At 53.3% G+C, this 47,048-nt stretch carries 47 protein-coding genes and 1 tRNA gene; 30 read left to right on the forward strand and 18 right to left on the reverse strand.

Going from position 1 to position 47,048, the window contains the following annotated elements:
- Nucleotides 1-63 precede the first annotated feature (63 nt).
- The 5 genes from ACRBCU_RS17950 to pobA are packed head-to-tail and all read right to left on the reverse strand — an operon-like array spanning nucleotide 64 to nucleotide 3,818.
- A complete protein-coding gene (locus ACRBCU_RS17950; protein ID WP_431366769.1) occupies nucleotides 64-894 on the reverse strand; it encodes a 3-keto-5-aminohexanoate cleavage protein in 831 nt (276 codons plus the stop codon).
- A gap of 7 nt (nucleotides 895-901) precedes the next feature.
- Nucleotides 902-1,513, reverse strand: coding sequence for a protocatechuate 3,4-dioxygenase subunit alpha (gene pcaG / locus ACRBCU_RS17955; protein WP_431366770.1), 612 nt, complete (start codon nucleotides 1,511-1,513; stop codon nucleotides 902-904).
- Nucleotide 1,514: 1 nt separating this feature from the next.
- The gene (pcaH, locus tag ACRBCU_RS17960; protein ID WP_431366771.1) at nucleotides 1,515-2,261 is read right to left on the reverse strand and encodes a protocatechuate 3,4-dioxygenase subunit beta; all 747 of its coding nucleotides are present in this window, start codon (nucleotides 2,259-2,261) and stop codon (nucleotides 1,515-1,517) included.
- The gene (pcaC, locus tag ACRBCU_RS17965) at nucleotides 2,258-2,638 is read right to left on the reverse strand and encodes a 4-carboxymuconolactone decarboxylase (RefSeq protein ID WP_431366772.1); all 381 of its coding nucleotides are present in this window, start codon (nucleotides 2,636-2,638) and stop codon (nucleotides 2,258-2,260) included. Before pcaC ends, pcaH begins: the two co-directional genes overlap by 4 nt.
- 10 nt (nucleotides 2,639-2,648) lie before the next feature.
- Nucleotides 2,649-3,818, reverse strand: coding sequence for a 4-hydroxybenzoate 3-monooxygenase (gene pobA / locus ACRBCU_RS17970; protein WP_431366773.1), 1,170 nt, complete (start codon nucleotides 3,816-3,818; stop codon nucleotides 2,649-2,651).
- A gap of 93 nt (nucleotides 3,819-3,911) precedes the next feature.
- On the opposite strand from pobA, the gene pcaQ reads away from it, so the two are divergent.
- The 10 genes from pcaQ (at nucleotide 3,912) to ACRBCU_RS18020 (ending at nucleotide 11,395) form a co-directional block, all read left to right on the forward strand.
- Nucleotides 3,912-4,817, forward strand: a complete 906-nt coding sequence (gene pcaQ, locus ACRBCU_RS17975) for a pca operon transcription factor PcaQ (protein WP_431366774.1) — start codon at nucleotides 3,912-3,914, stop codon at nucleotides 4,815-4,817.
- A 131-nt stretch (nucleotides 4,818-4,948) separates the two neighbouring features.
- Nucleotides 4,949-5,560, forward strand: a complete 612-nt coding sequence (locus ACRBCU_RS17980; protein ID WP_431366775.1) for a ribonuclease D — start codon at nucleotides 4,949-4,951, stop codon at nucleotides 5,558-5,560.
- A complete protein-coding gene (locus ACRBCU_RS17985; protein ID WP_431366776.1) occupies nucleotides 5,560-6,522 on the forward strand; it encodes a KpsF/GutQ family sugar-phosphate isomerase in 963 nt (320 codons plus the stop codon). The genes ACRBCU_RS17980 and ACRBCU_RS17985 overlap by 1 nt, the downstream gene beginning before the upstream one ends.
- Nucleotides 6,523-6,526: 4 nt before the next feature.
- Nucleotides 6,527-7,138: an LPS export ABC transporter periplasmic protein LptC gene (gene lptC, locus ACRBCU_RS17990; protein WP_431366777.1), complete on the forward strand. Its 612-nt coding sequence runs from the start codon at nucleotides 6,527-6,529 to the stop codon at nucleotides 7,136-7,138.
- A gap of 66 nt (nucleotides 7,139-7,204) precedes the next feature.
- On the forward strand, nucleotides 7,205-7,678 hold the full coding sequence (locus ACRBCU_RS17995) for an LptA/OstA family protein (RefSeq protein ID WP_431366778.1): 474 nt from the start codon (nucleotides 7,205-7,207) through the stop codon (nucleotides 7,676-7,678).
- Nucleotides 7,675-8,433: an LPS export ABC transporter ATP-binding protein gene (lptB, locus tag ACRBCU_RS18000; protein WP_431366779.1), complete on the forward strand. Its 759-nt coding sequence runs from the start codon at nucleotides 7,675-7,677 to the stop codon at nucleotides 8,431-8,433. Before ACRBCU_RS17995 ends, lptB begins: the two co-directional genes overlap by 4 nt.
- Nucleotides 8,434-8,672: 239 nt before the next feature.
- A complete protein-coding gene (gene hpf / locus ACRBCU_RS18005; protein WP_431366780.1) occupies nucleotides 8,673-9,239 on the forward strand; it encodes a ribosome hibernation-promoting factor, HPF/YfiA family in 567 nt (188 codons plus the stop codon).
- 44 nt (nucleotides 9,240-9,283) lie between these two features.
- Entirely contained in the window at nucleotides 9,284-9,748 is a 465-nt protein-coding gene (locus ACRBCU_RS18010; protein WP_431366781.1) for a PTS sugar transporter subunit IIA, read from the forward strand.
- 10 nt (nucleotides 9,749-9,758) lie between these two features.
- Nucleotides 9,759-10,289: an isopentenyl-diphosphate Delta-isomerase gene (idi, locus tag ACRBCU_RS18015; protein WP_431366782.1), complete on the forward strand. Its 531-nt coding sequence runs from the start codon at nucleotides 9,759-9,761 to the stop codon at nucleotides 10,287-10,289.
- A 182-nt stretch (nucleotides 10,290-10,471) separates the two neighbouring features.
- Nucleotides 10,472-11,395: a DMT family transporter gene (locus tag ACRBCU_RS18020; protein ID WP_431366783.1), complete on the forward strand. Its 924-nt coding sequence runs from the start codon at nucleotides 10,472-10,474 to the stop codon at nucleotides 11,393-11,395.
- Here the strand turns inward: ACRBCU_RS18020 and ACRBCU_RS18025 are convergent.
- The 5 genes from ACRBCU_RS18025 to ACRBCU_RS18045 are packed head-to-tail and all read right to left on the reverse strand — an operon-like array spanning nucleotide 11,392 to nucleotide 16,882.
- The gene (locus ACRBCU_RS18025; RefSeq protein WP_431366784.1) at nucleotides 11,392-12,717 is read right to left on the reverse strand and encodes an NAD(P)/FAD-dependent oxidoreductase; all 1,326 of its coding nucleotides are present in this window, start codon (nucleotides 12,715-12,717) and stop codon (nucleotides 11,392-11,394) included. The genes ACRBCU_RS18020 and ACRBCU_RS18025 overlap by 4 nt on opposite strands.
- Nucleotides 12,714-13,529 (reverse strand): ABC transporter permease, encoded by an 816-nt coding sequence (locus ACRBCU_RS18030; protein ID WP_431366785.1) that lies wholly within the window; start codon nucleotides 13,527-13,529, stop codon nucleotides 12,714-12,716. The genes ACRBCU_RS18025 and ACRBCU_RS18030 overlap by 4 nt, the downstream gene beginning before the upstream one ends.
- A complete protein-coding gene (locus ACRBCU_RS18035) occupies nucleotides 13,526-14,416 on the reverse strand; it encodes an ABC transporter permease subunit (protein ID WP_431366786.1) in 891 nt (296 codons plus the stop codon). Before ACRBCU_RS18035 ends, ACRBCU_RS18030 begins: the two co-directional genes overlap by 4 nt.
- 3 nt (nucleotides 14,417-14,419) lie before the next feature.
- On the reverse strand, nucleotides 14,420-15,742 hold the full coding sequence (locus ACRBCU_RS18040; protein ID WP_431366787.1) for an ABC transporter ATP-binding protein: 1,323 nt from the start codon (nucleotides 15,740-15,742) through the stop codon (nucleotides 14,420-14,422).
- Nucleotides 15,743-15,799: 57 nt separating this feature from the next.
- Nucleotides 15,800-16,882, reverse strand: coding sequence for a polyamine ABC transporter substrate-binding protein (locus tag ACRBCU_RS18045; protein WP_431366788.1), 1,083 nt, complete (start codon nucleotides 16,880-16,882; stop codon nucleotides 15,800-15,802).
- A 135-nt stretch (nucleotides 16,883-17,017) separates the two neighbouring features.
- Here ACRBCU_RS18045 and ACRBCU_RS18050 point away from each other — a divergent pair, with 135 nt between their 5' ends.
- The 9 genes from ACRBCU_RS18050 (at nucleotide 17,018) to ACRBCU_RS18090 (ending at nucleotide 27,580) form a co-directional block, all read left to right on the forward strand.
- The gene (locus ACRBCU_RS18050; RefSeq protein WP_431366789.1) at nucleotides 17,018-17,686 is read left to right on the forward strand and encodes a GntR family transcriptional regulator; all 669 of its coding nucleotides are present in this window, start codon (nucleotides 17,018-17,020) and stop codon (nucleotides 17,684-17,686) included.
- Nucleotides 17,687-17,759: 73 nt separating this feature from the next.
- A complete protein-coding gene (locus ACRBCU_RS18055) occupies nucleotides 17,760-19,151 on the forward strand; it encodes an aspartate aminotransferase family protein (protein ID WP_431366790.1) in 1,392 nt (463 codons plus the stop codon).
- A gap of 169 nt (nucleotides 19,152-19,320) precedes the next feature.
- A complete protein-coding gene (locus ACRBCU_RS18060) occupies nucleotides 19,321-21,411 on the forward strand; it encodes a 3-hydroxyacyl-CoA dehydrogenase NAD-binding domain-containing protein (RefSeq protein ID WP_431366791.1) in 2,091 nt (696 codons plus the stop codon).
- Nucleotides 21,408-22,577, forward strand: a complete 1,170-nt coding sequence (locus tag ACRBCU_RS18065; protein WP_431366792.1) for an acetyl-CoA C-acyltransferase — start codon at nucleotides 21,408-21,410, stop codon at nucleotides 22,575-22,577. Before ACRBCU_RS18060 ends, ACRBCU_RS18065 begins: the two co-directional genes overlap by 4 nt.
- A gap of 10 nt (nucleotides 22,578-22,587) precedes the next feature.
- Nucleotides 22,588-23,787 carry an acyl-CoA dehydrogenase family protein gene (locus tag ACRBCU_RS18070; protein WP_431366793.1) on the forward strand — a complete coding sequence of 400 codons (1,200 nt, stop codon included), beginning with the start codon at nucleotides 22,588-22,590 and terminating at the stop codon, nucleotides 23,785-23,787.
- The gene (locus tag ACRBCU_RS18075) at nucleotides 23,784-24,899 is read left to right on the forward strand and encodes an acyl-CoA dehydrogenase family protein (protein ID WP_431366794.1); all 1,116 of its coding nucleotides are present in this window, start codon (nucleotides 23,784-23,786) and stop codon (nucleotides 24,897-24,899) included. The genes ACRBCU_RS18070 and ACRBCU_RS18075 overlap by 4 nt, the downstream gene beginning before the upstream one ends.
- Nucleotides 24,900-25,310, forward strand: a complete 411-nt coding sequence (locus ACRBCU_RS18080; protein WP_431366795.1) for a PaaI family thioesterase — start codon at nucleotides 24,900-24,902, stop codon at nucleotides 25,308-25,310.
- Nucleotides 25,307-26,074 carry an oxepin-CoA hydrolase, alternative type gene (locus ACRBCU_RS18085; RefSeq protein ID WP_431366796.1) on the forward strand — a complete coding sequence of 256 codons (768 nt, stop codon included), beginning with the start codon at nucleotides 25,307-25,309 and terminating at the stop codon, nucleotides 26,072-26,074. The genes ACRBCU_RS18080 and ACRBCU_RS18085 overlap by 4 nt, the downstream gene beginning before the upstream one ends.
- 15 nt (nucleotides 26,075-26,089) lie before the next feature.
- Nucleotides 26,090-27,580 carry a class I adenylate-forming enzyme family protein gene (locus ACRBCU_RS18090; RefSeq protein ID WP_431366797.1) on the forward strand — a complete coding sequence of 497 codons (1,491 nt, stop codon included), beginning with the start codon at nucleotides 26,090-26,092 and terminating at the stop codon, nucleotides 27,578-27,580.
- A 35-nt stretch (nucleotides 27,581-27,615) separates the two neighbouring features.
- Here ACRBCU_RS18090 and ACRBCU_RS18095 read toward each other — a convergent pair whose 3' ends face one another.
- Nucleotides 27,616-28,797, reverse strand: a complete 1,182-nt coding sequence (locus tag ACRBCU_RS18095; RefSeq protein ID WP_431366798.1) for a winged helix-turn-helix domain-containing protein — start codon at nucleotides 28,795-28,797, stop codon at nucleotides 27,616-27,618.
- 3 nt (nucleotides 28,798-28,800) lie between these two features.
- A complete protein-coding gene (locus ACRBCU_RS18100; protein WP_431366799.1) occupies nucleotides 28,801-29,826 on the reverse strand; it encodes a LacI family DNA-binding transcriptional regulator in 1,026 nt (341 codons plus the stop codon).
- A 117-nt stretch (nucleotides 29,827-29,943) separates the two neighbouring features.
- On the opposite strand from ACRBCU_RS18100, the gene ACRBCU_RS18105 reads away from it, so the two are divergent.
- A tRNA-Arg gene (locus tag ACRBCU_RS18105) sits at nucleotides 29,944-30,020 on the forward strand.
- 46 nt (nucleotides 30,021-30,066) lie between these two features.
- The gene (locus ACRBCU_RS18110) at nucleotides 30,067-30,612 is read left to right on the forward strand and encodes a hypothetical protein (RefSeq protein ID WP_431366800.1); all 546 of its coding nucleotides are present in this window, start codon (nucleotides 30,067-30,069) and stop codon (nucleotides 30,610-30,612) included.
- Here ACRBCU_RS18110 and ACRBCU_RS18115 read toward each other — a convergent pair whose 3' ends face one another.
- On the reverse strand, nucleotides 30,613-32,049 hold the full coding sequence (locus ACRBCU_RS18115) for a P-loop ATPase, Sll1717 family (protein ID WP_431366801.1): 1,437 nt from the start codon (nucleotides 32,047-32,049) through the stop codon (nucleotides 30,613-30,615).
- A 117-nt stretch (nucleotides 32,050-32,166) separates the two neighbouring features.
- On the opposite strand from ACRBCU_RS18115, the gene ACRBCU_RS18120 reads away from it, so the two are divergent.
- The 7 genes from ACRBCU_RS18120 (at nucleotide 32,167) to ACRBCU_RS18150 (ending at nucleotide 37,394) form a co-directional block, all read left to right on the forward strand.
- Nucleotides 32,167-33,042 carry a hypothetical protein gene (locus tag ACRBCU_RS18120; protein WP_431366802.1) on the forward strand — a complete coding sequence of 292 codons (876 nt, stop codon included), beginning with the start codon at nucleotides 32,167-32,169 and terminating at the stop codon, nucleotides 33,040-33,042.
- 7 nt (nucleotides 33,043-33,049) lie between these two features.
- Nucleotides 33,050-33,187, forward strand: coding sequence for a hypothetical protein (locus tag ACRBCU_RS18125; protein WP_431366803.1), 138 nt, complete (start codon nucleotides 33,050-33,052; stop codon nucleotides 33,185-33,187).
- 40 nt (nucleotides 33,188-33,227) lie between these two features.
- Nucleotides 33,228-33,428, forward strand: a complete 201-nt coding sequence (locus tag ACRBCU_RS18130; protein ID WP_431366804.1) for a hypothetical protein — start codon at nucleotides 33,228-33,230, stop codon at nucleotides 33,426-33,428.
- A 213-nt stretch (nucleotides 33,429-33,641) separates the two neighbouring features.
- Nucleotides 33,642-34,913: a DNA (cytosine-5-)-methyltransferase gene (dcm, locus tag ACRBCU_RS18135; protein WP_431366805.1), complete on the forward strand. Its 1,272-nt coding sequence runs from the start codon at nucleotides 33,642-33,644 to the stop codon at nucleotides 34,911-34,913.
- The gene (locus ACRBCU_RS18140; protein ID WP_431366806.1) at nucleotides 34,913-35,374 is read left to right on the forward strand and encodes a very short patch repair endonuclease; all 462 of its coding nucleotides are present in this window, start codon (nucleotides 34,913-34,915) and stop codon (nucleotides 35,372-35,374) included. Before dcm ends, ACRBCU_RS18140 begins: the two co-directional genes overlap by 1 nt.
- 10 nt (nucleotides 35,375-35,384) lie before the next feature.
- Nucleotides 35,385-35,786 carry a hypothetical protein gene (locus tag ACRBCU_RS18145; RefSeq protein ID WP_431366807.1) on the forward strand — a complete coding sequence of 134 codons (402 nt, stop codon included), beginning with the start codon at nucleotides 35,385-35,387 and terminating at the stop codon, nucleotides 35,784-35,786.
- A gap of 216 nt (nucleotides 35,787-36,002) precedes the next feature.
- A complete protein-coding gene (locus tag ACRBCU_RS18150; RefSeq protein WP_431366808.1) occupies nucleotides 36,003-37,394 on the forward strand; it encodes a HEPN domain-containing protein in 1,392 nt (463 codons plus the stop codon).
- A 116-nt stretch (nucleotides 37,395-37,510) separates the two neighbouring features.
- On the opposite strand, the gene ACRBCU_RS18155 is transcribed toward ACRBCU_RS18150, so the two are convergent.
- From ACRBCU_RS18155 to ACRBCU_RS18175, 5 genes are all read right to left on the reverse strand, one after another.
- Nucleotides 37,511-39,634, reverse strand: coding sequence for an AIPR family protein (locus tag ACRBCU_RS18155; RefSeq protein WP_431366809.1), 2,124 nt, complete (start codon nucleotides 39,632-39,634; stop codon nucleotides 37,511-37,513).
- 1 nt (nucleotide 39,635) lies between these two features.
- Complete coding sequence (locus ACRBCU_RS18160) at nucleotides 39,636-40,580, reverse strand: PD-(D/E)XK motif protein (protein ID WP_431366810.1); 945 nt, start codon at nucleotides 40,578-40,580, stop codon at nucleotides 39,636-39,638.
- Nucleotides 40,570-43,323: a Z1 domain-containing protein gene (locus tag ACRBCU_RS18165; RefSeq protein ID WP_431366811.1), complete on the reverse strand. Its 2,754-nt coding sequence runs from the start codon at nucleotides 43,321-43,323 to the stop codon at nucleotides 40,570-40,572. Before ACRBCU_RS18165 ends, ACRBCU_RS18160 begins: the two co-directional genes overlap by 11 nt.
- Before the next feature lies 1 nt (nucleotide 43,324).
- Nucleotides 43,325-44,812: an ATP-binding protein gene (locus ACRBCU_RS18170; RefSeq protein ID WP_431366812.1), complete on the reverse strand. Its 1,488-nt coding sequence runs from the start codon at nucleotides 44,810-44,812 to the stop codon at nucleotides 43,325-43,327.
- A 432-nt stretch (nucleotides 44,813-45,244) separates the two neighbouring features.
- On the reverse strand, nucleotides 45,245-45,667 hold the full coding sequence (locus ACRBCU_RS18175; RefSeq protein ID WP_431366813.1) for a helix-turn-helix domain-containing protein: 423 nt from the start codon (nucleotides 45,665-45,667) through the stop codon (nucleotides 45,245-45,247).
- Nucleotides 45,668-45,820: 153 nt separating this feature from the next.
- Here ACRBCU_RS18175 and ACRBCU_RS18180 point away from each other — a divergent pair, with 153 nt between their 5' ends.
- Together ACRBCU_RS18180 and ACRBCU_RS18185 are read left to right on the forward strand one after the other, a co-directional pair.
- Nucleotides 45,821-46,168, forward strand: coding sequence for a hypothetical protein (locus ACRBCU_RS18180; protein WP_431366814.1), 348 nt, complete (start codon nucleotides 45,821-45,823; stop codon nucleotides 46,166-46,168).
- Nucleotides 46,169-46,242: 74 nt separating this feature from the next.
- Nucleotides 46,243-47,048, forward strand: an 806-nt coding sequence (locus ACRBCU_RS18185; protein WP_431366815.1) for a tyrosine-type recombinase/integrase, incomplete at its 3' end; no start/stop codon positions are given.

Raw genomic sequence — 47,048 nt, forward strand, 5'->3', positions numbered from 1 at the left:
CAAAACTCGCTCCTGAATAACTGGCGCGATTGAACGCGTAGCCTGTCCGCTCAAGCCCATGCTTTAGGGTCGAAGACCAAGTATTTGGCGGGCTTGCGCCGCAGATGCAACGGAGCGCTCATACTTCTCGCACAAGTCTACCGCACGTTTAACTAGAGCAGCATTTGAGGGAGCAAGGGTGTTTTTATCGAGGCGAATGTTATCCTCAAGGCCCGTTCGAGCGTGGCCACCTGAGGAGATTGCCCATTCGTTCAAAACAATCTGATTTGGACCAACTCCAGCGGCGCACCAAGGAGCGTCCTCGCCAAAAAGGCGCGCAACGGTGGCGCGATAGAAGTCAAAGACCTCGCGATCGGCGGGCATTGCATTTTTGACACCCATTACGAACTGGACATAGGGCATTCCTGCAAGCTGCCCCCGCTTTTGCATCAAAGCCGCGTGGAAGATATGGCTGAGATCAAAGGCTTCGATTTCCGGCTTCACATCGTATTTGATCATCTCCGAAGACAGCCAATCAACCAAGTCAGGGCTGTTTTCATAGACCCGCGTCGGGAAATTATTTGAGCCAACAGAAAGCGAAGCCATGTCAGGCTTCAAAGACAGCATACCGCCCCGATCACGACCAGCGCCAGAGCGCCCACCCGTCGAGAGTTGAACAATCATCCCCTCGCAGTGCGCTTCGATTCCCTCTTTCAAGCGCGCGAAACGCTCTGGATCGGAGGTTGGCTTGCCCTCATCATCGCGCACGTGGCAATGCGCGATGCTTGCCCCCGCTTCAAAGGCCGCATGCGTGCTTTCGATCTGCTCGGCGACAGTGACTGGCACCGCAGGGTTGTCCGCTTGGGTTGGAACAGAGCCTGTGATGGCGACGCAGATGATACAGGGGTTGGACATGATGGCCTCACATATCGAAGAAGATGGTTTCGCTTGCGCCTTGCAAGTGAATGTCGAACCGATATGCACCGTCCGCTTCTTTCTTGGCAAGTAGCGTTGGAATGCGGTTCTGATGCTCGATCCGCGTTAGAATGGGATCGGCGGCATTGGCCTCTGCTTCATCCTCAAAATAGATGCGCGTGTGAAGGCCGATGTTGATGCCGCGCGCAACAACCCAAGCGGTTATGTGCGGCGCTTGCATACGCCCGTCAGGGAAGGGAACCGCGCCGGGTTTAACGGTGTCAAAGGTGAATTCGCCCGTGTCCATATCTCCGGGGGAGCGGCCCCAACCTGTGAAATTGGGATCAGGCGTGCCGCGTGTTTCGTTTGCAGAGGGGAACAGCCCCGCCGCATCGGGTTGCCAGATTTCAATCATCGCATCGCGCAGCGGTGTGCCTGTGCCGTCATAGACGATACCCTTGATCGTGATCTCCTCGCCCTGAACAGGGCCGGTTTTCATCGACGTGCCAAGATCGCCGCCATAGATGTCGATGCCCGTGAAGTTGGGTGTGCAACCGATGTGGACATAGGGGCCTGCGGTCTGGCTAGGGCTTTCGCGAAGATTATCAAGGCGTTGCATATCACAGACCCTCCTTACGGTTTTCAAAATAGGTCTGACGTTTTCCGCGAATGACCATGTCGAACTTATAGGCGCGGCTGTCCATCGGAACCGTACGGTTCATATCCAGCAAGGCCGTGAGCGCATCCACCGCGTCCTGAGACTTTAGAACACCGACGATTGGGCAGAGCTTGATGTGCGGATCGCCCTCAAAATACATTTGGGTAATGAGGCGCTGTGCAAAGCCATGACCGAAGATCGAGAAATGAATATGCGCGGGGCGCCAGTCATTCATGCCATTGGGCCAAGGGTATGGGCCGGGTTGGATGGTGCGGAACTCGTAGGAGCCGTCCTCAGCCGTGATCGTACGTCCGCAGCCACCAAAGTTAGGATCGAGAGCTGCTTGATAGCTTTCCTTCTTGTGGCGATAGCGCCCGCCTGCATTGGCCTGCCAGAACTCGACCAAAGCGCCCGGAACGCCGCGCCCATTTTCGTCCAAAACGCGGCCATGTACGATGATGCGCGGGCCAATCGCGGTTTCGCCAGTTTGCGAATAGTTCAGCAGAAGATCGTTATCCAACTCTCCCAACATGTTGTGGCCGAAGACAGGGGATGTCTCTTCGCTCAAGGTTGATGGGAAGGACAGTAGCGCCGCCTGTGGGCTACGTTTGACGCTGGTCTTATAGGGCGGTGTCAGCGCGTCGGGTTGCCAATTGCGGTCACGCGGGATGAAACCGCCCGTTTTTGGCGGGGTATTGATAAGACTCATAGGGTCACTCCCATTTCTGCGTAGGTTTGTTTGGCAAGCTTGATTGCATGATTGGCCTTTGGCACGCCCGCGTAAACAGCAACATGCATGAAAGCTTGAAGAACGTCTTGTGGCGAAGCACCCGTGTTGGCCGTTGCGCGCACATGCATCGGGATTTCTTCGAAATTGCCCGTCGCGGCGAGCAGCGCAAGCGTCAGCATCGAGCGTTCGCGCTTGGCGATGGTGTCATCGGCCCAAAGCGTCCCCCAAGCCCCCTCGGTGATCATGCTTTGGAACGGTTCATCAAAGGCGCTTTTGCTTGCCTCTGCGCGGTCCACATGGGCATCCCCAAGGACCGAGCGGCGCACTTTCATACCGTCTTCATATCGTGTGCTCATGTGAGGCTCCTTAGTAGGGTAGACCGACGTAGTTTTCAGCCATCGCGCGCTGCGCGGCTTCATTGGTGCGCAGGAATTCAATCTCGGCGATTTGCATTTTTAGATCAAATTCCGATTGATCGGGGAAGCGATGCATGAGCGAAGAGAACCACCAGCTAAAGCGCTCGGCTTTCCACACGCGCGCAAGCGCTTTTTCGGAATATGCGTTGATACCTTCGCGGCTGCCGCTCTCGTAGAATTCACGTAAGCCATTGTAGAGATAGTGAATATCAGATGCCGCGGTGTTCAATCCTTTCGCGCCTGTTGGTGGCACGATGTGGGCTGCATCACCGCACAGGAAAAGGTTGCCCCAGCGCATCGGCTCCGTCACGAACGAGCGCAGCGGGGCAATGGATTTCTCGATTGACGGACCAGTGACCAGTTTGTCGGCAGCCTCTTTGGGGATGCGGCGTTTCAGTTCATCCCAAAAGGCGTCATCGCTCCAGTCTTCTGGATTATCGTCTAGCGAGCACTGGATGTAATAACGGCTCAGGTTTTCATTGCGCATTGAGCAGAGTGCAAAACCGCGCTCAGAGCCTGAATAGATCAGCTCGTGATTAACGGGGGGCGTTTCCGACAGAATGCCGAGCCAGCCAAAGGGGTAAACCTTTTCATATTCACGGCGCACCTCGGTTGGGATGGTTTGACGACTTACCCCGTGAAAACCATCGCAGCCTGCAACGAAATCGCAATCTAACCGGCGGTCTTCCCCATCGACGGTGTAAGTCAGATAGGGGGCATCGCTTTTGGCGTCATTGATGACCACGTCTTCAACATTGAACTCAATCTTACCGTTTGCCTTTTCGCGCGCCTCATAGAGATCGCGGGTGACTTCGGTCTGACCATAAACGATGACCGGATGACCCGCGTGTTTATCAAAATCGATGCGAAACATCGTCTCGCCAAAGGAAACTTGCGTGCCATCATGCACATAGCTTTCTGCGTCCATACGCTCGCTTGCGCTCGCTTCGCGCATCAGCTCAACAAAGCCGCGTTCCAAAACGCCCGCGCGGATGCGACCAAGAACATAGTTTTTGGTCTTACGTTCAAGCACGATGCTTTCAATGCCCTTGGTATGAAGCAATTGCGACAAAAGCAGACCAGAAGGCCCCCCTCCGATTATCGCGACTTGAGTTTTCATGGCGTCCTCCGTGACCTTTGGATCAGATTTACTTTGCTATTAATGGCAAGTAAAATGACATAACGTGAATTTTAATTATCGAAAATGGAAAGCATGGATCGGCGCATCAAGTTTCGTCACTTAGAAGCCTTTGTCGCGATTGCCCGCGCAAAGCGCCTAAAGCGTGCAGCTGAGCAGTTAAACCTGACACAGCCAGCGATTTCCAAAACCCTAAAAGATCTTGAGGGCATTCTTGGCGTTTCGCTAATGGACAGAGGGCGCGCAGGTATTCGGCTCACGCATGAAGGTGATGTGTTTTTGAGATTTGCAGAACAAAGCCTGTCCGCACTGAGTAATGGGCTCAGCAGCATCTCAGCAGCGAAAACAGATGGTCAAAGCCTGCTAACCGTTGGTGCATTGCCTAGCGTTATGGGGCGGCTATTACCGCGCGCTGCCAATCTGTTTCGCACACAGATGCCTCAAACTGTGTTGCAAGTGTTTGCAGGTCCACATGATGCGATGACTGATCAGTTGAGAGCCGGATCGCTTGATTTATGCGTCGGGCGAATGGGAAGCCCCGCAAGTATGAGCGCCCTTTCGTTCACACAGCTTTATTCTGAAAGCGTTGTAATCGTGGTCGCGCCGGATCATCCATTGAAAGATGCGACGCGGCTTGAGCAACTTATTGGCTTTCCCGTTATTTACCCACCCCAAAGCGCCGCAATACGGCCGCTGGTTGCGCGCAAAATGATAGCGACGGGTCTTCCCCTCTTTGCGGATCGCATCGAAAGTACGTCAGAGTCATTTGGCCGCGCAGTTACACTCGGGCCGATGCAAGCGCTGTGGTTTATTTCCAAAGGTGTCGTGGAGCATGATCTGGACACTGGCAACCTGCGCGCTCTCGACATCGATATGAGTGAAACCGCAGGCCCAGTGGGCATTATGGCGAGGTCAGAGGAACCGCCGAGCACGGCAACGCAGCTCTTTCGCCGTTGCCTGCTTGAGAGCGCGCAAGGGTAATAGTGCAACGGCGAAATTGGCTTCAACGATCAAACCACTACACATTCAGAACTGAACCCAGTAATACACCTTTAGAAACAATGGCTAAGCAATGCAGCGCGACCATCTTTCTAGCTTTTGGCGGATGAAGAATGACCAACACATTGTACCAAAACGATATTCCAGCGGACTTGGATCTAGGTCCCGTTGTCGCCATTGATTGCGAGACGATGGGGCTAAATCCTCATCGCGACAGGCTTTGCGTCATTCAAATGTCTAGCGGTGACGGAAATGCACACCTTGTCCAACTCGATAAAGGCCAAAGCGACGCGCCAAATCTGTGCAAAATGCTGGCCGACCCTAAAGTGCTAAAGCTGTTTCACTATGGCCGTTTTGACATTGCCGCTATGCTGAATGCTTTTGGCATTTTGACGGCCCCTGTTTATTGCACAAAGATTGCCAGCAAGCTTGTGCGCACCTACACGGATCGTCACGGGCTTAAGAACCTATTGCAAGAATTGTTGAAGGTCGACATTTCGAAACACCAACAATCAAGCGATTGGGGAGCGGAGAAACTTACTACGGCCCAATTAGACTACGCCGCGAGTGACGTGCTATATCTACACCGCTTGCGCTCCGAACTTAACAAGCGGCTCATCCGCGAAGATCGTATGGCAATCGCACAATCGTGTTTTGATTTTTTACCAACACGCGCACAGCTAGACCTTGAAGGTTGGCCAGAACAGGACATCTTTTCACACTGATGGTACAAAAAAACACATTCCTGGACACCGCGCGGCGCGTGATCCGTATTGAGGCCGATGCGCTTTCGCTGTTGGCGGACGGAATTGGCGATCCATTTGCAGAAGCGGTTCAACTGATTTTGGATGCTCCCGGCCGCATTATCATTTGCGGTATGGGTAAGTCTGGACATATCGCACGTAAGATCGCCGCAACCTTAGCAAGCACAGGAACGCCCGCGCATTTTGTCCATCCGGCAGAGGCCAGCCATGGAGATCTTGGCATGATGGCAAAGGGGGATGTCGCGCTGGTGCTGTCTAATTCAGGAGAGACGCCAGAACTTGCTGATGTGATCGCGCATACCAGACGCTTTGGCATTCCTATGATTGGCGTTGCGAGCAAAGAGCAATCAACGCTTTTAACGCAGTCTGACGTAGCTATTGTTTTACCCGCTGCCGAAGAAGCCTGCGGGACGGGCGTTGTCCCGACAACATCTACAACAATGACCCTCGCTTTGGGTGATGCAATGGCCGTCGCTCTTATGGAGCATCGCGCTTTCACCCCTGCAAACTTCCGTGACTTCCACCCAGGTGGAAAACTGGGCGCGCGTTTATCCAAAGTTAGCGATCTGATGCACTCTGGCGATGCCTTGCCGTTAGTGGCACCTGAAACCTCGATGGGGGATGCCCTGCTTGAGATTTCTCAAAAGGGCTTTGGTGTTGTCGGCGTAGTCGATGCAGGTGGCGCTCTACTCGGCATCATCACAGATGGCGATTTACGCCGCCACATGGAAGGGCTTCTCGATCTTCGCGCAAGCGATGTTCAAACGAGCGGGCCTACGACTATGCGCGCGGGTGCATTGGCTGAAGAAGCGCTTGGCGTTATGAACTCGAATAAGATTACATGCCTCTTTGTGACCGATGAGAGCGGAAAAATTGAAGGCCTTTTGCACATTCATGACTGCCTTCGCGCTGGTCTAGGCTAAGCCAATGGCTTTTCGGGATCATGCATACACACGCATCATACGCGGATTGAAGGTCACGTTACCAATCGTTGCGTTGATCCTTTTGTCCACGATGTTCATGTTGTCGCGCAAAGTCGATCCCTCCGCAGCCGCAGCCTTGTCCAATCAAGCTTTCAAAGAGCGCATCGAAAGCTCGCAATTGAGCGACCCTCAATACGATGGCAACACTAACAGTGGCAAAAGCCTAACCGTAACCGCGCAGTCTGCACGCCCCGACCCCAAGATCGAAGGCAAAACTTACGGCCAAGTCGTTAATGCCGTTATCAATCTCGACAGCGGCGAGGTGATGACGGTCGACGCCGACACTGGTGTGATCAATGAAGCGGAAGATTTCGCGGTATTGAGCGGAAATGTGCACATCGTCACCAGCGATGGATATGATATGCGCACCAGCCAGCTCACATCGCTTTTGTCCAAGATTGAAGGTGAATCTGCTGGACCTGTCGCTGGGTTTGGCCCTCCCGGAACACTAAATGCGGGTAAAATGTATATGCAAACCGACGATGAAACGGGTCGCGTACTAATACTTTTTACTCAAGGCGTGCATTTGGTGTACAAGAAACCAAAAGATGAATAGGCGAACACTGTGCAGTTGATCAAAACCCTCCTTCTCCTTTGCTTTTTTGCTATCGCACAAACTACCGTGTCGTATGCACAAGACAGCGAAGGCGGTACATCCATCGTCTTTGGTGATCGCAAGCAAGACACAGACGCACCAATTGATGTGACTTCTGCAAAACTTGCGGTCGATGAAAATGCAAACACTGCGCTTTTCACCGGCGATGTCGTCGTCGTGCAAGACACCATGACCATGTACGCGCCTTGGGTGAAAGTGTTCTATCTAGAAGATCAAAGTGGCATTTCGCACATGCACGCCCGAGACGGAGTGACCCTGATACAAGGCGAAGAAGCTGCAGAAGGCGAACAAGCCGATTATGACTTGGTCGCAGACGTGATCGTGATGACGGGTGACGTACTGGTCACGCAGAAACTAAGCGCTATTGCGTCAGACAAGATGACAATACAGCTAGAAGACGGGACCGCATTGATGACGGGGCGCGTTAAATCATTGTTGCGTACGAATTCTAACAACAAGAAGAAGGACGACGGTGAATGAGCCGCCCTAGCTTGCGAGTCACTGAAGGCGAGTCCGGCCTTAACATCGTCAATTTGCGAAAGAGCTATAAGAAAAAAGTCGTCATTCGAGACGTTTCGATGAAGCTTGCGCGTGGTGAAGTAATCGCGCTCCTTGGGCCAAATGGATCGGGGAAAACCACTAGCTTTTATGCAATCGCTGGCCTCGTGTATCCTGAGGGTGGCACTGTTTCGATCGACGGGCGCGAAGTCACAAATTTACCCATGTACCGCCGCGCCAAACTGGGCATCGGATATCTGCCACAAGAGATGTCCATCTTTCGCGGTATGAGCGTAGAAGACAATATCGCATCGATCCTCGATATCTCACTCAAGAACCGTCAAAAGCGTCGCGAAAGACTGGAAGAACTGCTTTCCGAGTTCTCGATTGAACACCTGCGCGGGGCACCTGCACTGGCTCTTTCAGGTGGGGAACGGCGGCGCGTCGAAATTGCCCGTTGCCTTGCTGCTGATCCCAAATATCTACTGCTGGATGAACCCTTTGCCGGCGTTGATCCAATTTCCGTAGGTGATATTCGCCACCTTGTGGCGGATCTGAAGAAACGCGGAATCGGCGTTCTTATTACGGACCATAATGTACGAGAAACTTTGGAAATTGTTGATCGCGCCTACATCCTTCACGATGGGCAGGTTCTGATGTCAGGGACACCCGACGACGTTGTGCAAAACGAAAACGTTCGCCGTGTCTATCTCGGTGACAATTTCAAAATTTCTTGAAAATCCTCGTCACTTTCTTGCGCAAAATCTCTGGAATTCATTGACAGCACTGGCGAAATTGGCGTCAGATACCAGTATGACGTTTTGCAAGATCGCGCATTTCAAACTAATGCATACCTCTGATGAGGTAAAATTTCTGCAATCTGCAATTGTGTCATTCTCTGTCCGCCAAACCTGATCCCAGGACCGCACACCCCCTTCGGGGCAGTGCGTTGGCACCAAAATATGAAGGAGACAGGATGCGTTACCAAATCAGTGGCAAACAAATCGATATCGGCGAAGCACTACAGACTCATGTAAAGGACGAACTTGGCGTCATTTTAGACAAATATGCCCAGCGACCGACGGATGCGAATGTAATCTTTTCCAAGAGCGCACATGAGTTCGTTTGCGAAGCGACGGTGCACCTATCGACGGGGCTAACGGCCTCTGCGCGCGCGCATGCTACTGAAATTTATGCTGCTTTTGACGGCAGTTGTGAAAAAATGGACAAACAATTACGCCGATATAAACGACGCCTTAAGGATCATCACAAGGACAGGGCAGATCCTGTTGAACTCATTGGTGCTTCCTCTTATATCCTCGCCAGCGAACACGCAGAATCGGAATCAGAGCCAGAAACACTGCAACCCGTCATCGTCGCAGAAATGGAAACGAAAATTCCATCTTTGTCTGTCGGTGAAGCGGTCATGCAGATGGAACTCGCTGGTGCTCCGGTCTTGATGTTCAAGAACGAAGGAAACAAGGGCGTGAACGTCGTATACCGTCGAGATGACGGAAATATTGGCTGGATCGATCCAAAGTAACAATCCGCTCTGCTCAACGAGTAGAATACGTAAGGTGCTTGTGCATGGAAATCGGTGATTTGTTGAAACCTGAGGCGCTGAAAATCGTCTCAACCGTTTCGAGCAAGAAGATGCTTCTACACGCTATTTCTGAATTCGCAGAACAAGTACATGGATTGGATGCAGCTCAAACGCTGCAAGCCTTGCAAACACGCGAAGCGCTTGGGCCAACGGGAGTTGGCCACGGCGTCGCCATACCACATGCGCGCATTGCTGGATTGGAGGGTGTTGTGTCTGTGTTTGTTCGCCTCGACAAACCAATCGATTTCGGCGCGGTAGATCGCAAGCCTGTGGATCTATTCTTTGGTCTATTTGCCCCAGAAGAAGCAGGCGTAGAACACCTCAAAGCGCTCGCACTAATTTCCCGAACAATGCGGGATAATTCGATTTGCGCAAAGCTGCGCGCAAATGACGATGCTGAAACTCTTCACGCAATCCTCACTGAATTGCCCCGCCAGCAAGCAGCCTAAGGCTCGATCGGTGGATATCGCGATTCCAGCGTGGGTTGATGGCACACTGACACCTGTAGAAAAGCTAGATGCTCATGTCCGCGGGCTTCGTCACAAAGCGGTGTCCGTTTTCGTATTTCACAACCGAAAGATGCTGATCCAACGACGGGCGATGGATAAGTATCATACGCCGGGTCTATGGGCCAACACGTGCTGCACCCACCCGTTCTGGGACGAGCCACCCGAAGTTTGTGCAACACGCAGACTTGGCGACGAACTCGGCCTTCACGATATTCAATGCGACTACCGTGGCCAGATAGAATATCGGGCGGACGTCGGGAATGACTTAATTGAACATGAAGTCGTGGACGCCTACGTTGCTCATCTTGCTGAAAAACCGCAGATTGCCCCAAATCCCGACGAAGTGATGGACTTTTTGTGGATCACCTATGCAGATTTGGTGCGCCGCGTAGATGAAACCCCACAAGACTTTACGCCTTGGATCAAAATCTACCTACAAGATTTCGCACAATCGATCTTTCTTCCTGACGAAATTTCCTAAGTACCCACACGAATATCGACGATCATCGCCGTGCGCTATCTTGATGACGCTGGAAAACATGCGGAGATAGTCGTGCCCGGCTTTGCGGTTTTTTGCATCGATGGTCCTGCATATCATAGATGCCCATTGTGCAAAGTAACTGCGCCCTTCCCATCGTTGTGCAACAGGTATAGCGATAGAGTATGTCCCCATTTACCGGCATTGCTCTGAAACTCATTTCCGTTGTTTTGTTCGTCATTATGGCGGCATTGATCAAAGCAACGACCGACGATGTCCCGACAGGGCAAGCAATGTTCTTCCGCTCCATCTTTGCTCTACCAGTTATCATCCTGTGGCTGCTCTGGCGGCGAGAACTCAGCACGGGCCTGCGCACAAGTAATCCAATGGGTCATGTTTGGCGCGGTTTGATCGGTGCTTGTGGGATGGGCTTCGGCTTTGCATCGCTTGCCTATTTGCCCTTGCCTGACGTCACCGCCATAGGCTTCGTTGCGCCGCTAATGACGGTGGTTTTGGCGGCTGTTCTGTTGGGTGAACGCCTCAGAGCGTATCGCATATCGGCGGTGGTTCTGGGGTTGATTGGCGTCACGGTGATCCTCTCTCCGCGCCTGTCAATCTTTTCGGGAGAAGCCATCGAGCGAGCTGCGCAAGTCGGCATCATATTGGTTCTGACCTCTGCCATGTTTCGCGCCCTTGCACAGATCCATATCCGCAAGCTTGCCCAAAGTGAGCAGACCGCAGCCATCGTGTTTTACTTTTCGATGACAACAACAGTCCTGTCGCTTATGACCTTTCCCTTCGGTTGGACGATGCCTGATGCAAGCGCGATAATCATGTTGATTGCGGCTGGCTTGATCGGGGGCATTGCGCAGATTTTCATAACCTCTGCTTACCGTTTTGCGGATGCGGCAGTGATCGCACCCTTCGATTATGCCTCGATCCTTTTCGCGATGGTGATCGGTTATGTGTTCTTTGCCGAGGTGCCGACACTGCAAATGCTGATCGGCTCTGGCATCGTTATATTAGCGGGGCTTTTGATTATCTGGCGCGAACGCGCGCTGGGCCTGAAGCGGGGCAAAGCAAGGCCGACGATGACACCGCAAGGTTAGCGGTCCGTGAGACCCATAAGCGCGTATGTAGGCGTCAAGAGCCAGCGACGTTTCATACCAAACGGGAATTTCTTTGGCGGGTTCTGCAAAAGGCTCGGATAGGGCATGCGCGTTGGTTTGCCCTGCACCAGATCGCCAAGCAGCGCGCCGCAATAGCTGCCCATTGCAACGCCGTTGCCATGATAAGCGAGCGATGCAAAGGCGCCGGGCATCTCGGGAATAGGCCCTGTGAAGGGTGCCCCATTGGCATTCAGTGCAACGAGGCCCGACCAGTAATGCGGGGTTTCCACGTTTTTCCATGCGGGGAACATTTGCTCAAAGTCGCTGCGAATAATCCGTTTGATCTTTGCCTCGGCGCGCTCGGTCGCGAAGATGCCGCCGCGCATCCCAAACAGGAAACGGCGATTGGGCATGAGACGGAAGTAGTGCAGCAAATTACGGCTATCGAAGGCCATTTGATCAGAGCTCCAACCCGCAGCTTCGATTTCTCTATCGCTAAGGGGGCGCGTGACCAGCACGCTGGATTGCACAGGCAAGAAGCGCCCGGCGAGCCAGCTTGGCACATCCTCGGAGGAATATCCGTTTGTAGCGATGATCAAGCGCTTCGCGGTGAGCCTGCCTTGGGAGGTGTGAAGCGTGAATTCGCTGCCTTGCTCGATGCGCGTAACGGGCGAGTTCTGCAGAAGCGTCGCGCCAGCGGACAGCGCAGCATTTGCAATCCCCAGCGCATATTTCAACGGGTTGAGCGCAAAGCCGATGGGAATGGTCAGCGCGCCGTGAAAGGGGCCAGCGAGGCCATGCTCTGTAAGGTCTTTGGTGGGGATCTGTGTAGGCTCAACACCGTAATCGCGAGCGACATGTTCGGCATGTTCCTGCACCATGTCCCAACGCTTAGGCTTGTGCGCGAGCAGCGTTTCACCTTTGGAATGCGTGTCCGCGTCGATGCCGTGTTTGTCCAGCAGCCCCGCAACATGGGCGATGGCATCTTTTTCGGCAGTGCGCCAAGCCATGCGCGCATCTACGCCGTGGCGTTTGTCGATATGTTTGTTCTCTAAAATCCCACCGCCGAGGCAGCAAAAACCGCCATTGCGACCACTGGCACCCCAACCGATGGTTTGTGCGTCGAGCAGGGTTACATCAACGCCGTCCTCCGCCAAACGCAGCGCAGCGTTCACGCCAGTATACCCACCGCCGATAATCGCAACATCGCAGCGCCGCGTGCCCTGCAACGGGGGGAGATCCAGCGGCTGAGCAGTGCTCTGCCAATAGCCGTTCTGGATCGGTTCCGGCCCGTAGGCCATCGGTTCATAGATACGTTTCAATTGCGCGCTGCGGCTTGCTCGTCCCGTTGTTGACGCAGGCTCGCTTGCTTGGAAATAAGCGACGCGCTGATCACGCCGACCGTCACGATCGCGATCATGATTGTGGACAGCGCGTTGATCTCAGGGCTGACGCCAAGGCGCACGGCCGAGAAAATCTTGATCGGGAGCGTTGTGGCAGAGGGACCAGCGGTGAAGCTGGCGATCACCAGATCATCGAGGCTAAGCGTAAAGGCCAAGAGCCAGCCAGAGATTACCGCAGGCGCGATGATCGGCAAGGTGACCAACCGGAAAGCCTGCCAAGGCGAGCATCCGAGATCGAACGCGGCTTCTTCGAGTGATTGATCGAACGAAACGAGGCGCGAGGAGACAACGACAGAGACGTAGCACATCGCGAAGGTCGTATGGGCAAGGACGATTGTGAGAACTCCGCGATCAAGGCCAATCCCGATGAACAGGAGGAGCAGCGAGAGACCTGTGATAACTTCGGGCATAACGAGCGGCGCGTAGATCATCCCTGAAAACAGCGTGCGCCCTTTGAAACGACCCGCGCGCACGATGACATATGCAGCCATTGTGCCAAGGATCGTGGCCAGCGTGGAGGAGAAAACGGCGACTTTGATCGTGACCCAAGCGGAGTTGAGAAATGCCTCGTTCTGCATCAACTCGCCGTACCATTTCGTCGAAAAGCCTGCCCAAACGGTGACCAGTTTGCTCTCATTAAAGCTGTAAATCACCAGAATGATCATCGGCAGATAGAGGAATGCAAATCCAAGCGTCAGGGAGGTGACATTGAACCATGTGAACCGCTTCATCCTTCCATCTCCCGCTGTTTCTGCTCGTTTCGTTGGAACAGGATGATCGGGATGATGAGGATCAATAGCAGGATGATCGCCACCGCGGAGGCGACGGGCCAATCACGGTTGTTGAAGAACTCTTCCCAAAGCACTTTACCGATCATCAACGTTTGCGAGCCGCCCAAGAGCGACGGAATGACGAATTCACCGAGCGTCGGGATGAAGACAAGGAAGCAGCCCGCGATGATACCTGTTTTGCTGAGTGGCACGGTGACGAGCCAAAAGGCGGAGGTACGCGAGCAACCAAGGTCTTCGGCAGCTTCAAGCAGGCTGTCGTCCATCTTTTCCAGCGCCGAATAGATCGGCAGGATCATAAACGGCAGATATGTGTAGACGATACCGATGTAGACGGCGGAATTGGTGTTGAGGATCGTCAGAGGCTCTGAAGTGAGGCCCGTCCAAAGCAGGAATTGATTGAGCAGACCCTCGTTGCTGAGAATACCCATCCACGCATAAACGCGGATCAGGAAGCTGGTCCAGAATGGCAGGATCACCAGCATCAAAAGCGTCGGTCGCCACTCTGGCGCTGCGCGCGCCATGGAATAGGCGATGGGGTAGCCGATGAGAAGCGTGAAGAAGGTAGAAACCAGCGCGATCTTGAGGCTGGAAAGATAGGCTTTCCAGTATAGATCGTCGGTGGTGAGGAAGGCGAAGTTTTCGAAATCCAGCTCTGCAAAGAAACTGGTGAACCCTTTCCAACCCTCAGCCAGATCAAGCTGCGGAAGATAGGGCGGAATCTCGAGTGCTGTGTCCGAGAGCGAAATTTTTAAAACGATCAGGAACGGGATAAGAAACAGCGCAAGCAACCACAGATAGGGAACCGCAATAAGGGAAAGACGCCGCATATCCTAGGACTCCAACAGCACGCCAGCGGTACCTGTAAAGCTGACCCAGACCGTGTCTTCCCACGTTATGTTGCGCCGCGCGAGGCGGCGGGCGTTGGTCATCTGAGCTTTGATCATCGTGCCGTTGGACAGCTCTACATAGTAGGTTGAAAGATTGCCGAGATAAGCGATGTCGATCACCTTTCCCTTAATCTTGTTCACTGAGTCAGGGCGCTGTTTGCTAATGTTAAGCTTTTCGGGGCGGATCGCATAAGTGAGCGTTTTACCGGCAAGGTCTTCGTCGCCATTGAACGCGATGATCGAGGCCTCATCAGGCGACCATTTGATCGCTAAGCCGCCATCGGGCAAGGCGTCTTCTTTAGCAGCATCCAGCTCATCCTCGCTGGGCGCGGGAAGTAACTTGGGGCCAGCATCACGATCACCAAAGATCGGTTTGATCAGCTTTTTCTGAAGCCACCCAACGTTGTCGTCTTGTTCCGCTTCTGCGATCGGCTCCTCTACTTTTTCGATGGCTTTCGCAGCGGGCTTTGCGACCTCGCGTCGGGTGCTCGCGAGGCCTTCGATCAGGTTCACATCCCCGATAAAGTCCGCGACATAGCGCGAATTCGGCGCTTCATAGATTTCAGCGGGGGTAGCGACCTGCATGATGCGGCCCTCATCCATCACCGCAACGCGGGAGGCAACGGTCATGGCCTCTTCCTGATCATGCGTGACGATCACAAAGGTAGTGCCCGTTTTTTCCTGAATATCCATCAGTTCGAATTGCGTGTCCTGACGCAGTTTCTTGTCAAGCGCACCGAGCGGTTCATCAAGCAAGAGCAGTTTAGGTGCCTTGGCGAGCGAGCGCGCAAGGGCGACGCGTTGGCGTTGACCGCCTGAAATCTGATGCGGCTTGCGGCGCGCGAATTTTTCGAGCCGAGTGAGTTTCAGCATCTCTTCGACGCGCCCATCAATGGCGTCCTTGGCCATATCCGTACGGCGCAGACCGAAGGCAATATTTTCGTAGATCGAAAGATGCGGGAACAACGCGTAGCTTTGGAACATCATGTTCACAGCGCGCTTGTTAGGCGGGACATTGTTCATGTCCTGACCAGCGATTTTGATCGTGCCAGAGGTCGGCGTTTCAAAGCCGCCAAGCATACGCATCATCGTGGTTTTGCCGCAGCCAGACGGGCCAAGCAAAGCAAAGAACTCTTTCGCATAAATGTCTTGGGTCAGATCATCAATAGCAGTGAAGTCGCCAAAGCGCTTCGTGACATTCTGAAATTGGATGAGTGGAGTTTCGTTTGGATCGTCCCAAGGGGCGAATACAGATTCTTGCGCCATTCTTACTTTCCGAAGAAGAAGGAACCCCCGCGCATATTTGCGCGAGGGTTGAAAGTTTTAAGTACCGGACTTGATCTTGGTCCACATGCGCGTGACGACACGCTGCACTTTTGGTGGATACGGCGTTGTTGTGAACAGGTTCTCAAGCGTTGCCGCGTCTGGATAGATCGCAGGATCGCCAATCACGTCTTCCTCAAGCAGAGGCTGGGACGCGAGGTTACCGTTTGCGTAGTAAACGTAGTTTGACGCATCGGCCATATTCTGCGCGTCCATGATGAAGTTCAGGAACGTGTGCGCGGCGTCGGGGTTTGGCGCATCCACTGGGATTGCCATCTGGTCAAACCACATTTGCGCGCCTTCTTTAGCCGCGTGATATGCGATTTCGACGCCATTTTCAGCCTCCGCCGCACGATCGCGTGCTTGCAGAATGTCACCAGACCAGCCGATTGCAACGCAGATATCGCCGTTTGCGAGCGCGTTGATATATTCGGAGCTGTGGAATTTCTGGATGTGTGGACGCACAGCCGTCAAGACCGGCTCTGCCTTGGCAATCACGTCGGGATCATGGCTGTCAGGGTCTTCGCCGAGGAACTTCAACGTCATCGGGATCATCTCGGCAGGAGCGTCGAGCATATGAACGCCGCAATCTGCGAGTTTCGCCATATTGTCAGGGTTTAGGACCAGCTCAAGTGAATCGATAGGTGCGTCTTCGCCCAGCGCTTCTTTCACTTTACCAATGTTCACACCGATACCCGTGGTGCCCCACATGTAGTTGATGGAATAGGCGTTCTCAGGGTCGTACTGTTCTGTGCGCGAAGAGACGACATCCCACATGTTGCCCATGTTTGGCAGCTTGGACATGTCGAGTTTCTGGAAAGCGCCTGCAGTGATCTGACGCTGCAAAAAGGTGCCAGATGGCACAACAACGTCATAACCAGAACCGCCCGCAAGCATCTTTGTTTCAAGTAACTCGTTGCTGTCAAAGACGTCGTAAATCAGCTTGATGCCTGTGTCGGCTTCAAATTTTTCCAAAAGAGCTTCGTCAATATAGTCGGACCAGTTGTAAACACGGACTTCTTCCGCGCTCGCACTGGCTGCGATCAAGGCAAGCGTTGCGCTTGCGAGCATAAGTTTCTTCATGTGGTGACTCCCCGTTGGACACGTTGTTTTTGTGATTGTTATGATATGATCAAATTCCCTGACCTATGGCAACGATTGATTGTCACGTTTGTCTTGCTAGTATCGGCTAAGCAGTTGTTCGACGGGAGATAACAAATGAATAGCGCTTCCCGTGGGCTAGAAGCGGCTTCAACGCCTACCCACGAGCTTGTTTATCAAACCCTACGGGACATGGTGCTGTTTGGGGATTTCGAACCAGGTCAGGCCGTTACAATTCAGGGGCTTACGCAAAGTCTAAGCGCCGGTGTAACTCCAGTTCGCGAGGCGATCAGGCGGTTGATTGCCGAAGGTGCCTTACAAATGCAGGGCAACCGGCGGGTCTGTGTGCCAGTTTTGAAGGCATCGGACGTTCAGGAGCTGCTTTACGCAAGGATCGCTTTAGAAACAGAGCTTACGAGACGCGCAATGACACGCGTTCAGCCTGCGGACTTAGAGCGGCTCTCGCAAATCGATTCGAGATTGGACAGCGCGATTGCGGCGGGCAATATACGCGCTTACTTGCAGCTCAATCATCTGTTTCACACCGAGCTTTTCAAAATTTCAGAAGCCCCTGTTTTGCACGAAATCACGGATAAGCTTTGGTTACGATTTGGTCCGCTCTTGAGAGACTTCATCGAAAACAATGGTCTACCCGATATGCCTGACTGTCACAAAGACCTGCTTACCGCATTCGAACAGCAAGACCGCGAAAGCGCCGAACGCGCGATAATCGGCGATATCGAGCAAGGGATTGGTCGCATCAAAACCTTTGAAGGTACCGCCTGAGATTGACAGAGATTAATTTGATCATATTCTGCGTTTGACGCATTTCGATATTCTTATGAAAGCAAACACAGTCATGAACGCGATTACCAACCATATGCCGACGGCAGAGCTACAGGCGCTTGATGCAGCGCACCACATGCACCCTTTCACGACAGGCGACGAGATCGCTGCGAAAGGCGCGCGGGTAATTACCGGTGCTAATGGCGTGATGCTGCGCGATTCAGACGGCAACCAAATTCTGGACGCTATGGCGGGGCTTTGGTGTGTGAACATCGGCTACGGTCGCGATGAACTTGCTGAAGTCGCGGCGCGTCAAATGCGAGAATTACCGTATTACAACACGTTCTTTATGACGACTCATGTTCCAGTGATCGCGCTTAGCCAGCGGCTTGCAGAACTTACGCCAGACGGCATGAACCATGTGTTTTACGCGGGCTCGGGCTCGGAGGCGAACGATACCAATATCCGAATGGTGCGCACTTATTGGGATATGAAGGGCAAGCCTTCAAAAAAAGTGATCATCTCACGGCACAACGCCTATCATGGCTCCTCTGTTGGCTCGGGATCGCTAGGTGGCATGAGCCCAATGCATGCACAGGGTGGGCTACCGATCCCTGACGTCCATCACATTGGCCAGCCGAACTGGTGGACAGAAGGTGGCGAAATGAGCCGCGAGGATTTCGGCCTGATGCGTGCGCAGGAGCTAGAGCAGGCGATCAACGACATGGGCGAAGATCGGGTCGCCGCCTTTATTGCCGAACCTATTCAGGGCGCAGGCGGCGTGATTATTCCCCCGTCAACATATTGGCCGGAGATTCAGCGCATTTGCGACAAATATGAAATCTTGCTGATTGCTGACGAAGTGATTTGCGGATTTGGGCGGACGGGCAATTGGTTCGGCTCTCAAACCGTTGGTATTCGCCCGGATGTGATGACCATCGCCAAAGGGCTTAGCTCTGGCTATCAGCCAATTGGCGGATCTGTCGTGTCTGACGAGATTGCAAGCGTGATCAATTCAGGAGAGTTTAACCACGGTTACACCTACTCAGGACATCCAGTCGCGAGCGCTGTCGCTCTTGAGAACCTCCGCATTCTGGACGAAGAAAAAATCGTTGAGCGCGTGCGCGATCAAACGGGACCTTATCTCAAGAAAAAGTGGGAAGCCTTGACCGAACACCCTCTGGTCGGTGAAGCGAATATCGTTGGGATGATGGGGTCTATTGTTCTTACACCCCACAAAGAAAGCCGCGCATCGTTCAAGTCTGCGGGCGCTGCTGGATTTACCTGCCGTGAACGTTGCTTTGAAAACAATCTGGTAATGCGCCACGTTGGCGATCGGATGATCATTTCACCACCTTTGGTGATTTCCGAGCCAGAGATCGACACATTGATCGAGCGCGCTGTGCAATCGCTAGATGAATGTCACGCAAGCCTCAAATCCGAAGGTTTGATGGAGTCTGCATAACTCAAAAGCGCCTGCCGACGCGGGCGCTTTTAAGCTTAACCTTGCTGCTCGGGCTCGCCCTTGGCAGGACTTTATTCGCAAAGTGAAGCCTGTGACGTTGCGTTTGTACGCTGGCGTCACAGAGATGTTGCGTTAGGTTACTTTCAAGAAATTTACGGGAGGCCAATTCATGGCAGACGCAATTCAGTATAAGCTGATGGGCGAGATCGCTATTCTGACAGCAAATAATCCACCAGTGAACGCGCTTTCGCATGCCGTGCGACAAGGGTTGATCGATGGGATTGAACGCGCTGAGAACGAAGCCAAAGCAGTTGTGATCGTTGGTGGCGGACGCACCTTCTTTGCAGGCGCAGATATAACAGAGTTCGGCAAACCATTTGTCGAACCAGGCTTGCCAAGCGTTTGCGCACGAATTGAAAGAAGCCCGCTCCCCGTTGTGGCATCCTTGCATGGTACAGCGCTAGGCGGCGGCTTGGAGGTGGCACTGGGAACGCACTATCGTATTGCGATCCCCTCCGCGAAAGTAGGGTTGCCCGAAGTGCTGCTAGGCTTGCTGCCCGGCGCAGGCGGAACCCAACGACTTCCGCGCGTGATCGGTGCCGAAAATGCAATTGATATTATCACTTCAGGTCGACAGGTCGGTGCGAGCGAAGCTTTGAAATTGGGGATCATCGACGAAATCGCGGATGGTGATGTCGAAGAGATTGGCGTCGCCTATGCGGAGCGCCTGTTAAAGGCAGGCAAAGGTCCGCGCCCTGTCGCTGACCTGCCATGCCCGACTGCGATAGATTTTGACGCGGCTTATGACCTTGCTTTGAAAAAAGGTCGCGGCCAAATCGCGCCTGCGACAGCGATCCGTGCAATCGAAGTTGCTTGCAATACGAACTTCGATGAAGGGATTGAGCAAGAACGCCAAATGTTCATGACCCTGCTCGCGTCGCCCCAATCCAAAGGGATGATCCACGCGTTCTTTAACGAGCGTGCTGTGTCCAAATTGCCCGAGCTTAAGGGCGTTGAGCCGCGTGCACTGAACGCGCTTGGCGTTATCGGTGGCGGCACGATGGGTGCGGGCATCACGGTTGCGGCCTTGCTCGCGGGTCTGGATGTCACAATGGTAGAGCGCGACGCCGCCGCCGCAGAGGCTGGCGCAGGGCGTGTGGCAGGCATCCTGCAAGGTTCAGTCAAACGCGGAAAACTAAGCCAAGACAAATATGATGCGATCATGGCGGGCGGTTTCCGCGCGGTCGATAACTACGACGCGCTCGCAGACGTCGATTTGGTTATCGAAGCCGCATTCGAAGAAATGGGTGTCAAAAAGGCGATCTTCGCCGAGCTGGATCGCGTGTGCAAACAAGGCGCGGTGCTTGCCTCAAACACCTCCTATCTCGATGTAAACGAGATCGCCGCCAGCACATCGCGCCCAAGCGATGTGATCGGCTTGCACTTCTTCTCGCCCGCGCATGTGATGAAACTGCTTGAGGTGGTCGTTGCCGATCAAACTGCGCCTGATGTTGTCGCAACGGGCTTTGCGCTCGGCAAAGCGCTGCGCAAGATTTCTGTGCGCTCTGGCGTGTGTGACGGCTTTATTGGCAACCGCATTCTCAAGACCTATCGCACCTGCGCCGATCACATGGTGCTGGATGGGGCATCCCCCTATGAGATCGACAAGGCTATGACGGCTTTTGGCTTTGCAATGGGCCCGTTTGAGGTTGGCGATCTCGCTGGTCTCGACATCGGTTGGGCCACGCGCAAACGCCTCGCGCCGACCCGTGATCCCCATGAGCGCGTCAGCACCTATCCCGACAAGATGTGCGAGGCGGGCAACTTTGGCCAGAAGACTGGCAAGGGCTATTACATCTATGAAAAGGGCAAACGCGGCGGCACGCCTGATCCTGAGGTCACCAAACTGATCGAGGCTGAACGCGCCGAGCTTGGTATCACCGCACGCGACTTTTCCCACGAAGAAATCCAGCGCCGCTACATGTGCGCGATGATCAATGAGGCGGCGAAAGTTGTTGATGAAGGCATCGCACGTCGCCCGCTTGATGTGGATATGGTTCTGCTCTTTGGCTACGGATTCCCGCGTCACTGGGGCGGCCCGATGAAGTGGGCAGACATGCAGGGGCTGGACAGCATTCTGGCCGACATAAATCGCTATGCAGAGGAAGATGATTTCTTCTGGCAACCCTCCGATTTGCTGACCCGCCTCGTTGCGGCGGGCAAATCTTTTGATGATCTGAACAAAGGAGACACGGTATGAAACAGGCCGTCATCGTATCCACCGCACGCACCGGTTTGGCCAAGTCGTTTCGCGGCTCTTTGAACATGACCCACGGCGCAACTCTGGGCGCACATTCTGTTGAGCACGCGGTCGCGCGCGCGGGCATTGACCCGGCGACTGTCGAGGATGTGCTAATGGGCTGCGCCACGCCAGAGGGTGCGACAGGCGGCAACATCGCCCGCCAGATCGCCTTGCGCGCTGGGCTTCCAGTTTCGGTTTGCGGCGCGACGGTGAACCGTTTCTGTTCCTCGGGTTTGCAGACAATCGCAATGGCAGCGCAGGCCATTCAGAACGGCGCGGGCCCGATGGTTGCAGGCGGTGTTGAGAGCATTTCCATGACCGGCAATCACCGCGTTCCATCGCAAGATCCATGGATCCTAGAGCACAAGCCAGCCGTTTACATGACCATGATCGAGACCGCCGATATTGTGGCCGAACGCTATAATGTTTCGCGCGAGGCGCAAGATGAATATGGGCTTCGCTCGCAACTGCGCATGGCCGCAGCGCAAGAGGCTGGGAAGTTTGCCGATGAGATCGTGCCGATGAAGGCAACGATGGCGGTGAAGGACAAAGAGACCGAAGAGATTTCGCATCACGAGGTCACCGTTGATCGCGACGAATGCAATCGCCCGAACACGGTGATTGAGGGTCTAAATGGACTGAATCCTGTGCGCGAGGGCGGTTATGTGACCGCTGGTAACGCGAGCCAACTTTCCGATGGATCAGCCGCCGTTGTGATGATGGACTCTGTTGAAGCAGAGCGCCAAGGCATCGAAGCGCTGGGCGCGTTCAAGGGCTTTGCCGTTGCAGGTTGCGAGCCTGACGAGATGGGCATCGGCCCTGTCTTTGCGGTGCCTCGCTTGCTCGAGCGTCATGGCCTTACCGTCGATGATATTGACCTCTGGGAGTTGAACGAGGCGTTTGCGTCTCAAGCGCTCTACTCACGGGATCGCCTCGGCATTGATGACGAGAAGTGCAATGTGAATGGCGGATCAATTGCGATTGGTCACCCCTTCGGCATGACTGGCGCGCGGATGACAGGCCACCTGATGCTAGAGGGCAAGCGACGCGGCGCGAAGCTGGGCGTTGTGACGATGTGTATTGGCGGCGGCATGGGTGCAGCTGGCCTCTTCGAGATATTCTAAGGAGTTCGACATGGACCTGAATTACAATGCAGAAGAGCGCGCGTTCCAAGACAAAGTGCGCAGCTTTATGAAAGAGAAACTGCCGAAAGCGCTGTCCGAAAAGGTGCGCTTAGGCGGTGAGTTGACCAAAGCGGATATGGAGCAATGGCATGCCTTGCTGAACGACAACGGGATGCTCGCGCAAAACTGGCCCAAGGAATTTGGCGGTGCGGAATGGAACGCTGTGCAGCGTCACATTTATGAGGAAGAAGCAGCGCTTGCGAATGCACCACGCATCGTGCCGTTTGGCCTATCTATGCTCGCACCTGTTTTGCAGAATTTCGGCTCTCAGGAACAATGCGATCACTGGCTGCCGCGCATATTGGACGGCTCTGACTGGTGGTGTCAGGGCTATTCGGAACCCGGCGCTGGCTCTGACCTTGCATCGCTGAAAACGCGCGCTGTGCGCGAGGGTGATCACTACATCGTTAACGGTCAAAAAACGTGGACCACGCTTGGCCAGCACGCGAACATGATCTTCTGCCTCGTGCGCACCGATCCTGATGTGAAACAGCAGCTCGGCATTTCCTTCCTGCTGATCGATATGAATACACTGGGCATCGAAGTGCGCCCGATCATCTTGCTCGATGGTACGGCTGAGGTGAACGAGGTCTGGTTCACAGATGTCAAAGTCCCTGTCGAAAACCTTGTTGGCGAAGAGAACAAAGGTTGGACCTACGCCAAATATCTGCTGACGCATGAGCGCACGAATATCGCGGGTGTTGGTTCGTCCAATGCAGGCTTGGAAGCGGTGAAACGCATGGCCAAGGCCGAGATGTCAGGTGGCAGGCCCCTAATTGAGAACCCGCATTTTGCCGCGCGTATCGCGCAGGTTGAAATTGATCTCATGGCGATGGCGCTATCCAATTTGCGCATCGTTTCACAGGCGGCCAAAGGCGGCGCGCCGGGGCTTGAGGCATCGATGCTCAAGGTCAAAGGCACGATCATTCGCCAAGAGATCAACGATCTCGCGCGCCGCGCTGTTGGCACCTACGCACTGCCTTTCGCCTCCGAAGCGGTTGAGGGCACGAACGAGGCCCCTTTCGGTCCTGACTATGCTGGGCCAGTGGCAGCGGATTATTTCAACAACAGAAAACTCTCGATCTTTGGCGGCTCTAACGAGGTCCAGCGCGAGATCATTGCCAAGACAACTTTGGGAGCAATGCGATGAACTTTGAACTGACCGAAGAGCGGCAAATGCTGCAAGACACATTGCGCCGTTTCCTTGCTGACAAGTACGACGTGAAGACCCGCAATGAGATCCTTGAGAGCGAGCGTGGCATGAGTGCTGATATCTGGGCACAGCTCGCTGAGCTGGGCGTTCTGGGCGCGCTGTTCTCTGAAGAAGACGGTGGCTTTGGCGGCGCTGGTTTCGACATCGCTGTGGTGTTCGAAGAATTGGGTCGCGCAGGTGTTGTCGAGCCGGTTCTGGAGACTTGTATCCTTGGCGGCGGGCTAATCGCCGTGCTTGGAAACGAGACCCAAAAGGGCTTGTTAGAGACTGTTATTGGCGGCGAGGTGATGTTGGCGCTTGCCCATAGCGAGCCGCGTTCGCGCTATGATTTGAACCGCGTTGAAACGACTTTTGCAGATGGAAAACTCTCTGGCCACAAGTCCATGTCACTTGGCGCACCGAATGCGAGCCATGTGATTATCTCTGCCCGTGAAAGCGGTGAAGTTGATGCGCAGGACGGCATTTCGCTCTTTTTAGTGCCTGTTTCTGAGCTGGACATGCGGGCTACGCCAATGATGTGCGGCGGTATGGCGGCGGATATTTATCTGGACGGTGTGGCTGTCAGCGATGACATGCGCCTCGGCGCGGCGGGCGCAGCATTCCCCCATTTAGAGACTGTTTTTGCTTCCGCTATCACTGCGCTTTGCGCGCAGACGCTGGGCGGTATGGAAAGCGCAACGAAGCTGACCGTGGAATATCTGCAAACACGCAAACAGTTCGGCAAGCCGATCGGCACCTTCCAAGCGCTACAGCATCGCCTGTCGGATATGTTGATCGAGCTGGAGCAAGCCCGCTCTGCCGTGATCGGTGCTGCGGGTTATCTAGAGGCGGATGCGGCCCTGCGGGATCGCTATGTCAGCGGTGCCAAGAACCTCATGGGTCGCTCGGGTCGCATGATCGCGGAAGAAGCGATCCAGATGCATGGCGGCATCGCGATGACGCAGGAATTCGAACTGGCGCATTTCGCGAAACGCATCATCATGGCGGACAGCATGTTCGGTGATACGGACCATCATCTTGGCCGCTTCATCGCGTTGAGCGCCGCCTAAATGAGCACGCTCATCCATGATGAAACGGGCACGCAGCGGCTGGTCGGATATGTGATCGAAGTGGGTCATGAGGACGGCTGCGCGCGCTGCTGGCTCGACGTGGATGAGCGCCATTTAAACCGTCACAATGTGCTGCACGGTGGCATCGCAACAATGCTGATGGACAGCGCCAGCGGCGCGACGGGCAGCATGACGGTTGATCCTTCGGGGCTTGCGCCGTTTCTGTCCGTGTCCCTGAATGTGCAGTTCATCGCAGCGGGTCAACCGGGGCGCGTGACGGCTATCGGAAAGATCACCGGTGGTGGGCGTTCGATCAAATTTATCTCGGCTGAATTGCGCCATGAGGACGGCACGCTGATTGCGACCTCGACGGGTGTGTTCAAACGGGTTCCACAGGAGAAATTGTCATGAGCCTTGCGCGCATTGAACAGAATGGTTCGACCCTCATTATTGTGAATTCAAACGCGGCCCGCCGCGGCGCGCTGTCCCCCGAGTTATACGCGACGGTGCTAGAGGCTTGCGAGCGCGCAAAGGACCCGAGCGTTCGCGCAATTATCTTTGCCTCGGAAGGTGGGTTCTTTTGCTCTGGCGGCGATCTCAACACGATGAGAGCGCGCAGCGATCTCAGCTTGGAAGAGCGCCGCGAAAAGGTGCAGGACCTGCACGATGTGGTCAGCGCAATTCGCAATGCGCCCGTTCCTGTCATTGCCGCTGTTGAAGGCGGGGCCGCCGGGGCTGGCCTGTCGCTGGCTGTGGCTTGCGACATGATCGTTGCCAGTAAGGGCGCGAAGTTTACCGCGTCCTACGTCAAAGCGGGCGTCGTTCCTGATGGTGGGCTGACCTCGTCACTGGCACGTATGCTGCCGCGTCAGATGGTGACCGAGATGTGTCTCTTGGCGCGCAGTGTCACGGCAGAGAGGCTTGCAGAGCTTGGCGTGGTTAATCTGGTTACAGACGATGCATTGGGCGAAGCACAGGCGCTTGCTGATGCGTTCGCCAAAGGACCGCGCAAGGCGCAGGGGATCATCAAGGGGCTCGTGAGCAGTGGCTACGAGAGTTCCGAGCAAGATCAGCTAGAGGCGGAACGCGAGGCAATGATCCGCGCGGTCGTCGATACAGAGGCGCAGATCGGCATCGCAGCCTTTCTCGATAAGAAAACGCCTAAATACCCATAAGAGCGAGGACAGCAGATGCAGATCCACCAGTTCCTAGAGGACCAGGCGAATACGCGCCCTGACGCGATGGCAATTGTAGATTGGGATGGGGCTGAGTGGAGCTTTGCCAAGGAGTGGGACGTCGCGCAAAAAGGCGCTGATCTGCTGCGCCTTTCTGGTGTGCAGCGCGGCGATCGCGTTCTGATGGTGACGGAAAATTGCGCGATGCTCTGTGCGTTCATCTATGCTTGTTCTCTGATTGGCGCTTGGGCCGTGCCTGTAAACGCGCGTCAGACTGGTGCAGAGCTGGAACGCATCATCAAACACGCGACCCCACGCTTGGGTCTGTTCATGTCCGAAGTGTCGCCAGATGCGAAAGCTCATGGCACCCGCTTTGAGGCACGCGACGTGAAGGGCGCTTGGGGCAATGTCATGGTGGCGGAGCTTGGTCCGAGCGATCCAGCGCCTGACAAGGACGTTGCTGTGATGCTCTTTACAACAGGCACGACCGGGACGCCAAAGGGCGTGATGCTGACGCAAAGCAATCTCGTTTACGCAGGTAAAACCAGCGCCGATACACGAAGCTTAGTGTCATCGGATGTGGTTTATGGCGCGCTGCCGATGTCCCACGTGTTTGGTTTGGCCTCGATGTTCCTCGCCTCGACCTTTATCGGAGCCACGATCCGATTAGAGGCGCGTTTTACTGCGGCCAAGCTTTATGATGCGTTGACCAATGGCGTAACGATCCTGCCCGCGGTCCCACAAATGCACGCGCTCTTGATGCAGTACACCGCCGAGCAAGGCATTGAGAGTATCGCAGGCGGTCCGCTGCGCTACGTATCTTCAGGCGCGGCACCGCTTGACCCCGTCTGGAAACGCAAGGCTGAGGCCTTTTATGGCGTCGCGCTGCAAAATGGTTATGGCATGACCGAGACGAGCGCAGGCGTTGCCACCACGAAAAGCAAGATTGGCGATCCTGATATTTCTGTTGGCCCCGCGTTGGCGGGCATTGAGATTATGATCGACGAAAGCGCCGAAGGCGGCGGCAATGGCACGGGCGAGGTTCTCACACGTGGCCCCCACATCATGCTTGGTTATTTCCGAAATCCTGAAGCAACAGCCGCAGTGCTTGATCGCGACGGCTGGATGCACACGGGCGATTTAGGAAAGATTGATGACAAAGGCCTGCTGCACATTCTAGGGCGTAGTAAAGAGTTGATCATTCGCGGCGGCTTTAACATCTACCCACCTGAGGTGGAGGCCGCCTTCAACGATCACCCCGCAGTCATTCAGTCCGCTGTTATCGGTCGGCGCACAGCCACGGGGGATGAGGAAGTGCTCGCTTTCGTACAGCTCCCACAACTTGATGCGACGACGGTCGAAGACCTGCGTAGTTTTGTGGAACCGCGTTTGACAGCCTACAAACGTCCCAGCGAAATCGTCCTCGCGCTTGCCCTGCCGGCCGCGCCGACTGGCAAGCTTTTGAAACACAAGTTGCTAGAGCATTTCGCGGATCAACTGAGCTAAGCGAGCTTCATTTTCCAAAATAAACTCATCCACACTCACAACCCAAGCCCCGCTGCGATCCTGACCTGCGACACGCCTGCAAACTTCGCCATGCGATCCAGCTCTTTGCGTAGCTTTTCGACCCGAGCGGGCACCACGCGCACGCCTTTTTCCCACCAGAGGCCCGTGACGTTCAACACATCCTCGGCGCGTAGCGCTTTCATATCAATGCGCCCAACTAGGCGATCCCCTTCCAGAATGGGAAAAACGTAGTATCCGTATTGACGCTTTGCTTCGGGAACAAAAATCTCGATGCGGTAATGAAACCCAAAGAGCCGTTCGGCACGCTTACGATCCCGCAGAGCTGGGTCAAATGGACTTAGGATTCGCAATCTGGACGTTGGTTTCGGCGGTGTTTCATCCACTATGCTCGAACGCGCAAAAGAGCGACGCAACTTACCGTCAACGCCTTCAACATCGACCTCAATCAAGCCCTTTGACTGGCACCATTCTTTGGCTTCGGATTTCGTAACAATATCCCAAAAGTCTGCAATTTCTGTTGAGGTCGCAAACCCCAAGCGATCCAATGCCGCATTGCACAACCAATCTATGCTATCTTCATCGCTCGGATCATTGGAAAGCACTGCCTCATCCAAGACGCGTTCGGTAAGATCATAGAACTTCTTGAAGGACTCGCGTCGCGTGACCGAAAGGTTCCCAACTCTCCAGAGATACTCCAGCGCAGTTTTGGATGGGTGCCAATCCCACCAACCGCCAGAGCCACGTTTCTCGCCAATTCCTACGCAAGCAGATGACTTTGGCCCTTCAACCTCGATCTGAGTCTTAATCGCGTCCAAGACCTCCTCAAACCCACCGCGTCGCCAACTGCGCCACTGTGCCTTTAACTTAACCGCATCGCGGCGAAAGCGCAGTTTCCAATGAGGAAAGAACTCAGAGGGAATGACCGATGCATCATGTGTCCAATGCTCAAAAAGCGAGTGATCCCTTTCCAGCAAAGGCACAAGATTTTTGGGCTTGTACGACGTGCGGCGCGCTCGCAAGATCATGTGGTGCGCGCGTTCGACAGTGTTGATGCTATCGACCTGTACAAACCCAAGACGCGTGATCACGTCGAGTAGATCTTTGTCCTTGCCAGTTCCAGTCGGCGCGTTGCTGAGCAAATGGCGATCCAGAAAAACCGCGCGTGCGCTTTTATTGGTTAGAACAGGAGCGCTCATCAACTATCGCCGTTTCAATGTGTCGCCGTAGCTGATTGTTGGGGTCAACTCGATGCGTTTCTCTAGTTCTGCATTCGGATTTTCAACCCGTTCGGCAATGATTTCCGCAGCCTTGCGGCCAATATCTTTGCGGCATGCGTCCATCGTAGCAAGCTGACGCGGCAAGCCTTGCAAAAGCTCTACACCGTTGAATCCCGCAAGCCCGATTTGATTGGGAATGTCGTAGCCTTGTTCGAGAAGATAAAGCAAGCCGCCTGCCCCGATCATATCGTTCGAGTAATAAAGGAAATCCAGATCAGGGTTTCGCTTTAGCATTGCCGCCGTCATTTCGCGCCCTTTGGCGAGCGCCGACCCACCTGAATAAAACTCGCGCTCTGCAATCTCGACGCCAGCCTTACTTAGCGCTTCTGTGAACCCTTCAAATCGTTTGCGCGCGCGGTGATCAAGCGGCATCTTTGTTCCCATGAAGCCGATGTTTTTATACCGCCGCTTCAAGATTGCCTTTGCCATCTCGCGGCCTGCGCGACGATGGGAAATCCCAACGCTTGTATCGATTGGCGTGCCATCGACATCCATTATTTCGACAACAGGAATACCCGAGGCTTTCATCATAGCGCGCGATGCATCGGAATGCTCCAGCCCTGCGATGATCACGCCAGAAGGACGCCATGAAAGCATCTCAAAAAGCACGCGTTCTTCTTTCTCTGGCAGGTAGTCTGTGACGCCTACAACCGGTTGAAGCTCTGTATCTTCTAGGACTTGAGAAATTCCGGTCATGACCTCGGGAAAGACCATGTTAGAGAGCGACGGGATGATGACAGCGACAAGATTAACCCGCTGAGAGGCCAGAGCGCCGGCAATTTTATTGGGCACATAACCAAGTTCTTTGGCGGCTTTGAGGACCTTTTCCCGTGTAGAACTCGAAACGTCTCCGCGATTTCGCAGCACACGCGAGACAGTCATTTCAGACACCCCAGAAGCTTCGGAAACATCGCGTAGCGTGAGGGGGCGGGCATCGGAATTAGTCAAAAGCGCGGGCTCCATTCAACAATCTATAGCCCCAACCTAATTCGGATTGCCGCCAAGTACCATGGGGTGAATTTGGCACTGACATTCCTTCGCTCTAGCGCTAAATTAGCAAAGCATGGCCCCGTGGCTCAACTGGATAGAGCAGCCCCCTCCTAAGGGGCAGGTTGCAGGTTCGAATCCTGCCGGGGTCGCCAAAAACAGCTGAAAGTATGACCTATTTACAGGGCTTTGTGAGGAAGCTTGCAGAAAGCCCCGCGAGCATTCGGGCCGAATTCTGCTGAAACGGCGGAAATCTCGCACAAAACCTGTAAAAAATTCGCTCGTCTTTGCGCCTTTTGGGGCGACCCGATGAGCTGGCGGGTCGCGAACACATGCGCGGAACGGAAGTTCGGCAGCGCTACGCGCAAGCAGATCATCATGTTTCTGGCTGACAAGGCGAGCGACGATGGTTCCGGCATTTGGTGTTCTAAGGGCACGATCCAGCGCCACACCGAGTTGGGGGAGACCACCGTCAAGCGAACCGTGCGCGAGTTTCTGAAGGAAGGCATCCTTGTCGAGACCGGCGCACGCACCTGCAAGAACGGTTTCACCGTCGTTTACGGGATCGATCTGGCCAAGGTTGAGGAGCTGGAACCGACGCTCGAGCCTGAGATTGAGACGGGGTCCACAGTGGCCCCCGTCCAGCCTGGCCCCGGTACGGGGGCCAGGCTGGACGGGGTACCGGGGCCACCAAACCATCCTAAAACCAACTGCGAGCAAAGGCCAAACTGTGACGTTTTGAAATAGTTAAACTATTTCTAACGCCTTAAACAAACCGCGGTGAACAATGATTGGAAGGCCAAAATTCAACTTTCTGTTTGGGTATTTGTATTTGAAGAACTCCAATGGCGAATTTCCACGACCCGTATTCCCGATTACACTAAAATGAAAAAGCAAGCGTAGGCATGTATCTGCATCCAGCTTCGAACCGGTTGTGGGCTTCATTTCATCGAACGTTTCCCTGAAAATTTTCACGTTAATGTATTGCTTATTAATATGGGATATCACATCAAAAACACTTTCGATTTCAGGTATTGTACTTTCAATTTCGTCTTTTAGTTCATCCCTTAAATATGTTGAGAATGAGGCGTCAACGCGCCGAAGAGTCTCTCCTTGGATTTTCGTGTTTTTATTCTTCAACTCATGCTCTGAGGCTACTTGCAAATACCTAATGAAGTCGCGTGGGCGCATATGAGTGCTCCGAGCAATAAAATCGAAAGTATTCATCGATCTTTGTTGCTTGTTGCCGTATCTTGTTTTCGCGTGTGCAAAAATTTTCAACCAAACATGGTCAAATTTTGGTTCAGAGCTTTTACTACCGATCGATCGTGACAATCGATAAGCAAGCATTTCCTGAATACTATCTTTATCCCATACTAGGTCTAATTTCACGTCAACCAACTTGTTTTTATCGTTATCTTTTATTAGCCCATAAATATCATCACGCAAGAAAACAATTGGCGCAACATTTAGGCCATTTTTCATAGAAAAAGATTTTATTTCGGCCGTAGCCTTTATTAGACTTGTAATTAGCTGTTGATACTGGTCATTATTATAGCGCTTAACAACATCTTTGAAGTCTTCATCAAGCTCATCAAAAGCCAAAATATAACTATGGCCTTTGGCATACTTTGCAACAATGGATTCAAGCATTTCTACTCTATCGACCCATTCACTATCACCCTGCGTGTCTTTAAATTCAACACCGCCGCCGGTACCTAGTACTTGCAGGTTTATTTGACTAACTGTCCAACGTTTAATTATCGCTGCCAAGTTCTGCTCAGCAGTGCTGCCAAAAGCCTTAGAGAGCTGTTTGCCGACTAGTGGATCAATTCTTGGATTAGTTGCCATCATCTTACAAACAAAAGACAAAATAACGTATTTCCAAATAGTTATATACTGATTTGGATTGGTGAATCTATGATCTTCAAGTTTGTATAATTCGTTGAACGGAAAGTTCTTAAAAGAGAGTTTCTCGGAGCTAAAATCATGGCTCTTCGATTGAGATATATATTCTGCGATTGCTGTTTTGCCAGTCCCCTTTCTGCCGACGACAATTGCATACCTACCCCTTAAGATACTTTCGAAATCACTACCCCGGAAAAAATATTTAGGGACATCTTCCAGTTTTGCTTCGACTCTCCAATGTGAGATTTCCTCAAGTGGGTTGGTGGAGTTTATCATATTTAGATAGCCCTAATTTATGCCATGAAATACGACCGCATCTGATGCATGGCGAATATTGTCGTTCATAATATACGTGTACTTTCTCCGAAGTAAACGAGGTTTGGCGCCGATCCGATGGAGTTGGAACGCACCCAAGAGGTCCGCGACACCATCGAGACCCCAACCCGCGCTCAAGGCCGTGACGAGTTGCACGCGTGGATTTTGGACCAAGTCAGCGTTGGCCTAATCACTGACCGTGGCAGCATGCTCGACGCCCTCGCCGAAGCTGGCTTCGACATCCCGCGCGCGGGCAAAGCCTACCTGACCGCCCAAGACCCCGACACCGGCGAGCGCTGGCGTTTGAAAGGAGAGATTTTCCATGAAGACTGGCAAGCCGAACCGCCTCGCCGAGACATTGAACGCGGACCTGGAGACAATACGCAGCGACCACGCCGCCTCGATGGCATCTCAGCTCGAGAGCTTCAGGAGCGATTTCAGCAGCATTGCGACCAGCGCGCTGCATACAATCGAGACCGATATCAGGTTCTTTCTCAGCGACAGCAAGAGCGAGTTGGAGAGGCGGAGCGAGACGATCCGGCGCTGGCTGACGATTTCGCCTTGGGTGATTGTGGGGATGGTCTCAGTCTGGATTGCGACGGTGCTGATAGCGAATTGGTTTTGGACGGGTTTAATCACTCGCTCGGAGATGACGATGCTTGGCCTGACACGGATCGAACAGTCCGGGCAGACATGGGTGACGCTGGACCCGAACCGGACCGAACTGAAGACCTGCACGATGGCGAAAACGCCCATCATCTGCATCGAGATCAAGGAGCCCTAGATGACCAATCCACCGATAACACCCCTGACAGCATTGGAGCGCGAATTGCTTGCATCCGTCGAGCGGTTGGTGACGGCCTGCGAGAGCTCAGCCAGGGAATTGCACGCCTTGGAGAAGTGCTCGACCAGCAGGATAGAAAGCAAGGCGAATGGCTTGGCGCATTGCGTTGAGCTATTGATGAAATCACATCTCACGTCCGTCAGCACATTGGCCGACTTGCTACGCGAGGAACGGAGTTACGAGACGCTTCAGGCGGGCTTAGAGACCAGCTGGAAGTCAGCGAAAGACGCCGAGAAACGGCTGAACGAGAGCTAGGCGCGAGAGATAGTCACCGCAGCGCCGGGCACTCGCTTTGATGGACTTCCAAGCCGCAGAAAGGCTCCACATGCAATTCGACCACACCCAATACACGCTCGGTTTCCGCCAAGCCTTAGGGTACGGCATTGACTATCGCGACTATAAAAAAGTCGACCGACTGCCTGAAGGGATTCCCTTACTTGCCATCGCTGGCATCTGGGGTAACTACAGTGACATCCGCTGCCTGTTCATCGACTAAACAGGGAAAACCTTCCGCCACCATATCACCGGCTGTGCCGGCGAGTACATCATCCACGAGCTGGATCTTAACGCGAAGGAGTTGCATTTCGGGCAGCTGGTAGTCGCGACAAGTTATCCCACTATCAAATAATCAAACTATCATCAGCCCGCCCTGGAGGTTGAGGAAAATGTCGTGTACTGACGAAGAAAAAATGTTGAGACTGGAAGTTCAGTGAGCTCAGATTTCATATACCGTGAGAAGTTGGCGGCAACGCGAAAGCGGCTGCGCGTTGACTATCGGGTCATGGCGACGCTCCTCGGCCTGGGGCCGGATGGAGCCGACACGGTGGAGCAATGGGAGCGCGGGTGCGGGAGAATAACTCCGACGAAGCAACGTGCAATCGAGAGCCTGCCTGAAACGATCCCGTTCAAGGATAACCGCAAAAAAAGCCCCTTTCAGTTTATTGATCTTTTTGCTGGCATCGGGGGTATCCGCATTCCGTTTCAGGAATTTGGCGGGAAGTGCGTATTCACAGCGGAAATCGACAAGCATAGCAAAGTCACATATGCGGCAAACTTCGGAGAGGTTCCTCAGAGGAACGGGGATATTACAAAGTTCACGGCGTCCGAAATTCCTGATCATGATGTGCTTCTTGCCGGCTTTCCCTGCCAAGCTTTCTCACAAGCCGGAAGGAAACAAGGCTTTCTGGACACACGTGGCACGATGTTCTTCGAAATACAGAGAATTCTTGCCGCACATCATCCGAAAGCGTTTCTGCTCGAGAACGTAAAGCAGCTGAAAGGTCACAATGGAGGGGACACGTTGAAGACGATCATGGCGATTTTACGGGGTGAATCATCTGCGGAAATCCCAAGTGATGTCATGTTATCAGAAGAAGCTCGCGCCAGTCTGGGAACTCATTTTGACTATGATGTCGATTTCGAAGTCCTGCGTGCGCGGGATTTTGGTGTGCCCCAGATCCGTGAGCGTATCTACATCGTGGGTATCCGTCGCGACAAAGGCGCGCCGGCCAATCACGAGCGGATCAAGGAGATGTTCGGCAAGGTCATTGAAAACTATCAGTTGAAAGTACCTCTCAAAGGTATTCTCGTCGATGATCCCGAGCGCACTCAGGATTTCACCATATCGGATAGGCTCTGGACAGGACACAAGGAGCGCAAAAAGCGGAACCGTGCGAATGGCAAGGGGTTCGGGTACAGCCTTTTTGATCGGACGTCCGAGTATTGCAGCACAATGAGTGCGCGATACTATAAGGATGGTAGCGAAATTCTCATTGATCAGTCGGATTTGGGGCGAAATCCGCGTAAGCTCCTTCCTGAAGAGGCACGCGCCTTGCAGGGGTTTCCCGAAGAATTCTTGATCGATCGGGTTGGCAAATCTCAACTTTATAAGCAGTTCGGCAATTCTGTTGCAGTCCCTGTAATCCGGGCGATAGCAAGCGAGATGCTTAGAGAGGCCAATATCCGAATCAGGAGAACCTGATGGTCGACATCGTGTCCTCGGAGGATCGTAGTCGAATGATGTCAGGCATCAAAGGCAAGGACACGAAGCCGGAAATCCTGGTAAGACAATTACTGCACCGCGCTGGCTACAGATTCAGGCTTCATCGGAAAGATATTCCCGGTCGACCAGATCTTGTCCTTTCACGCTACAACACAGCGCTATTCGTGAATGGCTGTTTCTGGCATGGGCACGAGGATTGCCATCTTTTTCGCCTCCCAAAATCGCGCCAGGAGTTCTGGAAAGTGAAGATTTCCAGCAATCAGGCACGGGATCTCCGAAAACAGACAGAACTCTTTGAACTTGGCTGGCGGGTTGGTGTCGTCTGGGAGTGCGCATTGAAAGGCAAAACGGCATTGGGCCATGATAGCATTCTGAGACGTCTTGAAGAGTTCTTACGCGGAGATATTCCGTTTTGTGAACTGCGTGGAACGCATCAGTAGGGGAAAAGACATGGGGACCGTTTTCGAGGACGTGCTGGCTGACAACGATCGGATTCTTGTGACCGTTCCGACAAAGGCCAAGGTTATTACCTTCAGTAACAGTGGTAGGGGTGGTAAGCGGAACTGGTTTGCCATGACAACAGATCAACTAAGAGGCTGCCTTGAAGACATGCTTGAGGGCTTGGACGCTTTTCCATCCATTTATGAGGAGAAGTTGTGGAGGGAGTTGTTCAAGACCCATCTGACCGAGGATGTGGCACGAACCATGGGAGCCGTGCAGACGCTACCTCTCTTCGAAGTTCTGGCGAAGGTGATCCACTACTCGAACGGCTCGGGCCCCAGATCGTTCAAGACGATCAATCTCGAGCCGAATGCAGTGCGGCAGGCTATTGCCATGCTAGAACGCGACTAGCGTTCTGCGCCTAACACAAGATGGCCGTATGAAATCAAGCGTGAGTTTAGGAGGCGGGTATCCTTAGTGAAAACCTCGGATGACCGGTGTCAGCCCAAAGCAGTCGTGGCAGTTTTACATATCCACATGGGGTAGAATATAGTCCACCCGAAAGTTGCCAAGCATAGATTGCTGGCTTCCCGAAATTGTCAGAACTCCATTTCTCAAGGCCTACAAATGACTAAAGATAATTCAGGATCATATACTTTTACTATTGATGCGAGCGATGAGGTTCCCTTTGGCTGGTCAGGTGTACTTATCTTTCCTGAGAACAAGTCCGAAAGCGTTCAGTTTAACCTTTATAGCAACAATGATTGGTCATTCTCAAAGCCATTTCGCGAGATAGGCGATCATGGCAAATATGTTGTGCATGGTTGGCTAAACTCTTGTCGGCCTGTCACGCTTTTGGAACCCTTTTACAACTTCAGTGGTGGCGGAGAATGGGCAAGGGGATTTCGGCAATCAACTCGTTTGTCTGGTTATGTTGGCGACTTGGTTGAGGGTGTTCATATAGATAGCTGCAACACGTCCGCCATTTCAGAGGTCGGGTTTTGGTCTGAGGCTCTTGTCGCTATTGGGCACATGCAAAAATGTCGTACGAAGGCTGTGGTGTGTGAACATGACATGCCTGGAGCCAAGAAATTATTATCTGAGACAATTGTGGGTGGCCTTGGCGTACTGAGCTTTACGATTGTCTATCGCAAGGATGAGCATTCTTACGAGCAAGTTGATCGGGCATATACTCGTCTAATAACGGACAATGGTATTGATATCTGGACTGCACAGAAATGGGCGCGGTTTCAATTGAGCTTTATTGATTTTCTGGTCGGTTCTTCGGCGGGTAACTTTCATACGTCTGTGTTGGTGAATGTGCCGAAGCGTGATGGTCGTGCGGTTGATAATCACTTGAGGTTGGAGGTTTATCCAAGGAAAAGGGCAGACCATCCGGGGGAGATCAGCCTTCGTTTGAAAAATCCGATTGCCGCTATCCCTCAGGCTCTGGTGAAGGCGTGGAATGACGATCAAATCAAGTTGCGTATTTCCGCAATAAACACATTGCAAACTGCAAAATTGGGTGTCTTTGAGCGGTTCATACGAACCATTGCCTTTCTTGAACAGTGGCTGCGCAAAAGGTATCCAAACTGTTCCGAGAAGCAAAAGCGGTACAAGGCTTCTGTAGGCGGATACAGTACGTATCTAAAAACGGCGTCAGACGAGGTGCAGGCCTTTGCCACAGAGTTTGCAAGCCCACGACACCCTAAGAGAAATAGTCTCAAAGATCTACTAATGTTAGCTTTCGAGGAATGTCGGCCGTTGGGTCTGGTATGTGATGAACCACGTGCGAAAATCATAGCAGATCGAAGAAACGAGCTAGCACATGGGAATGAGCCTTCTGAAAATGATCAAATTCAGGATTTGCTCCTTGGGTCAGATATTGGTTTAGCAGTGATTGAGCTGTTGACGCTGAAAGATTTAGGGCTTGATCCAGAGAAGCAGTTTAAGCCGCGTCAGGACCGCTATGGCACCCAAAACGGTATTTACGAATTGAGGGCCTATGGTGATGGTTAATTCTGACTTTGCAAAGTCCGCTTCCTGCGCAAAGCTGCCGCTCGGAACTCCGCTTGAACATCGAAGGCGCGCCAGAAGCAGACCGGAGGCTCGCGTCAAATACAGAATACTAGGCCCTATTTAGTTACCTCCAGAGCTGAGTGAGTGTAGCCTAGCCCCTTGAGTTTTTCCAAGCACCTCAGGGCCGTTTTTGCCTGGTGTGCGGACGGAATTTTCGAAGGTATCGCCGCGCAGATAGACAGCACCCTGTCATCCATGGGTGAAAGGGCCTTTTTGTCGGTTCCCCAGTTCAGAACGTCCTGCCAGAAATCGGCACCGACTTCGACTATCCAGCTTTCGACGATCAGATCCTTCGTCAAGTCACTGTCCGCCCGCGCCTCCTGCGCGACCGAACGGACATCTTCAGGATCCACGAGCGCGTCCAGAAACTCTTTAGGATACTCTAACTCGCGCTGTTTGAGTGTTTTCCAGCAGGCCTCTTTCTTTGCCCATTCGCCGATGTGACGCATGCCTGCGACAGGATTCAGGATGACCTCCTGTGCCTCGGAGCACGCGATATCAAGCGCTGCTTCGAGGCTGGTCAGATTTCGCTGCAGCCTCCAGACTCGATCGAGATCGATCGCCTTGTTCATCTCAGTAACATCTGAAACCACTTTCGCGATGCCGTATGTGACAATGTTCGCGCGGTAGCCGCCCTCGTACCAGGTTTCGGCGGCGGCGGAGACAAGCTTTTCGGTGGCGCGGAAGACAATTGCCTTTGAAACCAGCCGTTTGTACCAGGTCTCGTCAAAGGAAACCCCTTCCTTGCCCCATCTCGTGCCAATGCTCTTGGCGAAGTTTGCAAAGTTCTTCTGTGCGCCGAGGCTGACAACATGGGGCTTGCACCGGAACGAGTTTTCGTATTTTGCGAGATCGGTCTTGGTGAAGAACCCTGAACGCGGGTAAGTTCCGTCAAACTTCTTCCGTTCGGCAGGAGTTTTATTTCCTCGCGCATCCGCGTATTGCCCACGGGCACGCTCATAGAACCACTTTGTATCCTGGAACCCGTTTTCCCCGGCTGGCGCATAGATTTTGCGAGAAAATTCCTCCATCCGGATATGGAACGGGTGGTTAGAAAAGAAGTCGGCGGCATTCACCTTGTTCTGGGTGTTGGCGTATTCTGAAATTTTGGGGACAACGTCTTCAGATTGTTCCTTCGGAACGATATTGAGTTTCATCTGGACATAGACGTTCTTTAGCTGCTCGGGGGCAGTTTTCATTGCGGCATGCAGTGAAGCCGTCGTCTGGCCCCCGTTCACGATCTGCAGATTTTCGACGCTGGACAGGACGAGACCGTCGCCTGTCTTTGAAATGGTCACAGCATCGGCCGTCGCGGTGATCCCGTTGTTATAGGGTAAGAACATGTGTGGCTCCCTGGCGATCGTATCCCGGATTCCCCGGTTCACATTGCCCCGCGCCTGAAGGAAAGAGCGCACGTTAGATTCCAGAAGGCGAGCACCCCATTTGTTATAAATGCCAGCTAGCTGATCGCCGTTTATTACAGCCAAATAGCTTTCCAGTGCGGCATCGCCACCGAAAGCCTTGAGGATTGGGATACTGCCATCAAAGTCCTTTTCGAGGTCTATTACGAGGTCCTCGCGGGCTTGGCCCTGTTCCACATATTTTTGAAGTCGTTTCAGATCCCACACGTTGTAGGTGACGCTCTTGCCGTCGACCTTTCCAGCTGAATAGGAATCAACTCTTGCGGAGGTGGATGCGGTCGTGGCGATGATCAGTTTGATGCTTTCCAGTTGCGACCATTTACGCGCAATGAGATCACACAGGATTGCACCGTCACTCGTTTCCTCGATCGCATCCCGGAACTCTTCACTTCTCGCTGCGCGCAGAAATTCGACAAGTTTGCCAAACAGGCTTTTAATTTCAGGCGAACCCATCTCACGGACAGTTTCACTGTATCGGAAATCTGTCAGTATGAGGCTCAGGGTGCTGTCTTCGTTATTGGTCCCGATACTGTAGCCGGTAACGGCTATCGGTTTGGTTAGCGTTCGTGCATCTTCTTTGCGGCGGCGCTTCCACTCTCCCTCATGCCTGCTCCAGGATGGCGTGTCGATTTCACCAGCCTCGTTAAGCATGTCACCAATCAGCTCAAAAAAGCTCTCCTCCTGAAGTGCTCCTTCCGATGTCGCGGTTCCCATAATGTCGCTCAGGAACTGTTGGTGAAATTCCTCAAGTCCATCCATTTCAGGTCCCCCCCGCTAAAATTTCCGGTTCAAATTCGGTGACAAAAGGTGCGCATTCGGCCAAGTCGATTGCATAGGTGACGTTGTGGACACCACTGTTGAGGGGTGGTGTGATGCGTGGAAAGCCGTCGGCAACTGTGAAGGTCTGGCAGGTGCCGACAATCCAGCGACGCTTCTCGTAATCGTGACCTCGCTCATACCCGATTGCTTCGAGGCGCTCCTCCAGAACATTGAGGCAGTCGGGATAATCCTCGAACAGCGCTACGGTATTTTCTACATGACCGTGTAGATTGTCACCCTCCGGAATTACAGCGCTATCCACGTCATACACCCGAAGGAATAGCTGTCGTCCGGTTACATCAGAGAGCTGGTCCTCCGAGGAGATCCTGACATACGGCTTGGCTGCGCCTCGTCTCGCTTTCACCTCGATGCAGGCTGCGGGAAACTCGAAGTCTTTTGCGGCGCCTTCCGGTCCAGTCCAGCCCTCTATCGCGGTCTCGGGCGATACGTGAGTTGAGATTTCACGAAGGAACGCCAGCTCGCCAACCAGTCCTCGCTGTTCCTCTTTGCTAAGACCTTGAGAGGAGCCACCCTTAAGCAGAAAGTGCCATCGGCGCGTTCGCCTGATGACACGGTCAAGCGCTGCAGTTTGGTCTGGAGCACCTTCCGCAGCCTCGACAATATCGCGGCATAGGGTTTCAAAAATCTCGCGGTGCGCGTTGTCGAGTAGCGATATGACAAGGGCTCTACCGTTGACTGTCCTGAACTGCACATTGATGTTTTTGAGTGCAGGAAGATCTGCCGTCGTCTCTGTTGCGGGCGCGAGGCCCATCAACAGCGCCGGAGCCTTGTTCTCGATGGTTGCCCAGAAGAAGTCATGCTTCCCCTGCGCATCAACCCGCCGCATGTTGCCTTCAGCAAGGCCTTTCCAAGGATCATCGTTCATCCACGTTCTCCTCGTCCTCATCAATATCAGGATCGCCAAAGAGTTCGCGCTGTTTGGTTGTGTTGATGATGTATTCGACTTTCTCGTCCGCGCTCGCGGATCTTGGAAAACTGATGGCCCAGGCAACAACAGGCTTGTCAGGGAAATCCTTGTGGTCTGCTATGTGTTTCTCCTCCGGCTCCCTGATATCGACCAAATAGAGCGCAATCAGCGGCCGCTCACGGACTTCGCGGTATATCTTGCCAGGATGGTTTGCCTTGGTATCCGCTGGAAGCGAACGTGCCTCGCGGTCAGCAGCTTCCGCTTCGAGCGCCAGTTCTTCCGGAATTCCCAATCTTTCAACGCCTCGAGAAGAAACGCGCATTTTGGAGCCGCCGATCGACATAAAACCACGCTCCAGGTCAAAAGCACCAATTTTCCGTGTAATCGGGACAATAGGCCACCCGAGCGAGGTGTCCAAATCACCCGTTTTCAAAGTAGCAATATGAACATCCCATTCAGCGAGCTCATCACCCTCGCGTTTGCGGATGTATCCCCTTAACGGATCGATCTGGGTTGTGATGCTCTCGTCCGCATTTACCCATGCGAGCAGGAAGTCGTCTATGAACTCCACGGGGACAGTCTTTAGCAAGTACCCGCCTGTAACGGTTTCGGCTTTTTCTGGGGAATAACCTTTCTCTCGAAGCCGAGAGATGAATGCGCGTGCAGCGCTCCGGTTCTTTTGGAGGTCCTCACCATTAGATACCAGTCTCGCGGTTTCCACAAAGCTCGAAGACAAGCCTACCGCCACCGTCTTCTTTCCTGAGCCAAGCTTGTTTCGCGCTGTAACCATTAGTGCGGAAGGGTGACTTTTAACAGCTAAGCCGAATTGCTTCGGTGTCGCCTTCGCACTCTCCATGAGGCGCAGCTCCTGATGCAACTCCTCGGTGGCATCCGCGATGTGGGCGTACCAAGACACAGCTTCGCGGGGCATCCAGATGCGACACAAATCGTCATAGCCCATGCGGTATCCAAACCAGCGACCCATTTGCATAAGCGTATCATACATCATGGTGTTTCGGAGGAACCAAGTGGTTGTTAGCCCTTCAAGAGTAAGGCCTCGGGAAAGCGAGAAACCCCCGACAGCAATCACTGTGACGCCCTGTTTACCTGACGAGGAATAGTCGAGGTCGTTTCGTGCGCTGTTAACTTCGACAACCTTCGCAGATGCGACTGCGTTGTAGAGTGCTGCCCGCACCTCGGGCCAATCAAATTCACTCGTTGAAAACTCGTCATTCCAAACTCTCTTGAGTTCGGCAATTTCAGGATCAAGGTCAGCCGCTGCCCCCTTGGCTCCATTGACGCGCAACGCATTCTTTATATTGTCGAGAACTTCATGCAGCCGAGTACGGAGAATACCCTGCATGCGCGTAAATCGGCTTGCATTGACGAGCATAGAGGCGTGCTTGTCGACTTGGCCTCGCAAGTTACGGATTGTTCTGGCGACGAGAAACACACGGAGTGCATCGGTCAAGGATGTTGGCAGTTCGTTGAGCTCATGATCGATCTTGTGCTTTAGCGGCAAGATATCTTCGTTATCGTCGATGTAACGGATGAACTCCGGTTCAGCGTCATCATCCGATATGCCCTCGATAAAGACACGCTTGCCTCCAAAGTAGTTCGACGGTGCGTCCAGTCCGATAATGAAATCACGAGGGAAAAGGTCTTCGCCCCACATATCGTCTTCCTGATCTGGATCGATGAAAATGTTTGCGAACGGGGTGGCCGTGTAGCCCACGTAGCAACTCCGGTGGAACAGGCCGAGCAATTCCCGGATCTGCCCGTTAATCCTTGTGACTTCTTCCTTTCCATACTTCGTGTTGATCGATGCGTTGTCGGCCTCATCGTCAATGAGAAGCATCGGCTGACTGATCATCTCCTCATCGCCGTGCGAGCTGTTCTCTTTAAGCCAGTCAATAAGGTTCCCTAAAGTGCTGTAGTTCTTTTTGATCACAAGAACGACTGGTACCTTGTAAGAGTCAATCTGGCTCTTGTTGGTGGTCGCGACAGCTTTTTTGAAGTCGTCGATCGTCGTTGTCAGGCTGACTGGCACATTGCGGTCATCAATCAAACCGACGCCAACACGCCGGTTGCTTTTGCCCGCTTTCGACATCCTGCCTGTATCGCGCCCAATGAAGCCTTCATCAATCCGCTGCTGCGTCTGGTTCCGAAGGTTGTTGTGAATGCCAGCGATAACAATGATTAGTCTATAACCCGCATCTGCTGCCTTGCAGATCAGGCCTGTGTAATTTGCAGTTTTACCACTCTGCACATGGCCCACAACCATACCTTTAGAGTCCCAAACCACGTTCTTTTTGGGATTGCCCATCCGACCTAGTGTTTTGTCGGTGATGTCATCAAGTTTGATGACTACATCTTTCGGCAAGCCGGTTCGGATCAGGTGCTTTCGGTAACGTCCCCAATAGAATGGATCGATGTTTTGTTTGGCATCGTCCAGCCAGGGTTCAAAATCATCGCTGGTCACAACCGCGCTGAGGCCCATGCTGATGCCGTTACGTACCTCGAATTCCCGCGCCAGAAATTCCTCCTGCTCGGACGACACCGACTCGTACCCCAGTGCCGGCATGACCGAGTTCAACGTCGAAATAAGCGCGCGAAGTTCGTCGGCTGTTTTGTTGTCTGAACTGACAAGTGCTTGTGAAACCTGGGCATCTAGAAAATCGTAATTACTCACTTCGCTCATTTCAGACGTCTTCCTCTAGGTATTTGTTTATCATTTCTTGCGTCCGGTCCCAGTGGGCGCGGAGAACAACGTTGTTTTTCAAAAGGTCCGGAATGACATTGGCGGAGATGCCGCCTTCAAGTAGGCTCGTGATCAGGGCCCCTACCTGTAGGCCGAGAGCTTCGTCATCGAGATGATCGCTAGCAACTTTCTCCGCTCCGCCGATAATATCGGCATGAATGGTCTCCACCGGGAGGGAAGATCCGATCAAGCGGATGCAGGCATCGAAATCGCTTTGCAAATCACCTCCTATCCGGTCACGAAAGTCCTGGAAGACGGGGTGCGAAAGATCCGGTCTGAAGATGATTTTGTCATCTTGCAAAACGCGATTCCAAACAGGCAGTTGATCTTCTGCTATCAGTTTGCGCCCTCGGCGTGTGTAGGTTCTTTTCGACGTGGAAACAAAACGTTCAACGATGCTCTTGAGTTTGTTTCGAACGGTCGGTGGAAGTTGCGCCGATGCCTTTTTGACGTCGATTTTCCAGTCGGCATCCATGGAGTTAGGGATGTCTAAAGCAATGCGGCACAGTTTGGTCGACTCAGCCTGCCTCGCTAATCCTAGCCAGCCGCCCGCAATAATCAAACGATCCGCCCGATAGACGTAAAGCCCTTGCGACCTTTGGTGCCCCTCCGGTCCACCAATATCATCCCATTCCTGTTGGGACATCTTCTTATGGTGAGGGAGGGTAACACATTTGAAGCTCACGACGCCTTTTGATAGTTTCAGGAACTCTTCGGAGTCCAGCTGGCGTGCAGGATGCCCTTCGGCGAAAGGGTCGATCGGCTCGAGCTTTACATGGTTGAGGTAGAGGGAAATTCGTGAAGGTGAGCCGCTCATGTAGCGATGGAAGACTAGCCTGAGGTGGCGTTCGGCACTGCTAAGGGCTGCATTGAGCGTTTGGGTTCTTTTAGTGCCATCATTCTTGTATCCGCCATCGAGGCGATCAAGTTTTTTCCAGACGACAATGGTGCCGAAATCTCCCAGGTGCTGCGCAGATGGAACTGTGCTTGGATTATCAAGGATTACTGCAGACCATCGATTTGTTTCGCCAACCCGATCTAGGTCCCAAGCCGCAGCTGTAGTTTCTCCATTCTTTCGCGTTAGAACCGTGAGTTGTCGGCATTGGGAAAAGCTCGCACTTTTTAAGCCTAGACCAAAACGCCCCAGATCTTTTGCGTCGCGTTCATCTCGAGGATTTTTTGTGCCTGGCCTAAGAGCCTCAAGCAACTCTGCCCTTGTCATGCCGTGACCATTGTCAGCAATTGCTATCCAAGGATCATCTGAAACTGTATCGGCAAAGATATCAATTCTCTTGGCAGATGCAGTGATCGAGTTATCTACAATATCTGCCAGAGACGTCTCGAGGCTATAGCCAAAATCTCTAAGGCCTTCGATGAGGCTTGCCGCGTGTGGGGGAAGATCAATCTCGGTCGAGTTTTCGAAATTCAATGTTTACGTCCTACTTGAGCCAGAAAATATTGGCTAACGGTATTTTTGTGGACTGACTTGTCCACAGATCAAGGATTATCATGATCGGCCAAGAGACCATTATCTCGAGCACCTTTGGTGCCGGACCACTGACTCATTGACCAAATATTCGAGCTTCTTTTGGGTGAAATACAATGTAAGAGCAGCGCCTGTGAGAACTGGAAGAATTAGCCCCGAGATAGCGGCCGCAATCACGAATGAACCCAGTAGCCAAGTAAACTGGGTTGGCGCTCCTCCAAAAAAGAAGTGAGAAGCAAGCCAGATAGATAACACTGACGAGGAAAAAAGCTGGATAGATTGGGGAAAGCGCCTGCACTGTGTTTTTCTTTGCTCGCTCTAAGGTCGCACGGCGCAACATTTGCCATTCTCTGCTAGGTTTTTTCATGATCAAATTTATTCCCTTACCAACTCGATCCACGTGTGCACGTCGTCGTTACTGACTTCACGGCCCTCGACGTGTGACTGATACCAGCGAGCTACGATTGCACCGCGTTTCTCGCTCTTAATTCTGATGTTTTCCTCAGTGAGGTGTTGATCGAGCGAAATCTCGATCCTCTTTAGCGCTTCGAAGTCATGCGCGGCCCTAACAGATTTTGTGCCCAAAAGGATCCATGCTGCGTCAACATCGAACTTGTCGGCAATCGCGACCAAGGCCTCAACGGGAAGGCCGCGCTGGCCTTTTTCGTAGCTGTGATAGGCGCGGTGTGAAACGCCAATTGCGTCCGCCATGGCGGTTTGCGTCAAGCCGACTTCGTTGCGCGCGATCGCAAGTCGCGCCCCCATTTCCGAGAAGACAGCCTTCAAATCTCGCGCCATGCAAGGTTCCCATTGACGTGACTGTCAAACTGCGCGAAACCGCACAAAATGACATAAAATTCCAATTAATCCCATCTGACCACGTCAGAAGGTGCAGAACAAGGGATTCCATGCGTGTCGCCGATTCAACTTAAGCGGACAAGGACGACTGAAATGGCAGAGACCAACTATTCAGACAGCTCTCAGATCCTGGGGCTAGGAAAAACGCCCGCCCAATGGGTCGAAGTTATGGCAGGGATGGGGATCGATATTTCGGAACGCACCTTGCGCGAACGCGCCAATGAGACGGGCGCTTTTTATCGGCTAGGGCGGACCATGCTGATCTCACCCGCGCAGATTGATACGATTTTTGAAGGAGGCCAGTCATGCCGCTCCAAATTTACAAGAGGGGCCACGTTTATTGGGCCAAGGGGTGAATCGAATACAACGGCAGACCAATCGCCGGCCCATACCGGCGAAGCACTAAGGCATCTTCAGAAGAGGGCGCACGGGACTGGATAAACCATGAGACCGAACGTCAGATCCGTCGCTATGCCGTGGGCGACGAACCGTGCAAGACGTTTTCCGATGCTATCATGCTTTACAACGCGTCGCCTAAGGCAGCAAAGCAGTTGAACCCGATAGTCGAAGCAATCTGTGACCTGTCGCTAGGTTCGATTTCAGGTGCGTTATTGAAGAGCTTTGGGCCGAAGCTGAAACCCACAGCGTCGACCGATACCTGGTGGCGTGAAATCGTGACGCCAGCGAGTGCGGTTATCAACAATGCGCACGAGCTGGAGGGGACGCCGCTAATCCGGGTAAAGCCCCACGACAAGTTCGAGCGGATCACTCAAGACAAGCGGCGCGGGAAACTTAGCCGTGTCGAGCGCACGCCAGCTGATAAGGAATGGATCGAGGCGTTTTGCCGTGCCGCTGATCCATATAACGCCGCGCTGGTCCGTTTCATGTTTGAGACGGCGGCACGAATTGATCAGGCGGTATCTTTGGAGCCTGATGATCTGCGGTCGCTTGAGAACAAAGTCCGAGTGAAGGCGCAAAAGGGCCATCCAGAGAGTTGGATCACCGTCTCACCTCAGATGATGGACGAGCTCCTGGCGTTGCCGCCGAAACGCCCCAAGAACCGCAAGACCGGCAAATTGATGAAAGCCCGCGTTTTCGGCTATGGTAGTTCAACCGGCTACAACACCCGTTGGAAGACGATCTGCAAGCGTGCTGGCATCCAATATCTGTCCACGCACCAAGCAGGGCGTCATGGGTTCTTCACTGAATTGGTTGTCCGGCAGGGTGTCAATCCCGTAACTGCAGCTAAGGCTGGGCGCTGGTCAGATCCTAGTTTACCAATTCGCATCTATGCCCATGCAGAGACGGATGAGGCCGATGT

It is taken from the genome of Planktotalea sp. (genome assembly GCF_050633725.1).
Lineage (GTDB): Bacteria > Pseudomonadota > Alphaproteobacteria > Rhodobacterales > Rhodobacteraceae > Planktotalea.

Excerpts from the sequence above, each read along its gene's own strand:
- ACRBCU_RS18020 (WP_431366783.1), top strand. The coding sequence starts at position 10,472 with ATGTCCCCATTTACCGGCATTGCTCTGAAACTCATTTCCGTTGTTTTG.
- pcaQ (WP_431366774.1), top strand. The coding sequence starts at position 3,912 with ATGGATCGGCGCATCAAGTTTCGTCACTTAGAAGCCTTTGTCGCGATT.
- ACRBCU_RS17980 (WP_431366775.1), top strand. The coding sequence starts at position 4,949 with ATGACCAACACATTGTACCAAAACGATATTCCAGCGGACTTGGATCTA.
- ACRBCU_RS18030 (WP_431366785.1), bottom strand. The coding sequence starts at position 13,529 with ATGAAGCGGTTCACATGGTTCAATGTCACCTCCCTGACGCTTGGATTT.
- ACRBCU_RS18095 (WP_431366798.1), bottom strand. The coding sequence starts at position 28,797 with ATGAGCGCTCCTGTTCTAACCAATAAAAGCGCACGCGCGGTTTTTCTG.
- ACRBCU_RS18065 (WP_431366792.1), top strand. The coding sequence starts at position 21,408 with ATGAAACAGGCCGTCATCGTATCCACCGCACGCACCGGTTTGGCCAAG.
- ACRBCU_RS18165 (WP_431366811.1), bottom strand. The coding sequence starts at position 43,323 with ATGAGCGAAGTGAGTAATTACGATTTTCTAGATGCCCAGGTTTCACAA.
- ACRBCU_RS18010 (WP_431366781.1), top strand. The coding sequence starts at position 9,284 with ATGGAAATCGGTGATTTGTTGAAACCTGAGGCGCTGAAAATCGTCTCA.
- ACRBCU_RS18040 (WP_431366787.1), bottom strand. The coding sequence starts at position 15,742 with ATGGCGCAAGAATCTGTATTCGCCCCTTGGGACGATCCAAACGAAACT.
- ACRBCU_RS18115 (WP_431366801.1), bottom strand. The coding sequence starts at position 32,049 with ATGATAAACTCCACCAACCCACTTGAGGAAATCTCACATTGGAGAGTC.
- pcaH (WP_431366771.1), bottom strand. The coding sequence starts at position 2,261 with ATGAGTCTTATCAATACCCCGCCAAAAACGGGCGGTTTCATCCCGCGT.
- ACRBCU_RS18145 (WP_431366807.1), top strand. The coding sequence starts at position 35,385 with ATGGGGACCGTTTTCGAGGACGTGCTGGCTGACAACGATCGGATTCTT.
- ACRBCU_RS17950 (WP_431366769.1), bottom strand. The coding sequence starts at position 894 with ATGTCCAACCCCTGTATCATCTGCGTCGCCATCACAGGCTCTGTTCCA.
- ACRBCU_RS18085 (WP_431366796.1), top strand. The coding sequence starts at position 25,307 with ATGAGCCTTGCGCGCATTGAACAGAATGGTTCGACCCTCATTATTGTG.
- ACRBCU_RS18075 (WP_431366794.1), top strand. The coding sequence starts at position 23,784 with ATGAACTTTGAACTGACCGAAGAGCGGCAAATGCTGCAAGACACATTG.
- ACRBCU_RS18150 (WP_431366808.1), top strand. The coding sequence starts at position 36,003 with ATGACTAAAGATAATTCAGGATCATATACTTTTACTATTGATGCGAGC.
- ACRBCU_RS17985 (WP_431366776.1), top strand. The coding sequence starts at position 5,560 with ATGGTACAAAAAAACACATTCCTGGACACCGCGCGGCGCGTGATCCGT.
- ACRBCU_RS18050 (WP_431366789.1), top strand. The coding sequence starts at position 17,018 with ATGAATAGCGCTTCCCGTGGGCTAGAAGCGGCTTCAACGCCTACCCAC.
- pcaC (WP_431366772.1), bottom strand. The coding sequence starts at position 2,638 with ATGAGCACACGATATGAAGACGGTATGAAAGTGCGCCGCTCGGTCCTT.
- ACRBCU_RS18140 (WP_431366806.1), top strand. The coding sequence starts at position 34,913 with ATGGTCGACATCGTGTCCTCGGAGGATCGTAGTCGAATGATGTCAGGC.
- ACRBCU_RS18125 (WP_431366803.1), top strand. The coding sequence starts at position 33,050 with ATGAAATCACATCTCACGTCCGTCAGCACATTGGCCGACTTGCTACGC.
- pcaG (WP_431366770.1), bottom strand. The coding sequence starts at position 1,513 with ATGCAACGCCTTGATAATCTTCGCGAAAGCCCTAGCCAGACCGCAGGC.
- lptC (WP_431366777.1), top strand. The coding sequence starts at position 6,527 with ATGGCTTTTCGGGATCATGCATACACACGCATCATACGCGGATTGAAG.
- ACRBCU_RS18055 (WP_431366790.1), top strand. The coding sequence starts at position 17,760 with ATGAACGCGATTACCAACCATATGCCGACGGCAGAGCTACAGGCGCTT.
- ACRBCU_RS18070 (WP_431366793.1), top strand. The coding sequence starts at position 22,588 with ATGGACCTGAATTACAATGCAGAAGAGCGCGCGTTCCAAGACAAAGTG.
- ACRBCU_RS18120 (WP_431366802.1), top strand. The coding sequence starts at position 32,167 with ATGGAGTTGGAACGCACCCAAGAGGTCCGCGACACCATCGAGACCCCA.
- ACRBCU_RS18155 (WP_431366809.1), bottom strand. The coding sequence starts at position 39,634 with ATGGATGGACTTGAGGAATTTCACCAACAGTTCCTGAGCGACATTATG.
- ACRBCU_RS18175 (WP_431366813.1), bottom strand. The coding sequence starts at position 45,667 with ATGGCGCGAGATTTGAAGGCTGTCTTCTCGGAAATGGGGGCGCGACTT.
- ACRBCU_RS18045 (WP_431366788.1), bottom strand. The coding sequence starts at position 16,882 with ATGAAGAAACTTATGCTCGCAAGCGCAACGCTTGCCTTGATCGCAGCC.
- ACRBCU_RS18180 (WP_431366814.1), top strand. The coding sequence starts at position 45,821 with ATGGCAGAGACCAACTATTCAGACAGCTCTCAGATCCTGGGGCTAGGA.
- ACRBCU_RS18090 (WP_431366797.1), top strand. The coding sequence starts at position 26,090 with ATGCAGATCCACCAGTTCCTAGAGGACCAGGCGAATACGCGCCCTGAC.
- hpf (WP_431366780.1), top strand. The coding sequence starts at position 8,673 with ATGCGTTACCAAATCAGTGGCAAACAAATCGATATCGGCGAAGCACTA.
- ACRBCU_RS18080 (WP_431366795.1), top strand. The coding sequence starts at position 24,900 with ATGAGCACGCTCATCCATGATGAAACGGGCACGCAGCGGCTGGTCGGA.
- pobA (WP_431366773.1), bottom strand. The coding sequence starts at position 3,818 with ATGAAAACTCAAGTCGCGATAATCGGAGGGGGGCCTTCTGGTCTGCTT.
- ACRBCU_RS18160 (WP_431366810.1), bottom strand. The coding sequence starts at position 40,580 with ATGAACGATGATCCTTGGAAAGGCCTTGCTGAAGGCAACATGCGGCGG.
- ACRBCU_RS18035 (WP_431366786.1), bottom strand. The coding sequence starts at position 14,416 with ATGCGGCGTCTTTCCCTTATTGCGGTTCCCTATCTGTGGTTGCTTGCG.
- lptB (WP_431366779.1), top strand. The coding sequence starts at position 7,675 with ATGAGCCGCCCTAGCTTGCGAGTCACTGAAGGCGAGTCCGGCCTTAAC.
- ACRBCU_RS18060 (WP_431366791.1), top strand. The coding sequence starts at position 19,321 with ATGGCAGACGCAATTCAGTATAAGCTGATGGGCGAGATCGCTATTCTG.
- ACRBCU_RS18130 (WP_431366804.1), top strand. The coding sequence starts at position 33,228 with ATGGACTTCCAAGCCGCAGAAAGGCTCCACATGCAATTCGACCACACC.